This window comes from Vibrio sp. Isolate22, assembly GCF_022398115.1.
Classification (GTDB): domain Bacteria; phylum Pseudomonadota; class Gammaproteobacteria; order Enterobacterales; family Vibrionaceae; genus Vibrio.
Window position 1 is genome coordinate 1 of sequence record NZ_JAKEUW010000048.1, and the last position, 42,715, is coordinate 42,715.

The 42,715-nt window shown below is 45.5% G+C and carries 29 protein-coding genes and 5 pseudogenes; 25 read left to right on the forward strand and 9 right to left on the reverse strand.

What is annotated here, in order from left to right; all coding sequences use genetic code 11:
- The 3 genes and pseudogenes from L1D55_RS20625 to L1D55_RS20635 form a co-directional block, all read left to right on the forward strand.
- Positions 1-193, forward strand: a pseudogene (locus L1D55_RS20625) (IS5/IS1182 family transposase); the annotation flags it as partial.
- Between the two features lie 58 nt (positions 194-251).
- The gene (locus L1D55_RS20630; RefSeq protein WP_239918658.1) at positions 252-1,136 is read left to right on the forward strand and encodes a winged helix-turn-helix domain-containing protein; all 885 of its coding nucleotides are present in this window, start codon (positions 252-254) and stop codon (positions 1,134-1,136) included.
- Positions 1,126-1,563, forward strand: coding sequence for a hypothetical protein (locus L1D55_RS20635; RefSeq protein ID WP_239918659.1), 438 nt, complete (start codon positions 1,126-1,128; stop codon positions 1,561-1,563). Before L1D55_RS20630 ends, L1D55_RS20635 begins: the two co-directional genes overlap by 11 nt.
- A 117-nt stretch (positions 1,564-1,680) precedes the next feature.
- Here L1D55_RS20635 and L1D55_RS20640 read toward each other — a convergent pair whose 3' ends face one another.
- The 3 genes and pseudogenes from L1D55_RS20640 to L1D55_RS20650 all read right to left on the reverse strand — a co-directional run.
- Entirely contained in the window at positions 1,681-2,130 is a 450-nt protein-coding gene (locus tag L1D55_RS20640) for a TerB family tellurite resistance protein (protein WP_008222106.1), read from the reverse strand.
- Between the two features lie 402 nt (positions 2,131-2,532).
- Positions 2,533-4,521 (reverse strand): alkaline phosphatase D family protein, encoded by a 1,989-nt coding sequence (locus L1D55_RS20645; RefSeq protein WP_239918660.1) that lies wholly within the window; start codon positions 4,519-4,521, stop codon positions 2,533-2,535.
- A 92-nt stretch (positions 4,522-4,613) separates the two neighbouring features.
- A pseudogene (locus tag L1D55_RS20650) lies at positions 4,614-5,009 on the reverse strand (hypothetical protein); the annotation flags it as partial.
- 81 nt (positions 5,010-5,090) lie between these two features.
- Between L1D55_RS20650 and L1D55_RS20655 the strand changes: the two are divergent.
- The 12 genes from L1D55_RS20655 (at position 5,091) to L1D55_RS20710 (ending at position 22,302) form a co-directional block, all read left to right on the forward strand.
- On the forward strand, positions 5,091-6,407 hold the full coding sequence (locus L1D55_RS20655; RefSeq protein ID WP_239918662.1) for a MipA/OmpV family protein: 1,317 nt from the start codon (positions 5,091-5,093) through the stop codon (positions 6,405-6,407).
- A gap of 570 nt (positions 6,408-6,977) precedes the next feature.
- A complete protein-coding gene (locus L1D55_RS20660) occupies positions 6,978-8,189 on the forward strand; it encodes an OFA family MFS transporter (RefSeq protein ID WP_239918663.1) in 1,212 nt (403 codons plus the stop codon).
- A gap of 452 nt (positions 8,190-8,641) precedes the next feature.
- Positions 8,642-9,931 (forward strand): glucoamylase family protein, encoded by a 1,290-nt coding sequence (locus L1D55_RS20665; protein ID WP_239918664.1) that lies wholly within the window; start codon positions 8,642-8,644, stop codon positions 9,929-9,931.
- A 15-nt stretch (positions 9,932-9,946) separates the two neighbouring features.
- Positions 9,947-10,927 carry a hypothetical protein gene (locus L1D55_RS20670; RefSeq protein ID WP_239918665.1) on the forward strand — a complete coding sequence of 327 codons (981 nt, stop codon included), beginning with the start codon at positions 9,947-9,949 and terminating at the stop codon, positions 10,925-10,927.
- Positions 10,928-11,081: 154 nt separating this feature from the next.
- Positions 11,082-12,206: a sn-glycerol-3-phosphate ABC transporter ATP-binding protein UgpC gene (gene ugpC, locus L1D55_RS20675; RefSeq protein ID WP_239918666.1), complete on the forward strand. Its 1,125-nt coding sequence runs from the start codon at positions 11,082-11,084 to the stop codon at positions 12,204-12,206.
- A 17-nt stretch (positions 12,207-12,223) separates the two neighbouring features.
- On the forward strand, positions 12,224-15,595 hold the full coding sequence (locus L1D55_RS20680) for a cellobiose phosphorylase (RefSeq protein WP_239918667.1): 3,372 nt from the start codon (positions 12,224-12,226) through the stop codon (positions 15,593-15,595).
- A 95-nt stretch (positions 15,596-15,690) separates the two neighbouring features.
- Positions 15,691-16,680: a LacI family DNA-binding transcriptional regulator gene (locus tag L1D55_RS20685; protein WP_239918668.1), complete on the forward strand. Its 990-nt coding sequence runs from the start codon at positions 15,691-15,693 to the stop codon at positions 16,678-16,680.
- A gap of 7 nt (positions 16,681-16,687) precedes the next feature.
- Positions 16,688-17,935: an extracellular solute-binding protein gene (locus L1D55_RS20690; RefSeq protein WP_239918669.1), complete on the forward strand. Its 1,248-nt coding sequence runs from the start codon at positions 16,688-16,690 to the stop codon at positions 17,933-17,935.
- 22 nt (positions 17,936-17,957) lie between these two features.
- Complete coding sequence (locus L1D55_RS20695; protein ID WP_239918670.1) at positions 17,958-18,833, forward strand: sugar ABC transporter permease; 876 nt, start codon at positions 17,958-17,960, stop codon at positions 18,831-18,833.
- A gap of 2 nt (positions 18,834-18,835) precedes the next feature.
- Positions 18,836-19,657: a carbohydrate ABC transporter permease gene (locus tag L1D55_RS20700; RefSeq protein WP_239918671.1), complete on the forward strand. Its 822-nt coding sequence runs from the start codon at positions 18,836-18,838 to the stop codon at positions 19,655-19,657.
- Positions 19,657-20,142 carry a hypothetical protein gene (locus tag L1D55_RS20705; protein ID WP_239918672.1) on the forward strand — a complete coding sequence of 162 codons (486 nt, stop codon included), beginning with the start codon at positions 19,657-19,659 and terminating at the stop codon, positions 20,140-20,142. Before L1D55_RS20700 ends, L1D55_RS20705 begins: the two co-directional genes overlap by 1 nt.
- A 3-nt stretch (positions 20,143-20,145) precedes the next feature.
- Positions 20,146-22,302, forward strand: coding sequence for a glycoside hydrolase family 3 N-terminal domain-containing protein (locus tag L1D55_RS20710; RefSeq protein WP_239918673.1), 2,157 nt, complete (start codon positions 20,146-20,148; stop codon positions 22,300-22,302).
- A gap of 128 nt (positions 22,303-22,430) precedes the next feature.
- Here the strand turns inward: L1D55_RS20710 and L1D55_RS20715 are convergent, their stop codons facing one another.
- Positions 22,431-23,015, reverse strand: a complete 585-nt coding sequence (locus L1D55_RS20715) for an FMN-dependent NADH-azoreductase (RefSeq protein ID WP_239918674.1) — start codon at positions 23,013-23,015, stop codon at positions 22,431-22,433.
- Positions 23,016-23,210: 195 nt separating this feature from the next.
- On the opposite strand from L1D55_RS20715, the gene hrpA reads away from it, so the two are divergent.
- Together hrpA and L1D55_RS20725 are read left to right on the forward strand one after the other, a co-directional pair.
- On the forward strand, positions 23,211-27,251 hold the full coding sequence (hrpA, locus tag L1D55_RS20720; protein ID WP_239918675.1) for an ATP-dependent RNA helicase HrpA: 4,041 nt from the start codon (positions 23,211-23,213) through the stop codon (positions 27,249-27,251).
- Positions 27,252-27,394: 143 nt separating this feature from the next.
- Positions 27,395-27,889, forward strand: a complete 495-nt coding sequence (locus L1D55_RS20725) for an outer membrane beta-barrel protein (RefSeq protein ID WP_239918676.1) — start codon at positions 27,395-27,397, stop codon at positions 27,887-27,889.
- 137 nt (positions 27,890-28,026) lie between these two features.
- On the opposite strand, the gene L1D55_RS20730 is transcribed toward L1D55_RS20725, so the two are convergent.
- Together L1D55_RS20730 and L1D55_RS20735 are read right to left on the reverse strand one after the other, a co-directional pair.
- Entirely contained in the window at positions 28,027-28,779 is a 753-nt protein-coding gene (locus tag L1D55_RS20730) for a hypothetical protein (RefSeq protein WP_004741597.1), read from the reverse strand.
- Positions 28,700-29,461 (reverse strand): hypothetical protein, encoded by a 762-nt coding sequence (locus tag L1D55_RS20735; RefSeq protein WP_239918677.1) that lies wholly within the window; start codon positions 29,459-29,461, stop codon positions 28,700-28,702. The genes L1D55_RS20730 and L1D55_RS20735 overlap by 80 nt, the downstream gene beginning before the upstream one ends.
- Before the next feature lie 311 nt (positions 29,462-29,772).
- Here L1D55_RS20735 and L1D55_RS20740 point away from each other — a divergent pair, with 311 nt between their 5' ends.
- From L1D55_RS20740 to pheT, 7 genes are all read left to right on the forward strand, one after another.
- A complete protein-coding gene (locus L1D55_RS20740) occupies positions 29,773-30,957 on the forward strand; it encodes a hypothetical protein (RefSeq protein ID WP_239918678.1) in 1,185 nt (394 codons plus the stop codon).
- 357 nt (positions 30,958-31,314) lie between these two features.
- Positions 31,315-32,100 carry a TetR/AcrR family transcriptional regulator gene (locus L1D55_RS20745; protein ID WP_004741595.1) on the forward strand — a complete coding sequence of 262 codons (786 nt, stop codon included), beginning with the start codon at positions 31,315-31,317 and terminating at the stop codon, positions 32,098-32,100.
- Positions 32,101-32,271: 171 nt separating this feature from the next.
- Complete coding sequence (locus L1D55_RS20750; protein ID WP_239918679.1) at positions 32,272-34,734, forward strand: MMPL family transporter; 2,463 nt, start codon at positions 32,272-32,274, stop codon at positions 34,732-34,734.
- 44 nt (positions 34,735-34,778) lie between these two features.
- Positions 34,779-35,600, forward strand: a complete 822-nt coding sequence (locus tag L1D55_RS20755; RefSeq protein ID WP_239918680.1) for an outer membrane lipoprotein-sorting protein — start codon at positions 34,779-34,781, stop codon at positions 35,598-35,600.
- 9 nt (positions 35,601-35,609) lie between these two features.
- On the forward strand, positions 35,610-36,818 hold the full coding sequence (locus L1D55_RS20760; protein ID WP_239918681.1) for a hypothetical protein: 1,209 nt from the start codon (positions 35,610-35,612) through the stop codon (positions 36,816-36,818).
- 430 nt (positions 36,819-37,248) lie between these two features.
- Positions 37,249-38,232, forward strand: a complete 984-nt coding sequence (pheS, locus tag L1D55_RS20765) for a phenylalanine--tRNA ligase subunit alpha (protein WP_004741591.1) — start codon at positions 37,249-37,251, stop codon at positions 38,230-38,232.
- An 18-nt stretch (positions 38,233-38,250) separates the two neighbouring features.
- The gene (gene pheT, locus L1D55_RS20770) at positions 38,251-40,638 is read left to right on the forward strand and encodes a phenylalanine--tRNA ligase subunit beta (RefSeq protein ID WP_239918682.1); all 2,388 of its coding nucleotides are present in this window, start codon (positions 38,251-38,253) and stop codon (positions 40,636-40,638) included.
- 593 nt (positions 40,639-41,231) lie between these two features.
- Here pheT and L1D55_RS20775 read toward each other — a convergent pair.
- Positions 41,232-41,861 (reverse strand): annotated as a pseudogene (locus L1D55_RS20775) (RNA-directed DNA polymerase); the annotation flags it as partial.
- Between the two features lie 77 nt (positions 41,862-41,938).
- A pseudogene (locus L1D55_RS20780) lies at positions 41,939-42,127 on the reverse strand (IS5/IS1182 family transposase); the annotation flags it as partial.
- A 5-nt stretch (positions 42,128-42,132) separates the two neighbouring features.
- Here L1D55_RS20780 and L1D55_RS20785 point away from each other — a divergent pair.
- Positions 42,133-42,447: pseudogene (locus L1D55_RS20785) on the forward strand (transposase); the annotation flags it as partial.
- Here L1D55_RS20785 and L1D55_RS20790 read toward each other — a convergent pair.
- The coding region (locus L1D55_RS20790) for a transposase (RefSeq protein ID WP_345772794.1) at positions 42,416-42,715 on the reverse strand (300 nt) is incomplete at its 5' end. The pseudogene L1D55_RS20785 and the gene L1D55_RS20790 sit on opposite strands and share 32 nt — an antisense overlap.

Sequence of the window (42,715 nt, forward strand, 5' to 3'; positions counted from 1 at the left end):
TTCGCTAACTCAATGGAAAACTGACTCTGGCTACCACGACCGTTCAATCTCTGAGACGGCAATGTCCCGATATAAAGGACTGACTAGCGGCACATTGAGCTTGAGATGTTATAACGCTCAAGTTGGTGAGGCGTTAGCAAACGTCAAAGCAATGAACAAAGTTCTAGGACTAGGTATGCCTATTAGAAACTAACAGGTAAGTTCCGTAGGATAGATACGTCCTTTAGCTGATTTGATCAACAACGCCCCTTATGAATAATAATAAATTACAAGAGTATGATTTGGTTATTGAACTTGATGACCGTACATTGATTAACCCGTCATTGAATAAAGTTGTGACATTGTCGCCATCTGAGTGTTTGCTTTTAAAGCATTTAATGGACAACTGCTCACAGACTTTAGGTCGTGAATTCCTTTTAACGCATTGTTGGCCGGGGCGCATTGTTACCAATAGCTCTCTGAATGTCGCAGTCAAAAATGTTCGCAGTGCTCTCAAAGAAGTAGGGTCCGACTGCAAAGTGATTACGGTACAAAAGGAAGGCTACTGTTTTGTTGCTCCTGAGAGCAGTGTCGAAACAGATAGCGATACCGCTCTCGAGCGCAATATTGTGTCTGAAAACCTTGCCGTACAAGACAAAGGCATACCGCAATCTGCCAGTTTGGGTGAACAGGAGAGTTCTACTTGCTCGGAATCCACTGTGCTGGTGTCAGAATCAGCTTCTAATTCAAACGAAGTAGCTGACGCTCAAGGGCTATCAGAGAATATTCAGGCACAAGGCAAACAAGCATCTTCTAAGTTTATCCCGCTTATTAGTGGGCTCGCGGTATGTCTCTTTATCGTCATTATCCTGTCTTATCTTGGGTTGTTTATGGAAAGAGCTTCCATCAAGGGTGTCGATGTATACCACGATAGTGTCGAGTTGGAACAAGAGCTGGTGGAAGACTTAACTTCACTTGTGAAGCCGGGCGTAGAGGCGATCTATCTTCACCGCATGGGTATCGAGTGTGGTGGTATGCAAGTGGTGGTGCTAGACGAAAGTGGTTGGCACGACATTAGTGCAGATTTCAAGTCTGGGCGCTGTTCACAAGGCCAGAAAGAGGATGAAAAGGTAGAAGGAACTGCAGATGAAGCGTAACTTTTGGCTGCCGATTGTTGTAACCGTATTTGTAATCTTAGCGTTTGGCTTAGTCTCAGGGGTAGCGACCAAAGGTTCGTACCAGTTTGAAAGTCGGTACGAGAATTATGGTTGGGAGGTCTTGACCCTTGAGCTGAAGAATGGACGCTCAAAAATGCGCTATGTCGGCTACGACCGAAATGGACGAGTCGTGCAAACCAAGCAGTTGTTTGGTGTGTTCCTACGTTGGGGGAATCACTATTACTTCTATCAGCTAGAACAGCACCAAGCCCACGGAAATCAAACCTTCAACGTTAAAAATCTGTTTATCAAGCATCATGACAACAAGCGTAGTGTTTTGATATCCGATCAACGAGGCGCGTACATTACGAAAGACGGTACGATTCTAGAGCTCAACGGCATTCTCTATGGTAAGGCTATGCGATGATTGATGATGCAGCACACTGAGGCGATTAGTTAGGTCTGGTTTGTTGGAATGGGGCGCTACGACAATATTAAGCAGCGTTAGGTTTTAGCCCCAAACGCTGCTCAATTGTTTTGGTGTTTAGTCTTCGCCAAGTACGTCAAGTTTGCTCTTGATGAAGTCTTTGTGGTCAACGTAGAGCAGTTCAGCGGTTTTTCTGATCACTGAATCTTCAAGTGGATCAATCTCTCCGTCGGCATGGGCCACTTCCCACATCGCCTTAATCAGGTCGATTCGCACTGGCTGTGACAGCTCGCGCAGTTGTGAAGTGAAATCATACAAAGAAACAGATTGTTCAACTTGCGGCTCAGCTTGTTGTAACAAGGCTTTCGACTCTTCTTCTGTAATGCCCAACAGGCGTTGCAGTAGGTTCAACTTCGCTTCTTGCTCTGATTCGTTGATCTCATGGTCTGCGCCTGCGACTTCGCATAACAAACTGGCGATAGCTAAGTTTGGTGAGGCGGTAGGCGTTTTGCCTAAATCAGAGCCTTCGACCAACTGTTTAAATAACGATGTAAGTGAATTAAACATATGAGCGTTCCAGTAATGGTGAATATTATAACTATTGGGCCTACAGAGTGTGATCGCAAGCCCCTTTACTTAAAACTGACATTACGTATAAGCCAGCAATAAGGAACATTTTAGGGCGTGTTGAACTTTCGCGATTAAATTTTGTTCGGATAGGGACGCCTAGTCAAAAGCGTTTTAATCGCGGCGAGGGGGAAGTAGCTTAGTTATTCTAAGCCAATTTCCCTCAACAAAGAGTAAAGCGCTTTTGCGGGGGCGCCCAGCTCGAACCCTTCGGGCAGCGTTTGCTGGTCATTTCTACTACGTTATCGGCTTCTCATGTAGGCTAGCTACACATCGACGCCTCTGCCTTGTATAAATCCCCAGCAACTCGCTGCAAAAATCAGCTCGAAAGATTAACACGCCCTAGGTTGGCTCTGGAAAGCGCGTCACTTTGCCATCGCCGCTGAGAGTGGTAATCGATTGTGGCTTACCATCGCTATCCAGCCTTAACTCACCAATCGCGCTGCGGTTTGAAAGGCGGTAGAAGGTTTGGTTGTCTGGGCTACGCTTTTCTATTTTTAAACGCTTACGCTTAGTGAAATAGTTAAGTACCGAACGTGGGCTATACAACAAGCGGTCACATACGTCGCAGAATTTTAGTAGTGGTGCAGGGAACTGGTTTTTAATACCGCTACAAGTAATTTGGTAGATGTTTGGACTGTTTCGGCGATACCTAAGCTTAATATCGTAAGCAAAGGAGTAGTGCACATCACCAGAAAGCACCACGAAGTTAGTTGGTGTTTTGGTATGGGTAAAGATACTGATCAGCGTGTTTGCACTGCCTGGGTGCGCCATCCAGTTCTCGGCGTCAATCACTAGTGGTTTACCTAGTGTGGTCATCATCTTCTGAAGTGTTTCGATGAATTTAACCCCGAACATTGGCGCGGCAGACACGATTACTACTTTCTCTTGGTTAATCAACTGGTGTTGAAACTCGGTGAGTGCTTCCCAGTCCATCAAACCCGAAGGCTTATTCATACGAGATTCAGAGCGCCAGCGGCGGGTGCGAGTATCTAACACAATCACCTTCGGCGAGGTGTTGATGGTGTAGTGCCACTCTTCAAAGCGATCGAGCATTTCAAGATACTGTTTGTGTCTTGTAGGTTCGAGTTGTCCAATAGGCGCGTCAATGGCTTGTTCACTCTGATTGGTATTCACCAACTTTGAGAACAGTTGTTTTGTTTGCTCCATGAAATCGCGGTTGAAGTTCTCGGGTGCGTTACCCCAACCTTGGCACATCCAATAAGCCGCAAGACCGTTACCAATGACTTGTGTAGCAAACTGGTTTTGATCTACCGCATGCTCCCAACCAACGGTGAGGTTCCAGTCGTCAGTGACATCGTGATCATCGAAGATCATGTACGTTGGAATATGAGCAAATAGACGCTGTACTTGCGGCAGACCGGCGATGAAATCATCGATGATGACACTTTCATCACGCCATTGTTGCTGCTCGGCTGGCGTGAGCTGGCGACCTGCCTGCATGAAGTTATTCTCGATCAACCGTTCGCGGTTAATGCATTGCCACAAGGTCGGTGACCAAACCAGCAGATACATGGCAATAAATTCAGACAAGGTCACCAAGTGGTTTTCACAGTCGGTAGAGCTGAAGATTGGTATTCCGCGCTTAGGGAATAACTTATCGAGCAATGAATGTGATGTATTGTGGTGTGGCAGCAAGTGATCGCGTTGATAGAGGTGATATTCGCTATTGAACAGGGCTTCACTGCTATCGATTTTTCCGTCTAATGAATCGGTCGGTAGGTCTTCACTTATTAATCCAAGCAGTTGAATCACTTGCTGAATTGCATCGAGTGTTGGGCCTGCGACGTGATCAGCGTAGATCTGGTCGCCGCTCATCATCAGCATATCTGGACGCTCTAATATGGCTTGCTGCTCAACTTTATTATCGGCTGCGACTAGGCTGTCTTTGCTTGGGTGATGAGGGTTGCGACAGGAACCATGCAAGATGTAGTCGGCGCTGGTTGAGATCTTAAAGGCTATTCTTGGCGTACCAGTGGTGTTTTGTTGCTCTTGGTACACTAAATGCGGAGCCAACTTGGTCAACGCGCCTTGATCAGTCTCTATCTGATATTCCAAAGGGGTGTTAGTTGGAAACTCACCTTTTAATTGAATCAAGCTTACCCAAGCATGTGTGCCGACCTGAATCGATTCGTGTTCGCTAAGTGGTGAGGTATAGAAAGGGGCTTCTTGGCCTTGGGTGTATAGCTCTGCATTACCATTGAGTGGTGTACTTGTGACAACCCAAAGCACAACCTCAGTTTTGGTCGTCTTTCTTAAAATAGGGCCAGCGAGTAAGAAGGGAAGAGAAGATGTCATCGGGCGTTTCAAGTCGATTCCTAAATCTTTGGTGGTTAGTCGTTAAGCGCTTCGGCGTTACATTGTGGATCGGCCATTTCATGCTCATTGAGTTCAACGTCTGGCTCTGTAGACTCCAGGATTTCGATTACTTCTGAGCTGGAAAGTTCATGTCCCATCAGAAATATTGCTAATAGGGCGTCGGCTTTCGTTTTGGTATCAGAAGGCTCATCCAACACTTGCTCGAGTTTTTCTCGAATCATTGCGATCTCGTGTTCAACAAAGCCACGGCCTTCGCTGTCCCCTTGGTTTTCTTCAGGGGCGTTATCGAATTCAAGAAAGAGCATCTCACCGTCTAATTTTGTGTTGTTCAGTCGCTCTGGCAACCATTCCTCACCCATAACGATATCTGGGTCGGAATCATTGGGTAAGTGGTCTATAATGTTTTGTAATTCTGAGACTTTCACAATACTTTCATTTAACCGAGAATATTCTTCATTGTAACGGTCTATTCCGATCAAACCTAAAAATTGTTGGCTAGAATAGTCAATAAATGTCTAACCAGTACCACAAAACTTATTACAAAGAGTAATTAAACAAGAATGAAGCGCAAAATTTCACCGAAGCTCATCTCGTATGGGACGATTCTATTAAGTAACGCTTTTCTAGCGAACAGCGTGGCGTGGGCTGCTGAAGAGCAAGAGTGGGGCATCGCGGCAATGTTCCGTACTGCCAGTATCCCGTATGACACGTCTGGTGGTGATAAGACAGTAAGTTCGTTTGTTCCGATGTTGTTCTTTAAAAACGACTACGTGTTCATTGATGGCACCGAAATGGGCGCTTACCTATATCAAACCGAAGATGAAAAATGGTCTTTCAACGCTATATCTAGAATGCGCTTTATTGATATCCCGGCTTCTGAACAGAATGCTATTGAAGGTGATACCGCTGACTTTGGTGGACAACTGACGTACCAGTTAGATGAGCAGTGGGCGGTTGAAACGGAAATAATGAGTGATAGTGAATTTAACCTTCACAGTAACTTACGTGCGAAAGCCAAGTACGAGACTGGTGACTGGGAGTTCTACCCAAGTGCGACATTGCGTTATAAAAGCTCTGACTTTAACAGTGAATACTACTCGGCTACGGGTCAGTCGATCGGCGCAGGCGTAGATTTAAACCTTGGCGTGGAAGCGCGTTACCATGTTATCTCCAACCTTTACCTACTGGGTTCAACCAGTGTGACTCGATTGGATGACAACGCTTACGACTCTTCTATTATCGAAGATCGTTACCAAGGCGAACTTTACCTTGGTTTTGGTTTCTTCAACGACAAAACAAAAGCGCCTAAGCCTAAGTTAAGCAATGCGCCGTACTTACGAGTCGCGCACGGTTGGGCAACACCGTCGAATATCGGCGAAATCATGAAATTCAACACCGAGAAAGACGAGTACAATAACCAACTTACATCATTCTTTTATGGCCACCCTTTAACTGATGAGATCTTTGGTTTGCCGTTGGATATCTACTTAACGCCAGGTATCGCTCACCATTGGAGTTCAGAGGTTCAATCCAGTAGTACGGAATACATCATTGCGATTAAAGCGTACTACACCTTTAACTGGCCAACGCAGTGGCGATTTGGCGTTGCAGAGGGTATGTCTTACATAGATTCGATTACTTACATCGAAGGTACTGAAATGGACCGTAAGGGCTACACGGCAAGTCACTTGTTAAACTACTTGGACTTCTCTTTTGATGTGAACGTCGGTGATCTTATCGGTAAGAATGACCTCAACAATTTATGGTTTGGTTACTCATTGCATCACCGCTCGGCGATCTTTGAAAATGCGTCACAGTTCGGACGTATCAAAGGTGGCAGTAACTACAACACGGTTTACTTCCAATACGAGTTCTAAACCATTGTCCCTTCAATATAAAAATGCCGCTCTTAATGAGCGGCATTTTTATCATTAAAGAAAACAGAGATAACCATCACCAGCCACTGCTAATCAATTATTCGAAAGTCACTTTAATTGAAACTTAATATATGAGTTTATTCTGATTATCTAATATTTTCTGTCTGCTTTTCGGATTTTACTACTATTTGATTATTTAAGTTTCCTTCATTGTTTGTTAACTTTTCATATAATTTACAACGACTTATATTGTGTTGCAGTCCGTTCGTTTTTGTTATGGGTCTGTTGGCTATCCGGCTCTGATGACCTCGAAGTTCTTCACTTGAAGTGAAATATTTGACCTCGATAACGACGCAGTGGCAGCCGGCATGCTTCACACCTACACAACACCGATGTTAATCAAGCAAATTAGAGGGGGTTATTTGGAACCTCAAAAACTGATTAGCCACCTGTTCAATTTGGCAAAGTAAGAAGAAGCTCATTCGACATTTATCCATGCTTTAGCCCGCAAGTCTTTGAAAGACATCATTTTTAACGATTGTTCATAAACAGCGAATTGTTGAGGTTAGCTTGATCAGTAAACCATTTAAAATACTCGTGATAGGTTTAATCGTGAACCTATCGATCGGTATCCTATATGTATGGGGCGTTTTCAGTGAACCTTTGGCTGAGGCGCTAGGTGTTGATCCTAAGAGCGTAGATGGGCCTTACCAAACTTCCGTATTCGCATTTTCGGTGAGTCTGTTTTTGGCCGGGGTATGGCAAGACAAAATAGGGCCAAGGAAGGTCACAATACTTGGTGTGTTTCTTGTCGGGGCAGGGCTTTTAGCATCCGGTTATGCCTCAACATTAACGGAATTGCAGGTTACCTTTGGATGTATGGTCGGTGCAGGGATGGGTTTTGCCTATGCTTGTATTGGCCCATGCACGATGAAGTGGTGGCCAGAGAACAGAAAGGGGTTGGTTAGTGGTTTAACCGCTGGTGGGTATGCGATGGCGGCACTGTATTTGGCTCCGTTATCGACCGTTCTCATTGAACACTATGGCATCTTAGATACGTTCAAGATTCTTGGTGTCGGTCTACTCTTCATGATCCCGATGGCGTCATTGCTGGTGAATCCCCCCAAAGGATATGTTTCAGAGATTCCGGGAGGAAAGGCTGCAGAATATGGCTCAGATATAAACATCCAGTGGCTAGATATGCTGAAAACACCTCAATTTTACCAGATCTGGTTCATGTTCATGGTGTCATCAGCAGCAGGTATCATGCTTATCGGCTCTATTGGCAACGTTAGTAAATCGATAGGATTAACCGCTGAAGAAATTGCGTTAGGTATCATTTTATTAGCGATTTTTAATACCGCAGGGCGAGTCATTGGCGGCGTTGTATTCGACAGGATAGGGCGTGTTCATACACTGGGCTTAATATTTATGTTGCAAGCGGTCAATATGGTCTTTTTTACAACCATTGAAACGACTATTCCTCTCATGATCGGTATCTCCGCAGGTGCTATGTCTTATGGCGCGTTATTTGGGGTTTTTCCTACAATAACGGCTGTAGATTATGGTTTGAAGACGTACGGAACCAACTTTGGAATACTCTATTCAGCATGGGGTGTGTCGGGTTTCTTCGGAGGAATACTCGCCTCGGTAGCGGGGACGGCTGAAAACACCTATTTGGCTTACGCTGCGCTATTGGTTTCAATCACCGTAATGAATTACTTAATGAAACCCGTTGATAAGTCTGTGCTATTAAAAGACGAAGTTAATCTGGAATACTAAACGAGTGACCAGCGAGGCTCTTATTGGATTCAGAATTTCTACCGATAACGTCTTTCCACCTAATGTTGGCTCGGGCAATCTAAGCCAACATTTTTATACTCCATTCACGTGGTTAGAGTACTGTTACTGATGCAAATTGCTCGTAATGTATCAACCATGTTCGTTCCCTTTCTTCTTAGTTGCCGCCTCTTCATCTCCGAGTAATACGCTACTCGTTCTTTTTATGAGACTGGCTAGAACATGCTAGTCCTCTCACATGTTTTAGCTTAAATGCTTAAAGGTTTAAGCAGTATGTTTCGATCTGACAACCCCATAATCACAAAAGGTAAATGACCACATTGCTGACAATGTTAGTCAGATGGGAATATCCGTTGTGAAACGTTTATACACAAAGGTTGATACGAGAAATGATAAAAAAAAGCCTTTTAGCCACCTGTACCCTAATGGCTAGCATGTCAACGTTCGCTGATGTCACCATCACCGAACTTACCGTTAACCCGCAACTCTACCCGGTAGGGTTTGAAGAACATTTGCAGAGAAACTTGGACTTCTTTGTTGATGGCGTAGGTGTAGATCAAAAAGCCAAAGTTCCATACGACACGATTTTTGTCGATAAAGATGGCCAGATTGAACACGCGTATTACGTCAATACGACAGAGATTGGTCTTTACCTAAATGTACTCGTTGAAGCACACAAAAATGGTAATGCCGATGCGTTAGTGCGTATTAATGAAACCTTGGACGCACTAGCCGGTGCTCCGACTTGGAAAGGGCTATTTTATTGGCCTTATGACATTGAGGGTGATCAGTTAAAGCCGAATAAAGACGGAATTGTCCCTGCCGTAGATAACGCTAACCTTGCCTTTGCTCTTGCTGGTGTAGCGGGTGCCTACCTTGATTCAAAGCAAGCAGATGAAAAACAAGTCGTTGCAAAGATTGAATCCATTCTTAAAAGCCAAACAGACGGTTGGTCAGCGTTGTATGACGAGGATAGAGGGCTACTTTACTCGGGATGGTCGGCTAAAACACAAGAACCCCTTTCTTACCACATTGACCGTAAAGCCAACGAAAGTCGTCTAGCTCCACTTTGGGCTCACCTCGTTACTCAAGAATCGGAGCAATCGGTTCCAACGACAGCGTTTAGCGATATGGAGTTATATACGCACGACTATTATCTGAAGGGTAAAAAACTTAGCCCTATGTTGACTTGGGACGGGGCTTACTTCCAAGGCATGCTATCAATGATCTGGTTGGAAGAGCGTACATTGATCCCTGACTTCTCAATCATTGAAGATATGACAGAGGTTCAAAAGTACCACGCAATCAAGCATCAAATCCCTTTTGTCTCCTCAGCTGCAACGGTTGACGATGGTTATGCTGCATTCGGTGTCCCGCAATTGTCAGAGTCGAAAGTTCGTTTTAATAACGAGATCGCTGGTGGTGATACGGGAACTCCTCATGCATTGGCTCTTTCGTACATGGTGAAGCCATTTGAAGCAGTCAATCTATTGAACAAAGTCGTGGATTATTACCCACAAATAGAAACGCCTTACGGTTGGTATGACGCTATTAATAGTAAAGGCGAAACTTCGACAAAAATCCTATCTCTTGATCAAGGTATGTTCGTCGGTGCATTCCTCTCTCCTTCAATCAACAAAGATGTTCGCAAATATCTAGAAAGTAAAAACTATTACGCGGCCATCGTTGATATGTATGAAACCTTTGAACCAAATAATAAATAGACAGAGGAATGAACCGTGAACTTTGAAAAAGCAGTGAACGCAATAAAACTAACAAGCTTCGTTCCGTTGTTAGCGCTAACTATTCCTCTGACAGCCAATGCTGATGAGCCTGTAACAGAAGAACAAGCTGAAATTGAAACAGAAGTTGGATTATGGAGTGATCATGAGTATCGGGACCTTATTCTAAGTACCGAACCAGCACAGAGCAGTAATGCTGCCCCACGAACTCGAGCACTAACGGGTATCGAGTACGAGCATATTGACAACGAAAATCAACCCAATGAAGAGCTTCTTCACTATATCTACGCTGATGGTTTTACCCGTGTGACGGATAACTTCAGCATGGGTTACGTATTTAAAGAAATACACCATAGCCGAGGTGGTGAAAGTACTGGATTGAGTAATTATTCCGAGCTGATTCCAAGTTTTTACTGGCGTCAAAATGACAATGTTGCTTACAACCTGATGTTGTCATATGAAAAAACAATTGGCGAATGGCACTACGACAAGTTCATGGCAAAACCGGGTATTGACCTAAGCTTTGGCCGTCACTTCTTACACTTAAGTGCAGAGCTTGGCTACAAAGATGAAAGGCAAGGTCCGGGCAGCCGTGGAGCGTTCATTGAGTCTGAGCCTTTGTACCTTTACCGCTTAGATAACGGCATCAATATCGGTGCAAAGGTCATCTATGTTGAGGAGCATAACGACTTCAACTATGTCGAGTTTGCAGTTAAGCCTCTAGTACAATTTAACTTTGATAACGGCAATTACTTAGAGCTGCGTTATGAAAGAGGTACGTTAGATATGGGGTCAGATCCAAGTAATCGCGACCATTATGACTATGATGTTTACGCGCTATACACGGATCTTCCAATCAATGAACATTTCTCCTTCCTGGCAGATATTCAGGTGAAAGATCGCCACGCAGACACGGCACCTTGGACTGGGGACCAGCTGGTGTGGTTCTCCAAAGTCGGGATTGTTTGGAAGTTCTAACAAGCAACTTTAGTTACCGTGGGATTACAGGTTCGCCGCGAAAGGCGCAAATTTGATAATCCCACACTTAATCACTTGCACTATTGTTTGGATATACCGCGAAGGAAGGTGTGACCTAAATAGTGAACGCATTTACAAATAGGAATGCAGAATCATGGCGAAAGTAACGCTACAAAATGTAAACAAAGTCTATGACAACGGCTTCCACGCTATTCACGATGTAAGTTTAGACATCAAAGATGGCGAATTCATGGTGCTTGTTGGTCCATCAGGCTGCGCTAAATCCACGATGCTGAGAATGGTCGCAGGCTTGGAAAGCATTACTGATGGGCAGCTTATGATTGGTGAGCGAGAGTGTAATGACCTACCACCAAAAGACCGTGGTATCGCGATGGTATTCCAGAACTACGCTCTGTACCCGCATATGACCGCTTACGAAAACTTAGCATTTGGTTTAGAAACGGCAAAAAAACCGAAAGCAGAAATCAAAGAACGTGTCGCCAAAGCAGCCGAGCTTTTAGAAATCACCGACCTGCTCGATAGAAAGCCAAAGCAGATGTCAGGTGGTCAGCGCCAACGTGTTGCCTTAGGACGCGCAATGGTTCGTAACCCGGATGTGTTCTTATTCGATGAACCGCTATCCAACCTAGATGCAAAATTGCGTGTGTCGATGCGTCGCCGGATTATTCGTCTGCACAGCCAGCTTCAAGAATCAGGTAAGCCTGCAACCATGATCTATGTAACCCACGATCAGGTTGAAGCGATGACCATGGGGGACCGCGTCTGCATTCTTAACCAAGGTCGCATCATGCAAGTCGATACACCAATGAATGTGTATCACAACCCTAAAAACAAGTTTGTTGCTGAATTTATTGGCTCCCCAGCCATGAATATGCTTGAAGGCACTCTATTGGATCAAAGCGGTAAAGTGTGCGTTCAACTCAATGAACACACCATCGAACTGTCGCAAGCACATCAAGAGAAAGCGAAAGGGTGGGTGGGGCACCGCGTTCACCTTGGTATTCGTCCAGAGCACTTGTCGGTATCTAATCAAGCGAATCAAAACACGCTACCGGCAAAAGTTGAGGCTAAAGAAGAGCTAGGGTCAGAAGTCTACTTACACGTCACTATCTTCGATAAACCAGTAGTTTGTAAGCTACTCGATACCGAGCAAACACCTGATGTCGGGACTCATTGTCACATTCAACTTCAAGTCGAGAAATGCCACGTCTTTGATGACGCTTCTCAAGAAAATATCCACTACACAGAATCAAAATAAGTTTGGAGTAAAACTTTATGCACCACATTCAACCTGGATCACAAATGAGCGTTGGCAATGAAAGCCTAAACCTCACATTCAATGCAGATGGCGTACTAGGCGCAATTCGCAGTGATCGTTTAATGGTGTCTTTGTTCGATACGCCTGACTCAGAAATGGCTATCTCGAATGTATTTCTTCGTGTTAAAGGCGAAGGTAAATTAAATGTCACACCATTGCTTTTTTTTAATAACAAGATTGAAACGTTTAAGCAGAGCGATGGTTCATTACAGTGGGTAACAACAACGGAAGACTACGAAGCTGTTGTGTCGATTAAAACGGCTGACCATGCGTTTTTCTATGATGTGAACATTACCAACCTATCTTCACAGCCACTGACGTATGACTTGATTTACGGTCAAGATGTTGGCCTTGCGGATGAAGGCGCAGTTAAAACCAATGAACTGTACTGCTCTCAGTACCTTGACCATCAAATCTTTGAAAACCAAATGGGTTACGTGGTTTGTAGCCGTCAGAACTTGCCTCAATCTTCAGGCAACCCGCGTATTCAATTGGGTTCTCTTTCACCTGTTGTTGGCTACAGCACCGATGGTTTCCAGTTCTTTGGTAAAGAGTTCAAGTTAACAGGTGAGGCCGTAGCATTGAACGCGCCTCAACTTGAAAACCAAAAATATCAATATGAGATGGGTTACATCGCACTTCAGACGGAAGAAATCACGCTTGCAGCGGACTCGTCTAAGGAAGTGGTTTTCTACGGTGTTGTCACTACGGACTTGCCGAAATCAAATTCTGGCGAGCCTATTGAACTGGAAGAGATTGCAGCTAAGCACGCTCAGCTGACGTTATCTGAAGAAATGGAACGTGAGCCTTTATCTTGTGTGCACCAACCTAAAGGCGAGTACCTGCAGGGTGAAAAGCTGAGCAAGAAAGAGATCACAGAGTTCTTCGGTGATGATCAAACGTTCGCAGACGTCAAAGACGGTGAACTGCTGTCATTCTTTTATGGCGACAACAAATACGTGACCTTGCCAGAGAAAGAGAAGCACCTAGAGCGTATGACAGGTCATGTGATTGCGTCGGGTAATAATCAAGATTACCAGCAATCTATCATGAGCTCGACACACTACATCAGCGGTGTTTTCAACTCACAGCTGACGCTTGGTAATACCTCATTCAATAAACTATTGGGTGTGTGCCGAAACCCGTTAAACCAATTCACTCATGCAGGGCAAAGAGTATCGGTTGAAGTGGAAGGAACCTACCGCGTATTAGGCATGCCTTCGGCTTACGAAACTGGCCAAAACTATTCGCGTTGGATCTATAAACTACTTGGCGGCTACCTAGAGATCGTTTCGTTCTCAAGTGCGCAAAGACCAATCATCCAACTAGATATCACCAAGCACGGAATTGAGGCTCCGCTTTCAATCAAAATGTCACACCAACTTGTTTTCGGTAACAACGAAGGTGAAGGCAGTGTAGAGATTGCAAGAGATGGCGAACTGTTCACAGTGACAGGCAAGAATGAACTGATTGATCAATTCATGCCGCAGCTGAGCTATGGCCTTGCAGTGTCAGGCATGGACGTAACGGCTGAAACGATCGGACGTGCGGATTCTGATTCAGTGGAGTATCTGGTACTGAACGGCTCTCTTGAAAGCCACTGTTCTATCGCGATTGGCGGTAAGGCGGGCGAGCTAGACACTACTGCACAATTTATGGCGTTTGAGACGGAACGCGAGCAATACCAAAAAGGTATTCAGTCTTTGACCAAAGGCTTCAATGTTGATTTCAGTGAAGACAACGGCAACAGCCAGCGCATCAATACGTGTCTGAACTGGTTCACTCACAACGCCTTAGTTCACTACTCAACGCCACACGGCTTAGAGCAATACTCGGGTGCGGCATGGGGTACGCGTGATGTGTCTCAAGGCCCATTTGAACTGTTTATGTCGATGCAGGAATACGCAAAAGCAAAAGCGGTGCTAGAAGAGATCTACAGCCACCAATACCAAGAAACGGGTACTTGGCCTCAGTGGTTCATGTTCGATCAGTACGCGAGTATCCAACAAGAAGAAGCGCATGGTGACATCGTAGTGTGGCCGCTCAAAGCTCTAGCTGACTACCTAAATACGACGGGTGACATCAGTATTCTGGATGTTGAACTGCCGTACACGCTAGCAGAAGAGGGCTTTGTAAAGAGCGAAAGCCGCTTCACGTTAATGCACCACGTACAGACTCAAGTTCAGCATATGCTTGATAACCTTGTACCGGGTACATCGCTCTCTTGCTACGGTGATGGCGACTGGGACGATACGCTACAACCAGCGAACCAATCACTGCGTGAGAACATGGTGAGTGGTTGGACAATTCCATTAACGCTACAAGCCCTTAAAGGTATGTACCAAGCCCTTCAAGGCAGTGAACATCAACAATACGCTGCTTCTTTGATGGAGTTGGCCGACAAGATGGAAAGTGATTACCACCACTACTTGATTAAAGATGGCGTGATTGCAGGCTTTATCCACTTCGATCGTGATGAAGAGGGGAGTGTTAAGCAAATCGAACACTTGCTGCATCCATCGGATCAAAAAACGGGCATCAACTACCGACTATTGCCAGCAAGCCGTTCAATCATTTCTGAAGTGTTTGATCCAGAAATGGCGAGCACTCACATGGACATCATCAAGCAAAACCTTGTTCACCCTGACGGTGTTCGCTTGATGGACAAAATGGCCGAGTATAAAGCAGGTAAACAGAGCTACTTTAAGCGCGCAGAACTGGCAGCCAACCTTGGACGTGAGGTCGGTCTTCAATACTGTCACGCTCATATTCGATTCATTGAGGCGCTGTGTAAGTTGGGCGATGCGGAAGCAGTATTCGACAACCTATACAAAATTATCCCTGTGGGTATTCAAGACCACGTGCCAAATGCTGAGCTTCGTCAGTCGAACGCGTACTTCTCAAGTTCAGATGCGAAGTTCAATGACAGACCAACGGCATACGACAACTTTGACCAAGTGAAGAACGGTGACGTTGCAGTGAAAGGCGGCTGGAGAATTTACTCAAGTGGCCCAGGTATCTACGTTAACCAACTTATCTCTAACGTATTTGGTGTTCGATTCGCGCACAACGATCTCATTCTTGACCCAGTTATCTCTCCGCGAGTTGGTCAAACGAAGATCCACTTTGAGCTTGATGGGAAGCCAGTGACCTTGGTTATCGATTTGGTTGAAGGTTCACACACTCCAAAAGCAATCTCGATAAACGGTGAAACGGTGCCATTCGAACTGACTGAGAACCGCTACCGTTCTGGTGGTGCGAAGATCTCGCGTGAGTGGTTGCTTCAGAGATTGAGTAGTGAAGAAAACACCCTTCATATCTCCCTTTAATAATCTGTTGGGCTCAGCGATGGGCCCAACCCAAAGGCTGAGTATGAGAAAAATGCAAGGTGTGAAGAGCTGGGCTCTTAAAGGAAAAAAGTGAAATGAAAGTGACTATTAAAGACGTAGCTAAAAAAGCGAATGTCTCCATCGCAACCGTTTCGTACGCAATGAATGACTGCAATCGTGTCAGTGAAAAGACGCGTCAGCATGTTCTCAATATTGCTCACGAGATGAACTATGTCGCTAACACCAATGCTAAGCAGTTGAAGCAGCGTCGTAGCTATGCCATCGGCCTGTTTCTAAATAACTGGTTTGGTCCGATTTACAGCGAACTTGTCAAAGGTATCGAGAAGGTCTGTCACCAGCGTGGCTATGATGTCGTGGCTTGTAGCATGTATGGCAATGAAGACTCTACGGCTCACAAGTATATTCGAGACCGTGTTGTTGATGGCGCGGTGGTGTTAACTAATTCATTTGATACCGAGTTTCTAAAGTCGGTCGCAGGTCCAGATTTCCCTATGGTGGTTCTAGACCGAGAAATAAGTGTTCCCGGTATCTATAACATCCTTATCGACAACTTTGGTGGAGCATTCAGTGCAACCAAAGAGTTGGTGCTTAAGGGCTGCAAAGACATCTACTTCTTCACTGGGCCAGAAGACTCATACGATAGCAAGAAGCGACTGGATGGCTACATCTCAGCTTTGGGCTATTTCAATATACCAGTTAAAAACCATCATTTGATCAAAAGCGATTTCACAGAAAAGACCGCTTACAAGCAGATGAAGGAATTATTGGAGCAGGGGCGCAGGCCCGACGCCGTATTTGCGGCCAATGATGAGATGGCGATCGGCATTATTCGCGCAGCAAAGCGTTATGAAATAGACATCCCGAGCGAAATGAAGCTCGTCGGTTTCGACAATATAAGAATGGCAGAGTTAATGATTCCGAGTTTAACCACCGTTACCCATGAGAAAGAGGGGATGGGGGAGCTTGCAGCATCAACGCTTATCAATGCGCTTGATGAAAAAGCTAAAGACTCACAAGCATTAACGATTTTGCCAACGTCATTAATTTTACGTGAAACTCTGTAGGATAGTTATGAAAAAGTGGTTGATTGGATGTGTGCTTGCGCTGAGTTCGCAAGTATCACTCGCAGATAATACCCGTATCGAAGTCATGACCCCAGTGGGTAACTACATGGACTTTGTCCGTTCTGAGTTAGTTCCTGAGTTCAAAAAAAGGTATCCCAACGTAGATGTAGTCGTATCAAACGATGAAAACTTAGAGACCCGGATGGCAGCAGGTGATGTGCCAAACCTATATGCAGGTGTGTTTGGTTACCAACCCGCGAAATACGCAAAGATGGGTAAGCTCGCTTACTTAGAGCAGTTCGAAGGATTCAATGCGATGGAGGACAGGATCGATCCTGTATTCATGCAGAAAAATTACGGTCGAAACTACTACATCCCTTGGAATGCAACAACGACGCTGATGCTCTACAACAAAGAGCTGTTCATTGAAGCGGGTTTAGATCCAGAGAATCCACCTCAAACTTGGGACGAATTTTTACACGCGGCAGAAAAGATCAGCCAACTGCCTCCAAGAGCAGATGGCAGCCCAGTGTACGGTACCGTATTCTGGAACGAAGCACTGTCTTGGGGTAGCTGGTACTGGAGCATGCTGGCTCAGATGTACTACAACTTCAACGACGGCCAATACGGCTTGCTTAATCGTTTCGGTACCAACCCTAACTTCGATAGAGAAGAAGCGAACCTAGCACTGTTCTTTGAAACTATGGCGAAGGCGCAGCAGTATGCGCCACTGACCATGGAAAAGAACTTCTTCTCACGCACCATTGGCATGTGGCCACAGTTTGGCTTTGGCTGGAAAGCAAACCTAACTGAAGCGGCTGGTAAGCCGATGGTGGTGGGAGAAGATGTTGGATTAGCACCGATTCCGACGCTGAACAAAGGCGATACCTCATATTCTACACTGGATGGTCGCGCGCTGATGATCTTCAAAAATAGTGTCGAGAAAGAGCAGCTGTCGTGGGCGTTCTTGGAGTTGATGATGGAAGATGAGTTCAACCACAAGGCCAACATAGCGCTGGGTCAACTGCCAACACTAATCTCTCTAAAAGACCGACCTTACTACAACACGCCAGAAGCTAAGCCGTTTGTTGAACAACTACCAAATGCAAAATTGAATGAACCTTTTGCACTGTCATCAGACATGGCTGGCGTCATCCTTGAGCAGTATTCCAAAGCGGTAGTTAAGCAAGATGTTTCTCCTCAGGAAGCGGTAGAAGCAGCGGCGAAGCAAGCTGAAAAACTCATTAACGAATAGTGTGATAGGTCTAAGTGAAACTATGAAAAAAGATAACCTCATAACCGGCTACCTGTTCCTTGCACCATGGATTGTGTACTTCGCGGTCTTTTTGATTTACCCGTTCTTCTTGTCGTTTGAGAGCAGCTTTCTAAGCGTAAATATCTTGATGCCAGAGAACACCAAGTTCATCGGTTTAACCAACTGGATTACCGTGGTAACGGACTTCTTGTTCTGGAAGTCACTGTTCAATGTGGTGTTTAACCAAGTCATTTTCGTGTCATTGAGCTTCGTGATTGGACTGGGTTTAGCCTTACTCCTCAATGAGATTAAGTTCTTATCGAGCATGTTCCGTACCATCATGTTCATTCCAGTGGTGACCTCAATTACCGTAGCGATGATCATTTTCGACTTCGTGTCAGGTCCTTCAGGTCCAATTCAAAACACTATGGTGGGCGCGAATCTTCTTTCAGAGCCGGTGTTCTGGAAGTTTGAGGAGTGGCTACCAATGCCTGTGATTGCCGTGTTCAGTGCATGGAAGTGGTTTGGTGTGCAGATGATCATCTTCCTTGGTGGTATCGCCAGCATCGATAAGTCTCTGTTCGAAGCTGCTGATATTGATGGCGCATCGTGGTGGCGTAAGACCAAGAAAATTACTCTGCCGATGATCATGCCTCAGATCGTGTTCGTGATGACAATGAACATCATCAATGGCCTGCAGATGTTTATCGAAGTGTTCATGAATTTCGATTTAAACGGCGGCCCTTACCAATCGGCACTCACTCCTGTGCTCTACCTCTACCAAACCGGTTTTGAGCAGATGAAGATGGGTGAAGCTTCAACCATTGGCTTAATGCTCGCTTGCGTAATTTACCTGCTGACGATGATGCAGTTAAAAATCACCAGTAAGGAAGACTAATCATGAATGCTGATAAGAAAAAGAACCTACTGATTTACGGCACACTTTTGGTTGCCACCCTTATTGTGTTGTATCCGTTCTTCTACATGGTGATCAACTCATTTAAGACCGGCCCAGAGATCATGCACAGCCCGAACAACTTACCAAAAGAGTGGTCGTTTGCTGGTTACATCAAGGTGTTTGATTCAGTGAACTTGGGAAGAGTGTTCTTCAACACCATCTTTATCTCAGTCACTGTCACGGTACTGAATACATTGTTCTCATCGATGGTTGCGTACTCGATTGTGAAAACCAACTTACCTGGCCGCGAGTTTTGGCTGAAAGTGATTCTTGGTTCGATGATGATTCCAGCGATTCTGTTCACTATCCCAACTTACATGATGATGTATGAGTGGAACTGGATTAACACCTATCGCGTGTTGATCATTCCGGGGGCAATCAGTGCATACAACATCTTCTTGATGGTGCAGTTCATGAAGCAGATAGACAACGCCTACTTGGAAGCAGCGCGAATTGATGGCGCGAGCGAGATGCGTATCTTCTTCAAAATCATTCTGCCTATGATGCGACCAGCTCTAGCAACGGTCGGTATCCTAACCTTCATGGGGGCATGGAACGACTTTATGGGGCCACTACTTTACGTACGAGATGATTCTCTGATGACGCTGCAGCTTGCGTTGTACAACTTTAAAACTGAAGTACCGGGAACCAACCTAGAGCAACTATGGGCGATGACCACCATGATTGCGGTTCCTGTTGTGATTGTCTTTTTCTGCCTACAGAAGAACTTCATCAAGGCATTTACTGGCGTAGGGGTTAAGTAATGAAAGTATCGACAGGATATAAATTATTAGCGCTGGCCTCGGTTATTTTAATCGCCTACGGTTCAGCTTGGTTGAAAGCCTATTCACTATCGGAAAACTACTTTGCCTACGCAGAGCAGCAATACGAGCAAGGTGAACTGGTGACTGCATTAAAAGGGATGAACAAACTCGAACTCAGAATTGAAGACGAGTATTTGGGTGGCTATCAGCAGGTGATTGAAACTTGGAGAAACGCAACGCTTGGTCCTAAGCCAGACGCGTACTACGAGTCGTTGGAAAAGCCTGCATTGATCATTGATCAACTTAACGAACAGCAGTTAATGGAGTTCATCGAGATCTACGTTCAGCTTGATTCTCGGTATGTACCAACGGCGGCGGATCAACTGCGACGCTTAACGAAACAGTCTGGCAATGATGCGTTATATCAAGAGATGACTGAGTTTCTAACCGAAGCTTTCCCACGTTATAAAATGAAAGAGATCTAATCGATGAGTCTATACAAAGACAGCTCAGCAAGTTACCAAACTAGAGCGCAAGATTTACTGTCTCAGATGACGCTTGCCGAGAAAGTGGGTCAGCTTTGCCAATCGCCAATGCTGGATTATGACGACAACAAGAAAGAGTACTTGATGAAAGTGGAGCAGGGTGCGTATGGCTCACGCATCCTTGCTGACACGGCGTGGGCGGGTAATGCGCCGGGTGAATCGGTTGACCCGCACCAGCTGAATGAGATCCAAAAAGTGGCGATGGAAAAAAGCCGCCTTGGGATTCCCATCATATTCGCTCGTGATGTGATTTATGGTCAAAAGACAGTGCTGCCAATTCCTCTAGCTCAAGCCTGTTCTTGGAACCCAAAACTGGTTGAAAAAGCATACGAGTGCATTGCGACGGAGGCGGCCTCTTTAGGCATCAACTGGACCTTTGCGCCAATGCTCGACATCGTTCGAGACCCTCGCTGGGGTCGAGTGATTGAGAGCTCTGGTGAAGACCCGTACTTAACCAGTCAGTTTGCAAAATCGGTGGTGAAAGGCTTTCAAGGTGATGACCCTTCACAGCCAAATAAGCTGGTGGCGTGTGCCAAACACTTTGTTGGCTATGGTGCTTCAGAAGGTGGGCGTGATTACGACACCACGGAATTGAGTGAGAACACCTTACACAATGTGCACTTGCCGCCTTTTGCTGCAGCAGTGAAAGCTGGCGTTGCAACCATGATGTCTGGATTTAACGACCTTGGTGGTACACCGGTAACTGGCTCTCGTCCATTGATTCGAGACTGGCTCAAAGGCGAGCATAAGTTTGATGGCATGGTTGTCAGTGATTGGGGCTCTATTTCCGATCTGGAATACTTCCAAGTTGCGCAAGACCCATCGGCTGCGGCATTAAAGGCGTTGGATGCGGGGGTGGATATGGCGATGACGCACGAAGCCTACGAAGATACCCTTGAAGAGTTGGTGAAGAACAATCCAAGCTTGCAAGAAAATCTAGATGAAGCAGTCTACCGTGTGCTGTTAACTAAGTTCCGCGCTGGGTTGTTTGAACGACCATATATCGACCCTGAACTGCATAAGAGTGTGCTGGGTCTAGAAGAGCATAAGCGCAAAGCGTTAGTTCTTGCTGAAGAAAGTATGGTACTGCTTAAAAACGACGGTGATTTGCTACCTTTGAAATCGCAAGGCTTAACCATTTCTGTGATTGGCCCTCATGCTCATTCACAGAGGCAGCACCTTGGTTCTTGGTGTTTAGATGGCAATGCGGACGACGTTGCAACGATTGCCGATGGCATTCAAGCCGCAGCGCCAGAGAACACCATAATTACTGATTCAAGCGCGTTTAGTGATGACATGATGGAGTGTGCGCATCGCAGTGATGTCGTCGTACTGTGTGTCGGTGAAAGCCATCGCCGAACGGGAGAAGCACGTAATATCGCCGAGCTTGTGCTACCACCGGGTCAAGAAGAGTTGATTGAGGCTATCGGAAAAATAGGCAAACCTCTGATTGTGGTTCAGTGTACAGGTAGGCCCGTACCATCACCTAAGATTGAGCAATACGCCCAGTCACTGGTTTATGCATGGCAAAGTGGCACAGAGACAGGCAATGCGGTCGGTAACTTACTGTTTGGTCATAGTAATCCGAGTGGCAAACTCACCATGACAGTACCAAGAAGTACAGGGCAAATCCCGATGCATTACGGCCGCAAACCGATAGGTAAAATGCGAGCGTATCAAGAGTACATGCCATATAAAAATGAGCAAGATACACCACTTTACCCATTCGGTTTCGGTTTGAGTTACTCGCAGTTTGAGTATGGTAGGTTGAAGTCGGTGACGCCTGAAATTACAGAGAACGAGAGCCTAATTGTCGAGGTTGACGTTGAGAACACCTCTGTGATTGCTGGGCAAGAAATCGTGCAGTGCTATATCTCTCGCAAAGTCTCTTCAACGACGCGTCCACAGAGAGAGCTGAAAGCGTTTGCTAAATGCCATCTAGAAGCGCATGAGCGCAAAACAGTTCGGCTTGAAATTGATGCAGATGATCTGAAATTCTACGGCAGCCAAGCGTGTTTCATGTACGAAGAGGGTGAAGTGGATGTGTATGTTGGTGGAAGCAGTTTAGCGACATACAAAGTTACTGTGAGTCTGAAATAACCCAAAGATGCTTTAGTTAATTCACATTGAAAGCAAAACAAAAGAGCCCCCTTTAGGTTACTGTACCTAAAGGGGGCTCTTATTTACATCTATCAAGCGAAGCCAATGCTTGCTGCGTCGCCTTAATTTTACACTAGCTCAGCAAGTTGGCTTTGCGCTTCTGAGATACCTTTTGCTGCTGCGTCTTCACCCATGTTGAGCGCTTCTGCGTAAACAAATTCCACGTCTGTGATGCCAACAAAACCAAGTACTGTGCGTAGGTAAGGCGTCATGCTGTCAGTCGCTGCGTCTTTATGAATGCCGCCACGAGTCGTCACGACAATCGCTTTCTTACCTTCGATTAGACCCTTAACGCCGTTCTCTGTGTAAGTGAACGTCACACCAGCACGAGCAATGAGGTCAATCCAGTTTTTAAGCTGAGTCGGGATAGTGAAGTTGTACATAGGTGCAGCAATCACGAGTGTACCTGCCGCTTTAATTTCTTCGATCAGCGTGTTTGATAGATCAACAATCGATTGTTGGTCTTGAGATAGGTCTTCCGTCGCGCGAAGTGCAGTCGCTACCGAGAAGTCCAACACTGGTAATGGGTTTGCAGCTAGATCGCGAACCGTCAGTTTATCTTGGTCTACATTTTTGATGAATTCTTCAACCAGTTTAGTTGATTGAGAGTAGTCGCCTAGGATGCTTGATTTTAGGGCTAATACACGAGACATAATGGGAATCCTTGAATAAGTGTTTTTGTTATGTGATGGATTATAGGCAAACTAAAAACGCTCAAAAGGCGATTTATTCGCTGAACTTATTCGAAAAAATTGAATGACTGCTAAGTGCCGCTTTCCATTATCTTGTTTTAGCCCTTATGTGCTACAATCGCGCGAGTTTATATAAGAGAAAGAATAGGACACGCTGTGACTTCGTCTCCGGAAAAAGCAGATAAAAATAACCATGTAGCGAATACCAACGCGACATCGGACTCTGCTGCTGATCAAGCTAATCAAAAAAAACAAAACAACAAACAACAAGCACCTAAAGCTAGCGCATCTCAAAATAGCCCAGCCTCTCTTCGTAAGGCCTTAAATGAGTGCATGATGCGCGACCGCTTCCGTCTAAGTAAGCGCATTTCTGGTGCAAGCCGTATTAAGAACGAAAAATCTAAGCATGCTGTTTTCGATGAAATCGCATTAGACATTGCCCAATCGATGATGACGGCAACCCAGCGTGCTGCGCAAAAACCAACCATTGAATACCCAGAGATTCTCCCTGTTAGCCAAAAGCGCGATGATATTGCGAAAGCCATTGAAGAAAACCAAGTGGTTATCGTGGCGGGTGAAACGGGTTCGGGTAAAACCACTCAGTTACCTAAGATTTGTTCTGAGCTTGGCCGCGGCCGCTTTGGCCTAATTGGTCACACTCAGCCTCGTCGTCTGGCTGCGCGTTCGGTTGCGAATCGTATTGCCGAAGAGATGGAAACTCAGTTGGGCGAATTTGTTGGTTATAAGGTTCGATTCAACGACCAGATTTCTGACAACACACAAATCAAACTGATGACCGACGGTATTCTGCTGGCGGAGATTCAACACGACCGTTTCTTAAATCAGTACGACACCATCATTATCGATGAAGCGCACGAACGTAGCCTAAACATCGATTTCATCATGGGTTATCTGAAAGAGTTGCTACCAAAGCGTCCTGATCTAAAAGTGATCATTACGTCGGCAACCATCGACCCAGAGCGTTTCTCTAAACACTTCGATAATGCACCAATCATCGAAGTATCGGGCCGTACTTACCCAGTTGATACACGCTACCGCCCATTAGGTGGTGACGACAGCGATTCTGATCGTGACCAAATGGAAGGTATCTTCGAAGCGGTTGATGAGCTGTGTGATGAAGGCTTAGGCGACATCCTGATCTTCATGAACGGTGAGCGTGAAATTCGTGATACTGCAGACGCACTTAGTAAGCGTAATCTGCGTGATACCGAGATTGTACCTTTGTACGCGCGCCTTTCGGCGGGTGAACAGAACCGTATCTTCCAGTCACACACTGGCCGTCGAATTGTACTGGCAACCAACGTAGCAGAAACCTCGTTAACCGTTCCTGGCATTAAGTACGTAATCGACCCGGGTACGGCGCGCATTAGCCGCTATAGCTACCGCACCAAAGTACAACGTCTACCGATTGAGCCAATTTCTCAAGCGAGTGCGAACCAGCGTAAAGGTCGTTGTGGTCGTGTGGCTGAAGGTATCTGTATTCGTCTGTACTCTGAGGAAGATTTCGAGTCACGCCCAGAGTTTACCGATCCTGAGATTCTACGTACCAACCTAGCGTCGGTTATCCTGCAGATGACGGCACTAGGGCTAGGTGACATTCAAGCATTCCCATTTGTTGAAGCGCCAGATAAGCGCAACATTCAAGATGGTGTAAGACTGCTTGAAGAGCTGGGTGCGATTGCATCGGGTAAACCGAGCAATAAGAACAAGAACCAAGGCGACGATACTAAGAAGCTAACGGCAATTGGTCGTAAGCTATCTAAGCTGCCGATCGACCCGCGTTTAGCGCGCATGGTTATCGAAGCGCCAAACAACCGCTGTCTACATGAAGTGATGGTTATTGCGTCTGCACTTTCAATCCAAGACCCGCGTGAGCGTCCATCAGACAAACAGCAATCGTCTGACGACAAGCACAAGCGTTTCTTCGACAAAGACTCAGACTTCATCACCTTTGTGAACCTGTGGGATTACATCAAGAAGCAGCAAAAAGCGTTGTCGAGCAACCAATTCCGCAAACAGTGTAAGCAAGATTACCTGAACTACCTGCGTATTCGTGAGTGGCAAGATGTGTACTTCCAAATTCACCAAGCAATGCGTGAATTGGATACCAAGCTCAACGACGAACCGGGTAGCTACGATGGCATTCACATCTCATTGCTATCAGGTTTGCTTTCTCATATTGGTATGAAAGACCAAGAGAAGAATGAATATCAAGGTGCACGTAACGCGCGCTTCCATATCTTCCCTGCGTCTGGCCTATTTAAGAAACAGCCTAAGTGGATCATGTCTGCTGAGCTGGTGGAAACCTCAAAACTATGGGGCCGTGTGATTGCTAAAATTCAGCCTGAGTGGATTGAACCGTTAGCGAAGCACCTGATTAAGCGCAGCTACAGCGAACCACACTGGTCGAAGAAACAAGCGGCGGTAATGGCACACGAAAAAGTGATGCTTTACGGAATTCCAATTGTTCCTAAACGCCTAGTGAACTATGGTGCGATTGACCCGACGATTAGCCGTGAGTTGTTCGTGCGTAGCGCACTGGTTGAAGGTGAGTGGGAAACCAAGCACGCGTTCTTCAAACAGAACCGCAAACTTCTACAAGAAGTGGAAGAGCTAGAGCACAAATCACGTCGTCGTGACATCTTGATCGATGATGACGAGCTGTTTGAATTCTACGACCAACGCGTAGGCGAAGAGGTGGTTTCAGGCCGTCATTTTGATACTTGGTGGAAGAAAACCAGCAAAGAGACTCCAGAGCTACTTAACTTCGAGAAATCGATGTTGTTCCGCGGTGATGCAAGCCACGTTACTGATTTAGATTACCCGAACTTCTGGCACCCAAATGGCCTGAAGTTAAAACTGAGCTACCAGTTTGAGCCGGGCGATGACAACGATGGTGTAACGGTACATATTCCGCTGCCTATCTTGAACCAAATCGACCAGAACGGTTTTGATTGGCAGATCCCAGGCCTACGTCAGGAATTGGTGGTTAGCTTAATCAAGTCACTACCAAAGACGTTACGACGTAACTTTGTGCCTGCGCCAAATTACGCTGATGCGTTCTTGGCTCGTGTGACACCACTTGAAGCGCCGCTACTGGATTCTCTTGAGAAAGAGCTACGCCGCATGACGGGTGTAGAAGTGGTACGAGATGATTGGAAGTTAGACCAGATTCCAGAGCACTTAAAGGTAACATTCCGTGCGGTGGATCATCGCAAACGTAAGTTGAAAGAACACAAAGACTTACATGAACTGAAAGAGAGCCTGAAAGACAAAGTTCAAGAAACGCTTTCTAAAGTTGCGGATGACGATATCGAGCAGCAGAACCTGCATACGTGGAGCTTTGGTGAGTTACCAAAAGTCTACCAACAGAAGCGTGGTGGCTACGATGTAAAAGCCTTCCCAGCGTTGGTGGATACCAAAGACAGTGTAGAGATCAAACTGTTCGAGACGGAACAAGAGCAGATCTCAGCAATGAAATCGGGTCAGCGTCGTTTGATCTTGTTGAACGTGCCGTCGCCAATCAAATACTTGCACTCGAACTTGCCGAACAAATCGAAACTTGGCTTGTACTTCAACCCATACGGCAAGGTTCTCGATCTTATCGATGACTGTATCGCTTGTGGTATTGATAAGCTGATCGAAGAGAAGGGCGGTTTGGTTTGGGAACCAGAGCAATTTGAAGCACTGAAAGAACACGTACGTGCGGAGTTGGGTGATACCGTGGTTGAGATTGCTCAGCAGGTAGAAACCATCCTTACTACGGCATTCAGCATTAGCAAGAAGCTGAAAGGGCGTGTGGATCTTTCTATGGCATTTGCACTTTCTGACATAAAAGCTCAGGTAGAAGGTTTGATTTTTAAGGGTTTTGCCACAGAATGTGGATGGAAACGCTTGCCAGATATCCTACGCTATATGAAGGCAATCGAACGCCGCATGGAGAAGCTGCCAATTGACCCTAACAAAGATCGTTTGCATATGATCAAAGTTGAGTCAGTAATGAATGATTACAAAGAGCTGCTGAATAAAATTCCAAAAGGGATCGCGGTTCCAGAAAACGTAAAAGAGGTGCGTTGGATGATTGAAGAGCTTCGTGTAAGCTTCTTCGCACAGCAACTCGGTACGCCTTATCCAGTGTCAGATAAGCGTGTTAAAAACGCAATCGATGCTTGCTAAAGGAATAATGCTAGACGCAATGGCAAGGTTTGGGTATAAATCTTGCTTATTGCATTACTAATTGAATAGTTATTACATACAGGGCGACTTGGTGGCAATTTATTACCACTCAAGGCCTGCCACTAGGACGAAAAAGGTCGAATATGAAAAAAACGTTATTGGCACTAGCACTGCTAGGTGCATCTTCAACAGCAATGGCTGATTCTTGGTTGTACGGCGGTGTAATGGGTGGTCAAAACTCATTAGGTAACGAAGAAGAAACAGCAATGGGTATCCACGTGGGTACAGGTATCCTGCCACTTATCGGTGTTGAAGCGGGTTACTGGGATCTAGGCTCTTTCGACAGCGTTAAGTACGGTAACCGTAATGTTACAAACCTAGATGCAAGCACTGCTTACCTAGCAATCAAACCAAGTATCGACTTCGGTCCTCTTCACGTATACGCGAAAGGTGGTCTTCACTCTTACGAGCTGAAAGGCGATAGCTTCAAGCAAGACGACGTTGATATCATGTACGGTGTAGGCGCAGAATACTTCATCTTTGGTCCTCTATCTGTAGGCGCTAGCTACCAAAACTTCAAAATGAAAGATGACGACTCAGGCGTATTCACGCTAAACGCAACTATCCACCTACTGTAATCTGTAATCAGTAAGGCGATCGTAAATAACGGTTGTTTAGTCGCTAAAGAGTTCGTTAGAATTCATAAAAAATGCCAGCTTAATTGCTGGCATTTTTGTATCTGTTCATCGTGTTTTTCACACTAGAAAGCGGGAGGTTACTTTTTGCTGTCGAGAATCTGTTGGATTCTTGGGTTCAGCGCTTTACCGTGTTTGCTTTCGTACTCTTCACGCTTCAAATCATTCAGATTCTTCACTGAGTTAGCGGCAAGAAGGAATTGCGGTAATTCCGTTTCAAGCATACCTTTCTCGTCTAAACGTTTTGCTTCCAAGTAGTACTTCTTAAACAGGCCATCAAGCTTGTTTTCCGCAGTGCGTTTTAAGTCATACAGCTTGTTTTGAATCAGCCATTTCTCAATCTTGTTCGCAGCGGTGCGAGACAATACTCGAATGCGGCTATCCAACAGCTCTTCTTCCGTTAGAGAGTCTTTCAGAATCCAAAGCTCACCCATTTGAGGTGGCCAGCTGTTGCCAAGCTGAATACGTTCATGACAGTGCATTAGCACACGATTAAGGCCGTCAGAATCGACAGAGTTAGCAAACTCAATGAACTTACCGCTTGGCTCACTACCGTACTGGTATTCCCACTGAGTCTCGTACACGCTCAAGAAAGAGCCGAACACATGGATACACCAATCAGTCAGTTCTAGTTCTGCAGGATCTTGGTCAACCACAGGTACTTGTTGATTTGAGCCAGTGTCTGATTCAACAACAGGTACCGATGGCGATGAAACTGCCGGTAAAACTTCTGGAACGACTGTAGGTGCAGGATCAGAAGGTTGGCTTTTTGCCTTTTTGAATGAGCTGCTGCCTGAAGCGTTCAGATGGGCTAAGCTTTTGTCGATACCCATTTCCTTGAGCTTGTCCTGCATTTCCTGAATATTGAGAGGTCTTCTGCTGTTGTTGTCTTTCATTTTGCTTCTCGTTAACTAACCAGTACTGCAACTTAGATTCGATGCGAGAGATTGGCATGAGTTCATTGGCTTTGGCTTTATACCAGAGGACAAATTTTTTCCATATTAAGCTATGGTCACCAGCAAGGCCGGAGAATTTAAATGCACGTTCTGCCCATGTTGGGATGATCTCTTCATCCAAATCATGAGTGGAAACCGTGTTGCTGGTCATTGAGCCTCGACTTTGTGGGCGAGGGGCATGCTGCATGTTTTGCATCGGTGCCGGAGCAGGCTGAAACTTAGGTGCAGGTGCCGTAGAGTAGACCGGAATACTATTGACCGGTTGAGCCTCAACGGGCGCCGCAGCTTGCTCTTGCTCAATGAGCAGTTTGAATACGTGGATCTCTTTTTGATCTCGATAGTCTACTTTTACCTTATCGAGAATACCTTGGTCGACTAGGCACTTAAGGCAGTCGGCTAAACCAAACGTAGAGAGAGCACAAAGCTGACTTGCCGATTGCAGGCACACATTGGTGTAACCGGATTCATCCGCACCGTCTGCAAGCATCAATAAAACAAGCTTTTCTGCTGGGCTAGAAGTATTCACTTGCCAAGCTAAATAAGAATATTTGGCGCTCAATATCGTGTTCTCAAAAAAGGTAGGTCGTTGACTCTATTGTAAGTCACCCCATACTGAATTTATAGCAACTTAGCAGAAAACCACATCAGTGAGACAAATATTAACCATAAGGAGAGGTTTGCCCCATAAAGGCAGCATGACTCGCCAATTTTTTCGTAGCACGCTCGCATAATTGCTATGTTCAAATGAACACGTTTAGGGATTCTTGTTAAAACAGCACACCTAGTTTGCTCAACCGTTTACGCTTAAACGCCAAGCTAGCCCACAAACGAACAATCAACTCAAGGATGGACACGACAGAAGGAGACTGTATGCCAACCAGTGTGGAATTCACCATGATGCCGGAAAACGGTACCTCGTTTACCAAAACAGAGTGGGAATTGAAGAAAGCAGAAATCAAAAAGCGCAAGCCAGAAGTTCTCAAGCATATCGAGAAATCGACTCATATGTCTCAAGGCTTTCGTTTGGTCAACAACAAAGCCTATCAACAAGCCTTAGCGGAATTGAAAGCCAGCCTACAAGGCCAATCCTTTCGTAATACAGAGCAGGGTAAAGTCGCCCAGTTGATGTATTCGATTTTAACCGACGACAACGCCTTCAAAACTTACCTTAACGAAGAGATGCAGGGCAATGTGGTTACCTCACCTAATGGCACTTCCAAGATCATGTCGAAAGGGGCGAGTTTTAAAGCCAAGAACCAACTGGCGAATGCACACCTTAAACGCAAACAACTGTTCATGATGTATCGCGAGATCATCCAAGCACAAGAAGAGCTGAAAGAGTTCTCTAAACACGTTGTTTCTCTGTTCAATGGCAAGCTCTCGGTTCCACCGGGCGCGTATGGCGGGATTAAAAGCTTTAACGGTGCATTGGATAAAATTACCAACCGTAACCCGCTAGATGATATCGGAGACTTAAAAGACTGCGCGCGTATGACAATAGAGTTCGAGAGCGTGCGTGCGATGTCAGCAGCAAAGGTATTCATATCGAGAACCAAAGAGTTCAAAGATCTCCAGCACTATCAGTCAGCCTTGAAAGATCGTTATGGCCTCGGCTCGAAATTATCAGGGCTAAGCCAGTTCAATAAAAAAGCGCAAGGCTCGGGTTATAAAGACATCAAGTTCTTCTTGAAGATGAAGAACGGCATTATCGGAGAGTTACAGCTCAATATCTCAGGCATGTTGGTCGCCAAAGAGAAAGAACACGTCATTTATGACATTTTGCGCGACGCCAAAGAGGGGGCTAAAACCTTCACCATCGTTAACAAAGATGTGTTGGACAAAGTAAAGCACCACATGAACCCGGATTGGTTTCAGTTTATCGACACTCGCATTCCGAGCGTGAGACCACAGCTAATGATAGTTAGACAGATGTTGAGCCGTTTGAACGGCAGTAGCGTGTCGTCGTTGACTGTCAGTGAAACTGAAACCGAAGCTTTGAAGACCATTAGCTTAGCGCTATACGCCCAGGGGGAAAATGGTAAAGCCCTGCTGTAACAGAATTAGTAACGAGCACTAGTAATAAGAATTGGTGAGAGTCGGACTGTTCGATTCATTAATGTTCATCAATCAGCATGAAACCTTTCAAGCCAGCGATTTAGACAGTTGCTGGCTTTTTAATGTCACTAAGTTGGCTATTGATGATTTACCTACCTATTCACAAAGTGTATTAAATTTATAAAACATCTTGATATGATCAATAAATGAGCTATTATGACGATAAGTCAAAAATGACGAAGCGTCACAAAATGGTTAACTACATGAATTTACTATTCGTGTTAATATTGGATAGGAGTGTTTTAAATACTGGCTAAGCTTAGATAATGGCTAAGCTCAAATACGGACTGAGAAATTATGTTTGGCTTTGGTTGTAAAGGCGATAAACAAGGTATCTTTGGTTGCAAAGGCGTGTTGTCTAAAAAGCAGCAGTCTATTGCAGACCGAGAAGTAGAGTTGATGTTGTTGGCGAAAGATCTGGTTCGAGAACAAGGGTTCGGAAACCTAACGATGGACAAGCTAACGGCTGCGAGCTCTTATTCTAAAGGGACAATCTACAATCACTTTTGCAGCAAAGAAGACGTCGTTTTAGCGTTATGTATTCACTCTCTCAAGACAGAAGCAATGATGTTTGCTCGTTCTGGAGAGTTTGAAGGCAACACGCGTGAAAAGATCGTCGCACTGCACGTTGCTTACCGAATCTATGCTCGCATGGAACCGGTACTATCAACCTGTGCGATCATGGCTAAAAGCCCGTGGGTACTGGAGAAAGCGTCTAGTGCACGCGTCGCCGAGATGAATGAACTGGAAGAGTTGGTGATTGAACAATGCGACTCTATGGTTAACCAAGCGGTAGAAGCGGGTGACCTAAAGTTTTCTTCTGGTGTTGGTTCTGATGCCATCGTTTTTGCTAACTGGTCAATTGCATTTGGTTCAAATGCCTTGTCACAGAACGCATCAAACAGTCATTGTATTAAGCGGTTACAAGACCCGTATTCAGTATTACACAATGCGAACATGATTCTAGACGGCCTCAATTGGCAACCCCTCTCTAGCGATTGGGATTACCGCAAAACTTGGCGTCGTGTAGAACAAGAATTGTTCAGTGAAGAGATCGCTTACTTAGAGTCTGTAGGTCGATAGCTTCCGTTAAGCCCACACATGTGGGTTTATTAATAACCATTTTTGACGATTCGTCACAAACTTGAGATTGACCGAGTGTGGTTGCTGTTTTCTTGAGTGTTTGACTAAGAATTGTGTTTTTTGTCAGCTTCGGCTGGCTTTTTATGACACAAATATGACGAATCGTCACAAATGGAGACTGTGATGAAACATGACAGCCAGAAGCTCACGTTCGATCAGCAAAACCGAGATAACCCTAATGCCAATAGCGCAAACGCAGATCTAAACAGTTGGCACTCAATACCTACCAAGCGATCGTTTATCGTTCTGCTGGTGGTGTTTTCAATCATCATTCTCTCTGCATTAGGGGCCAAGAACCTCTACTTTAGAGGGGACTACAACATCTTCTTCGAAGGCACCAACAAGCAGTTGATGGCGTTCGATGAAATCCAAACCACCTTTGCAAAAACCGACAACCTTGCGATTGTTGTCGCACCTGAAGATGGCAATGTCTTCACCCCTGAAACTCTCACCCTGATTCAAAACCTCACGGTTGATGCGTGGCAGATCCCGTATTCAAGCCGTGTGGATTCCCTTGCTAATTATCAGCACACCGAAGCCATTGAAGATGATCTTTTGGTAGAAGACTTGCTGTATGAAGAGTACGAACACACACCGGAGCGCATCGCAAAAGTAAAACAGATCGCCCTCAGCGAACCGTTGCTTAAGAATGCCTTGGTGTCGGCCTCAGGCGATGTGACGATTGTTAACGTAACCGTGCAGTTGCCAGAAGTGGACAAGACTGCGGAAGTGCAAGAGGTGATTGCGGCAATCAATGCCATGATCGGTAAGTACCAAGCTCAGTATCCTAATGTCGAATTCCATAAAGCGGGCATCATCGCCATGAACAACGCCTTTATGACTTCGGCTCAAGAAGACAGCTCCACGCTCGTGCCGTTAATGCTGTTGGTGGTGCTGGTGTTCCTGACCTTTATGTTGCGCTCGTTCTTTAGTGTGGTGGCGACGCTTATTGTGATCATCGCTTCAATTGTTGCCACCATGGGGTTATCCGGTTGGGCAGGGATGTTCTTGAGTACCGCAACCGTGAATGTGCCTACCTTGGTTTTAACTTTGGCGGTAGCCGATTGTGTTCACGTGATTGTGACCATGAGACAAGCAATGCAACGCGGCATGGAGAAAGCACAAGCCATTCAATACAGCATCAAGCTCAATGCTATGCCGATTCTGATCACTTCAGTGACCACTGCGATCGGTTTCTTGATGATGAATATGTCTGACTCTCCAGTGCTACGTGATTTCGGTAACTTATCGGCACTGGGTGTACTCATTGCGTGCTTCTTGTCAGTGACTATGTTGCCTGCGTTGCTAAAACTGCTGCCAGTCAAACGCGTACCTGCCAATCCTAAAGCGGAAGACCAAGTCACCTTCATGGATAAGCTGGGCGATTTTGTCGTAACTAACCGTAAAGCATTGCTGCCGATTTCAACTCTGGTGATTGTTGGCGCTGCTGCGTTAATTCCACTCAACAAAGTGAACGATGAATCGGTAAAGTATTTCGATACTTCAAGCGAATTCAGACAAGCCGCCGACTTCATGGAAGAGACCGTAAGCGGCATGACCACCATCAGTATTGCTGTGAAGACTAACGAGTCTCAAGCGATTGCCGATCCTGTGTTTCTGCAAGCGATTGGTGACTTTACGGAATGGCTACGCGCTCAACCAGAAACCGACCACGTGGCAACACTTTCTGATGTTTACATGCGTTTGAACAAGAACATGCATGGCGACGATGAAAGCTACTACAAGCTGCCGCTTAACCGTGAACTTGCCGCGCAATACCTCCTGCTTTATGAGATGTCTCTGCCGTATGGCTTGGACTTGAACAACCAAATCAACGTCGATAAGTCATCGATCAAAATGGTTCTTACTGTCGACAACCTTGGCAGCGTTGAGCTAGTCGAACTCGAAGAGCGTATTTACTCATGGTTTGCGGCCAATGCACCTCAATATGAAGTGGTCGCGTCGAGCCCATCACTGATGTTTGCTCACATTGGTGAAACTAACATGGAGAGCATGTTATCGACTCTGCCTATCACCTTAGTACTTATCTCTGGCTTGATGATCTTTGCGTTGCGCTCAGTTCGCTTGGGCATGATCAGCCTAGTGCCAAACATTGCACCTGCGATCATTGGCTTTGGTTTATGGGCGCTTATCTCTGGTGAAATCAACCTTGGTTTGTCCGTGGTGGTAACGCTCACTCTGGGCATTGTGGTTGATGATGCGGTGCACTTCTTAAGCAAATACCAGCGCGCAAGAATCGAAGGGAAATCAGCAGAAGAAGCAGTTCGATACGCTTTCCACACGGTTGGACGCGCATTGTGGATCACCACTGTGGTACTCGTAGCTGGTTTCTCTGTACTGGCGATGTCGAGCTTCAGACTCAACTCCGACATGGGCTTACTCAGCGCGATTGTGATTTTCATTGCGTTGGTGGTCGACTTCATCTTGCTACCAAGCCTACTGATGATCTTCGACAAACAGACCCACTATTCAGTTAAACCTAAGCATGAATCAAAGCCAGATACCAAGTCGCAGCCTAGCTCGACAGCCGAACTGACTACTTCGACCAAATAAGGAAATGTCAGCCTGCTGCGGTGGGCTGACGTAAGGAGATATTTATGAAAAGCGTTAAACAATCATTCGTTACTACATTACTTACGGTTAGCTCGTTGAGCGTCGGTACGTTAACAATAGGCACATTTGCCGCTTTCCCAGCGTTAGCAGACCCAGCGAAAGGCTTAGAAATCGCCGAGCAACGTAAAGCGGTCGATGTCGGATGGGGCGATTCTGTCGCGACTATGGAAATGCTACTTCGCAATAAACAGGGCGAAAGCAGCACGCGCCTGATGCGATTGAAATCGTTAGAAGTCGATAACGATGGCGATAAAGGCTTAACCATTTTTGATGAGCCACGCGACGTAAAAGGCACGGCTTTCCTAAACCACTCACACATCACCAAATCCGATGACCAGTGGTTGTATCTGCCTGCATTAAAACGTGTAAAACGCATCTCTTCACGCAACAAATCGGGCCCGTTTATGGGCAGTGAATTTGCGTATGAGGACTTAAGCTCGTTTGAGCTAGAAAAGTACACTTTCAACTACATCGAAGACGCGAAACTGGAAGGCGTGGACACCTTTGTTTTAGAGCAAGTACCGACCGACAAAAACTCAGGCTACACCATGCAGAAAGTATGGCTAGACCAACAGCACTACCGCCCAATGAAAGTCGAGTTTTACGACCGCAAAGGCGCACTGCTTAAGACGCTATCGTTCCAAGATTACAAACAGTACCTAAACCAATACTGGCGCGCGCACACCATGGCGATGCAAAACCATCAAACAGGCAAAAGCACCGTATTAACCACGACAGATTTAGTGTTCCAGACCGGTCTTAAAGACAAGGATTTCCAAAAGAACACACTAAAACGTGCGAAATAAGGCAGGAATATGAAAAGGATTGTGGCAACAGGAACCCAGTTATCCTTAACCTTGGCAGCGACAGTCGGGCTTATGCAGGTGTCGTTGCCTTGTGTGGCGGCAGGCTTTAGTCCTGAAATCGCAGGGCAGGTGAATATTGAACATAGGCAGTTCTTTAGCGACGGCTTGCAAGGGCAAGATAAAGGGCAAAGCTCACTGGTGTTGCAGCCAGAGTTTTACTGGGAGCAAGAAGAGGGTAATGGCAGCTTTACCTTCACCCCGTTTTATCGCCTAGACAGCGAAGACGATGAACGAACTCATGGTGATATTCGCGAAGCCTTGTATTTAACCTATTGGGACGACTACGAACTGCGAGCAGGTGTAGGCAAAGTGTTTTGGGGCGTGACTGAATCTGCGCATTTAGTGGATGTGGTAAACCAAACCGACGCTATTGAATCGGTCGATGGTGAATCCAAGCTAGGTCAGCCAATGGTGCACTTCACCTCGATAAAAGAGTGGGGCACCGTCGACGCCATGTTACTGCCGTATTTTCGTGAGCGTACCTTTGCAGGCGAAGACGGACGATTAAGGCCAACTGTGCCCGTTTCGGACGATGCGCTTTATGAATCCTCGCGAGAAGAAAAGCATGTTGATGTGGCACTACGCTATAGCCAAATGTACGGCGATTGGGATGTCGGGTTGAGCTATTTAGGCGGCACAAACCGCGACCCTTACTACCGTGTGCAAGGCAATCAGCTCAAGCCATACTACGCACAAATGCAGCACTTCGGACTTGATGTGCAAGGTATTATTGGCGACTGGTTATGGAAACTGGAAAGCATTTATCGCGACAGTTACGATAACCATACAGGCGTAGCAACGGGCTTTGAATACACTTGGGTTGGGGCGCTTGAATCATACTGGGACATCGGCTTCATCGCTGAATATCTGTATGACAGCCGAGGCAACAATGCGCAAACCATCGGCCAAAACGATGTATTCCTTGGCGCGCGTTTTGCCTTGAATGATGAAGACGGCACCGAAGTGCTGACTGGCATCACTCAAGACTTAGATAACAGTGATGTCTATAGTGCCAAGCTAGAAGCCTCAAGCCGTATTAACAACAACCTTAAGTGGCGATTGAATGCGTGGTTGTTTGAGAACGAAACCCCAGAGGACTTGCTGTTTTTCGCTCGCAAAGACGATTTTGTCGAAGTTGCGCTGGAGTATTACTTCTAAAGGCTCGGATGTTTTAGCTTCAATTCTTGACGTTCAAATTCAGCTTCTCTATGAATAAACCAAGGAGCGATGGTCTTAAACCTCGCTCCTTGGTTTCTAATCTCGGTTCTACCTTCTTATCTCAGTTGTACATTCTGATCTCAGTTCCAGCCTTCCTATCCAAATCCTGTGAATGACACCGCCTCAACCGAGGTCCGGTGAATGTAATCAAACTGTCTCACTTGGTGACGTTTTTGTATCGGTTTCTCTCTGATTTCACCGATTTCAATGAAATTCTGTTTTGTAACGTTAAATTTGCCGTGTTTTTAGGCAATAACTTGTTCTTTTAGCGATTCAATTTGGCATTGGTTGCGTGTTTGATTACTATGTGTAGCTATCTAAAAAACTAATCATCCGATACGGACACTACCAACTGGTAGATGAGGAAATGATGCAACATCTAGAAGAGATCATTGCTAATGCAACGACTGCTATTGATACAGCAGATTCGTTAGTCGCACTTGATGAAGTGCGAGTTCAGTATTTAGGTAAGAAGGGTGAACTAACTCTTCAACTACAAAGCCTAGGTAAACTTCCACCTGAAGAGCGTCGTACTGCTGGTCAAGAGATCAACAAAGCGAAAGGTGCTGTTCAACAAGCGATCGCAGCTCGCAAAGACGCACTACAACGTGCAGAGCTTGAAGCGAAACTAGCTGAAGAAACTATCGATGTGAGCCTACCAGGTCGCCGCATTGAGAACGGTGGTCTTCACCCAGTTACTCGCACAGTTGAGCGTATCGAACAGTTCTTTGGTGAGCTTGGTTTTAACACTGAGTCTGGCCCTGAGATCGAAGATGCATTCCACAACTTTGATGCGCTAAACATCGCAGACGATCACCCAGCTCGTACTGATCACGATACTTTCTTCTTCAACCCTGATCTAATGCTACGTACGCACACTTCTGGTGTTCAAATCCGTACGATGGAAAACGGCAAACCACCATTCCGCTTCATTGCTCCGGGTCGTGTTTACCGTAACGACTACGATCAAACTCACACGCCAATGTTCCACCAAGTGGAAGGTATGTTAGTTGATGAGAACGTAAACTTCGCACAACTTAAAGGCATTCTTAACGATTTCCTTTGTAACTTCTTTGAAGAAGAAGTTGAAGTGCGTTTCCGTCCTTCATTCTTCCCGTTCACAGAGCCTTCAGCTGAAGTTGACGTGAAACGTAAAGATGGCAAATGGTTAGAAGTTCTAGGCTGTGGCATGGTTCACCCTAACGTACTTCGCTCTGTTGGCATCGACCCTGAGAAATACTCTGGTTTTGCATTCGGTATGGGTGTAGAGCGTCTAACGATGCTTCGTTACGGCGTAAATGACCTTCGTGCGTTCTTCGAGAACGACCTTCGTTTCCTTAAACAATTCAAGTAATCCGGGGCAGTCGAAACTATGAAATTCAGTGAATCTTGGCTACGCGAGTGGGTTAAACCTGCAATTAACAGCGAAGAGCTAGCTCACCAAATCACTATGGCTGGTTTGGAAGTTGACGATGTAGAACCTGTTGCTGGTGAATTCACCGGCGTTAAAGTAGGTAAAGTGGTTGAGTGCGGTCAGCACCCAGACGCAGACAAACTACAAGTAACTAAAATTGATATCGGCGAAGAAGAGCTGTTAGACATCGTATGTGGTGCATCTAACTGTCGTCTTGGCCTAACTGTAGCAGTAGCAACAGTTGGCGCAGTACTGCCTGGTAACTTCAAAATCAAGAAAGCAAAACTACGTGGCGTTCCATCGCACGGCATGCTTTGTTCTTTCTCTGAGCTAGGTATCGACGTAGAGTCTGACGGCATCCTTGAGCTGCCAGAAGGCACAACGCTAGGTATAGACGTACGTGAGCTTCTTGAGCTTAACGACGTAACTATCGACGTAGACCTAACAGCAAACCGCGCAGACTGCTTCAGCATCCGTGGCCTTGCTCGTGAAGTTGGCGTACTAAACCGCGCAGACGTTACAGAGCCAGCAGTAGAAGCTGTTGCAACAAGCATTGAAGACACAGTATCTGTTGAAATCAAAGCAACTGATGCTTGTCCACGTTACCTTGGCCGTGTGGTTAAGAACGTAAACGTGAAAGCGGAAACACCAATCTGGATGCAAGAAAAACTGCGTCGTTGTGGTATCCGTTCAATCGACCCAGTTGTAGACATCACTAACTACGTGATGCTAGAGCAAGGCCAACCAATGCACGCATTCGATCTAGCTAAGATCGAAGGTGGCATCGTGGTTCGTCTAGCAGAGCAGGGCGAAAAACTAACACTTCTAGATGGCAACGAAGCTGAACTAAACAGCAACACGCTTGTTATCGCTGACCACAACAAAGCACTAGCAATCGCTGGTATCTTTGGTGGTGAAGAGTCTGGTGTAACAACTGAAACTACAGACGTACTTCTAGAAGCAGCATTCTTCGCACCGGATCATATCCGTGGTCGCGCACGTGCTTACGGCCTTCACACTGATTCTTCTCTACGTTTCGAGCGTGGTGTTGATTCAACACTTCAAGCAGCTGCAATGGAGCGTGCAACACAGCTTCTAGTTGATATCTGTGGTGGTGAAGTTGCGCCAGTAAACGGCAGCGAATCTGAAGCTGACCTCCCAAAAGCAAACGTAGTATCTCTACGTCGCGTTAAGCTAGACAGCCTACTAGGTCACGAAATCCCATCTGAAGACGTGGTAGAAATCCTAACTCGTCTAGGTTGTGAAGTGGAAACTACGGACGCAGGTTGGACGGCAACGTCTCCATCTTGGCGTTTCGATATCGCAATCGAGCAAGACCTAATTGAAGAAGTAGGTCGTATCTACGGTTACGATAACATTCCAAACCAAGCGCCTAAAGCGGCACTTAAAATGAATGACCACAAAGAAGCTGACCAACCGCTTAAGCGCGTTCGTGATCTTCTTGTAGACCGTGGCTACCACGAAGCAATCACTTACAGCTTCGTAGAACCAGAGCAGCAAAAACTTGTTGTACCTGGTGTTGAGCCGCTAATCCTGCCATTCCCAATCTCTGCGGATATGTCAGCAATGCGTCTTGGTCTAATCCAAGGTCTTCTAAACACAGTTGTTCACAACCAGAAGCGTCAACAGTCTCGCGTTCGTCTATTCGAATCAGGCCTACGTTTCATCCCTGAAGAAACAGCTGAAAACGGTATGCGCCAAGAAATGATGCTTGCGGGCGTTATCTCTGGTACTCGTGGCGAAGAGCATTGGGACGTTGCAACTAACACTGTTGACTTCTTTGACCTGAAAGGCGACCTAGAAGCCGTTCTAGAGCTAACAGCGAACGAAAAAGCATACAGCTTCAAAGCAGCTAAGCACCCAGCACTTCACCCAGGTCAAACTGCGGCTATCGTAGTAGACGGCAAAGAAGTGGGTATCATTGGTACTGTTCACCCAGAACTAGAGCGTAAGTTTGGTCTTAATGGCCGTACTATCGTATTCGAAATCGAATGGGCAGCTATCAATACTCGCGTGCTTCCAGAAGCAGTAGCCGTATCTAAGTTCCCTGCAAACCGTCGTGATATCGCGGTTGTTGTTGATGAAGCAGTAGCTTCTGGCGACATCGTAGAAGCGTGTATCGCAGCTGGTGGCGAATTCCTAACAGACGCTAAACTGTTCGACGTTTACGTAGGTAAGGGCGTAGAAGAAGGCAAGAAGAGCCTAGCTATCGCACTGACTCTACAGTCTGTAGAGCGCACACTAGAAGACGCAGACATCGCTGGTTCAGTAGATGCTATCGTAGCTTCAATCTCAGAGAAATTCGGCGCAGCACTTCGCGACTAATCTCTTCTGATAGATAGAAAAATCAAAGGCCTCGCATTGCGAGGCCTTTTTTGTTTCGGTTGGGTAAGGAAATGGATGCTAACTCGTTATTGGATATCAATGAGTTTCAAAAACTCTAACAACAGCGATTCATGAATAAATATAGGTATGGCAAGTCGACTAACTTGGTGTTCAGTATTAACGGGATAGAGCAGATTCAAAAAACGACGTTTCTAGCTTTCTACAACTTAGCCACTTGCTGAAAAATCTTTGATATCAGACTCTATATCCTTAATTTGTCTGCTTACCTTTTTGTGAAAAGCAAAGTCTATTTGGTCTTGTCTCATCCCTTTGAGGTTGTACCCGAAGTATTTCGCTAACACCTTACCCTTATCTTCTATAGTGAAAATGTCAAAATTTGGGACGTATTTAGTCTGCCTCTTTCTGTGAGATATCTCATGAAAGGCTCTAACAAATTTTTTAGGTTTCATATCTACATCAAATCTTTTACATAATGGTCTAGTTTATGTAGCACTTGCTCGTCATTTATTTCTGAATAGAAAAACAGCCATCCCTTACATTTATCTTCGAAAACACAGCCCGTAATTCTTAGGTTAATACGCCATGTTAAAAACTCTTTGCTTTGTTTTTTCAGAATATTTAAAGCTTGTAAATAACCCAACTAAAGACTCTTTAAGCCTTTCGATGTTGCCGTCTTTTACTGAAACATTACAGCTATCAAACTGGTAACCTAAATAATCAAAACCATCAGCTATTTCAGCAATTTTTGATTTGTGGGGCATCTCTATTGGACAGTGAATCTCTAAATTATTTTCTGCGTATTTAGCAATAACAAGCTCAGCGATTTTTTCTGCATCTTCATAGTTACACAAGATTAAAATATCATCGACATATCTAAAGCTTAGTGTGTTAGGCATGTTGTGAAGGAGTTTATCTAAGTCTTGTAGATAAATCGCAGCTAGGATATTCGAAATAGCTAACCCTTGAGGTACACCTATTTCGGATGGTTTATCATCATTTTTCGATGACGTTACCGTTGGAGCTTTGATTGCTGAGAATATGACATTCTTAATGTCAGGGTGTGCTCGCAACCTTTTGTTTAGCTGTTTTTCAAGTAGATCGTGTTCTACACATGGGTAAAAGTTCGACACATCAAGCTTTACATACCCATCGTATATCTCTGTTTCTAGGCCCGATTTAATTTTCTTTACTACATTCTGGGGTAATTCGAAAGTTACACTTTGACGGCGTTGTTGATCAAATCAGCTAAAGGACGTATCTATCCTACGGAACTTACCTGTTAGTTTCTAATAGGCATACCTAGTCCTAGAACTTTGTTCATTGCTTTGACGTTTGCTAACGCCTCACCAACTTGAGCGTTATAACATCTCAAGCTCAATGTGCCGCTAGTCAGTCCTTTATATCGGGACATTGCCGTCTCAGAGATTGAACGGTCGTGGTAGCCAGAGTCAGTTTTCCATTGAGTTAGCGAANGATCTAAAGAGTACCGCCTATGGGATCGCACTTCGTCACAACAGAACTCGTTGTACTAAGCGATTGGATATCCTACTTCTTATTGCGTTGCTCGCTGAAATCTTGATGTGGTGGAATGGCCTCATTGCAGTACAAGCCAAGTGGCATTTTGACTTCCAAGCCAATAGCATTAAACACCGCCGAGTTCTATCCATACCTCGTCTAGGAAGAGAGGTACGAAATCATCGACGATATCAAATTAACGAATCCYAATATCAATGGGGAATGTTCGAATATCAAAGGCTCACACACAACGCAGGACTAGGGCAATTATGAGGGGATCCGTCAGCGCCTCACCAACTTGAGCGTTATAACATCTCAAGCTCAATGTGCCGCTAGTCAGTCCTTTATATCGGGACATTGCCGTCTCAGAGATTGAACGGTCGTGGTAGCCAGAGTCAGTTTTCCATTGAGTTAGCGAATCGTTTTTAAGTGCATCGACCACTTCATTTCGAGGGTGTCCCTCTTCCCAATAACCAGCATTTATTCTGGGAGGTATGAGAGGTTTGCAACCCTTGTTTTGCAATACTTCATGGCACTTTTT

Coding starts and splice junctions, on each gene's coding strand:
- L1D55_RS20630 (WP_239918658.1), top strand. CDS start 252: ATGAATAATAATAAATTACAAGAGTATGATTTGGTTATTGAACTTGAT.
- L1D55_RS20635 (WP_239918659.1), top strand. CDS start 1,126: ATGAAGCGTAACTTTTGGCTGCCGATTGTTGTAACCGTATTTGTAATC.
- L1D55_RS20640 (WP_008222106.1), bottom strand. CDS start 2,130: ATGTTTAATTCACTTACATCGTTATTTAAACAGTTGGTCGAAGGCTCT.
- L1D55_RS20655 (WP_239918662.1), top strand. CDS start 5,091: ATGAAGCGCAAAATTTCACCGAAGCTCATCTCGTATGGGACGATTCTA.
- L1D55_RS20665 (WP_239918664.1), top strand. CDS start 8,642: ATGTCAACGTTCGCTGATGTCACCATCACCGAACTTACCGTTAACCCG.
- ugpC (WP_239918666.1), top strand. CDS start 11,082: ATGGCGAAAGTAACGCTACAAAATGTAAACAAAGTCTATGACAACGGC.
- L1D55_RS20680 (WP_239918667.1), top strand. CDS start 12,224: ATGCACCACATTCAACCTGGATCACAAATGAGCGTTGGCAATGAAAGC.
- L1D55_RS20685 (WP_239918668.1), top strand. CDS start 15,691: ATGAAAGTGACTATTAAAGACGTAGCTAAAAAAGCGAATGTCTCCATC.
- L1D55_RS20690 (WP_239918669.1), top strand. CDS start 16,688: ATGAAAAAGTGGTTGATTGGATGTGTGCTTGCGCTGAGTTCGCAAGTA.
- L1D55_RS20695 (WP_239918670.1), top strand. CDS start 17,958: ATGAAAAAAGATAACCTCATAACCGGCTACCTGTTCCTTGCACCATGG.
- L1D55_RS20700 (WP_239918671.1), top strand. CDS start 18,836: ATGAATGCTGATAAGAAAAAGAACCTACTGATTTACGGCACACTTTTG.
- L1D55_RS20705 (WP_239918672.1), top strand. CDS start 19,657: ATGAAAGTATCGACAGGATATAAATTATTAGCGCTGGCCTCGGTTATT.
- L1D55_RS20710 (WP_239918673.1), top strand. CDS start 20,146: ATGAGTCTATACAAAGACAGCTCAGCAAGTTACCAAACTAGAGCGCAA.
- L1D55_RS20715 (WP_239918674.1), bottom strand. CDS start 23,015: ATGTCTCGTGTATTAGCCCTAAAATCAAGCATCCTAGGCGACTACTCT.
- L1D55_RS20725 (WP_239918676.1), top strand. CDS start 27,395: ATGAAAAAAACGTTATTGGCACTAGCACTGCTAGGTGCATCTTCAACA.
- L1D55_RS20730 (WP_004741597.1), bottom strand. CDS start 28,779: ATGGGTATCGACAAAAGCTTAGCCCATCTGAACGCTTCAGGCAGCAGC.
- L1D55_RS20740 (WP_239918678.1), top strand. CDS start 29,773: ATGCCAACCAGTGTGGAATTCACCATGATGCCGGAAAACGGTACCTCG.
- L1D55_RS20745 (WP_004741595.1), top strand. CDS start 31,315: ATGTTTGGCTTTGGTTGTAAAGGCGATAAACAAGGTATCTTTGGTTGC.
- L1D55_RS20750 (WP_239918679.1), top strand. CDS start 32,272: ATGGAGACTGTGATGAAACATGACAGCCAGAAGCTCACGTTCGATCAG.
- L1D55_RS20755 (WP_239918680.1), top strand. CDS start 34,779: ATGAAAAGCGTTAAACAATCATTCGTTACTACATTACTTACGGTTAGC.
- L1D55_RS20760 (WP_239918681.1), top strand. CDS start 35,610: ATGAAAAGGATTGTGGCAACAGGAACCCAGTTATCCTTAACCTTGGCA.
- pheS (WP_004741591.1), top strand. CDS start 37,249: ATGCAACATCTAGAAGAGATCATTGCTAATGCAACGACTGCTATTGAT.
- pheT (WP_239918682.1), top strand. CDS start 38,251: ATGAAATTCAGTGAATCTTGGCTACGCGAGTGGGTTAAACCTGCAATT.